Source organism: Frankia sp. AgB32 (assembly GCF_023243045.1).
Taxonomy (GTDB): Bacteria; Actinomycetota; Actinomycetes; order Frankiales; family Frankiaceae; genus Frankia.
The window spans coordinates 45,303-93,275 of record NZ_JALKFX010000012.1 but is presented as its reverse complement, the minus strand read 5'-3'; the positions used below and the strand labels follow the sequence as shown (position 1 = coordinate 93,275).

Here is a 47,973-nt window from a genome sequence, read left to right as displayed (position 1 = left end):
CCCCGGGGGGGGGGCCCCCCCCCACCCCCCCCCCCCCCCGCGGGCCCCCCCCCCCCCGCGGGCGCCGGGCCAGCTCGTGGTCACTCGGGTGCCACGCCTGCGCCAGGTCGTGCGGCGTCACCTCGTCGGGCGGCCGCGTCGCGGGAGGATCTTCCGTCACCGCAGGACGGGTGCTCCCGCCTGGGATCCGAGCCACTGGTCGGTGATCTGCTTCAGCTCGCCGGAGGCCTTCAGCTGGGCCAGTGCGTCGTTGACCTTCGCGACCAGCGGGTTGCCCTTCTCGAACAGCATCCCGAACTGCTCGGGTGTGCCGGTGGAGGGGAACTGCCCGACGATGAACGAGTTGTCGATGTCACTGGAGGTGAGTTGGAACGCGGTCGGCAGGTCGACGACGATGCCGTCGATCGGGCCGTTCTCCAGCGCCGTCTTCGCGTCGTTCACGTCGTTGAACACCGCGGGCTCCTGCACGGGCGCGACGTTCCTGGTGATCGCGTCCAGGCTGGTGGTGCCCACGGGGGCGCCGAGTTTGGCGTCCTTCAGTCCGCGCAGCGTCGTCACGTCGGCGATCCGGGAGGTCTTCAACGCGACGACGGCCTGCGTGACGTCGTAGTAGCCGGTGCTGAAATCGACAGCCTGCGCCCGTTCCGGCGTGATCGAGATCTGGTTGATGTCGAAGTCGAAGTTCTTCGCACCCGGCGCGAAGGAGCTGGCGAACGGCTCGGTGACCCAGTGGAGCTTGTCCGCGCCGAACCCGAGTCTGGCCGCGATCGCGTAGGCGAGCGCACCCTCGAAGCCCTTGCCGTTCGCCGGCTTTCCGTCGGCGAACCACGGCGGATAGGCAGGCGAGTCGGTCGCGATCGTGAGCTCGCCGGCCTTGACCAGCCGCAGGCCGCCGGTGGAGCCCCCGCCTCCCGACGAGCCCGCGCAGGAGGCCAGCGCGAACATCGCTGTGGTCAGCAGTGCGAGCCAGGCGAGCCGCCGGGGATGTGGCATCGGGAGACCTCCGGTGGTGACCCACCGCCGGACGCGGCGCTGGGTACGGGACGAAGCCTGCGAGGGCAGCGGCACATAGTATTGCCGACCTGGGCAAAGCCCCCACCGGCCGACCCTGTCCACCCGTCCCGCCGGCAGCCGCACAGTCCGCGTCGGGGTGCCGCGTCGGGGTGCCGCGTCGGCTCAGCCGCCCGCGATCTCCCTGGCTGGCGGGGGGCCGACGTAGACACCCCGGGGGCGCAGCCGCAGCGGGCGCTCGCCGTACTCCTCCAGCGCGTGGGCGAGCCAGCCGACCGTCCGGGCGACCGCGAAGATCACTTCCCCGGCCTCGGCGGGCATACCAGCGGCCAGAGTGAGGACGGCAAGCGCCAGATCGACGTTCGGTCGCTGCGGCCGATCCCGCCCGGACGCCCGAGTGATCTCCTCGGCCGTCGCGAGAAACGGGGCCGCGGTCGGGATCTCGGCGAGTTCGCGCAGCAGCGCCTGGGCACGAGGGTCGCCGTCCGGATAGGCCGCATGGCCGAAGCCGGGCAACGGCTGCCCGGATCGCAGCCGCTCGGAGACCACCCCGATGGCGTCACCGCCGCCGCTCACCTCGGAGACGAGGCGAGCCGCGAGTCGGCTGGCGCCGCCGTGCAGCGGACCGTCGAGCGCGGCCAGCCCCGCGGAGACAACCGCATACGGGTCCGCGCGGGCGGAGGCCGCAACCCGCGCCGCGAAGGTGGACACCGCCAGGTCATGATCGGCCAACAGGCCGAGGGCGTGATCCAGACAGGCGAGCGCGGCCGGTTCCGCCGGCGTCGCGGTGAGCCGTTCCCACAGCCGCCCGGCAATGCCCGCCGCCGGTCCGCCGGACCCGCCGGACCCGCCGACCGGGCTGGCGGGAATCGCCTCGACGAGGGCGGCGACGAGGGTGCGAGCGGTGAGAATGACGCTGTCGGGCTGCAGGTCGAAGCGCAGCGGATCATCGGCGGCGGCCACCGAGACGGCGACCCGGAGCCGGTCGGTGAGCCGGGCGCGGGCGGGCAGCGCCAGACCGGTGTGCCGCAGGGTGGTGGCGAGCTGCTCCGGCACGGCGAACGGCGCCGGCGCATCCAGCCGGCCCAGCCACAGCCACCCGGCGACCTGCTCGAACGAGTGACCGGCGACGAGCTCGACGGCGTCGCGCCCGCGGTAGTGGAGCCGGCCGTCCGCGATGGCGGTCAGCCTCGTGCGGATGACGGGCAGGCCCGCGCCGCGAACGCCGGCCGATCGAACCTCCGTCCCGGCAGGGCCCTCGGGAGGGTCGGCGCGGTCCGGCCGCGCGCGGCCGACCTGGCGCAGCCGCGCGACCTCGGCGGGGTCGAACGTGCTCCCCCGACCACCGGGGCCGCGGCGGCTGTGCAGCAGGCCACGGCTGGCGTAGGCGTACACCGTCTCGACCTTGACCCCGAGCCGTTCGGCGACCTCCCGCGAGGTCAGCCACGTGCCGTCGACCATTCACACCCTCCCACCACCGCGTGCCGTCAAGTGTACTGATTCACGTTGATTGTAATCAACGTTGACCTTCCGGGATGATGGATCAACCATGGATCCCGAGGAGGCACACCATGGTGATCACGAATGGCGCGACGCAGCAGGATCTGGACAGGGCGCAGGCCCGCATCGCCTTCGCCGCCAGCCCCGCGGTCTCGGCCGCGGGCGGCGCCACCCCGGCGTCGGATGTTCCGCGTGGGCTCAAGGGCGTCGTCGTCACGGAGACCGTCCTGGGCGACGTGCGCGGCCGGGAGGGTTTCTACCACTACCGCCAGTACTCCGCGGTCGAGCTCGCCGAGCGGCGCAGCCTGGAGGACGTCTGGCACCTGCTGCTGTTCGGCGAGCTGCCCGACGCGGCGGCCCGGGCACGGTTCGCGGCCCGGGTCGCGCCGCTGCGCCGCATCCCCGACGGCGTCGCCGAGCTGCTTCCAGGGCTCGCCCGCGAGGGTCGCCGCGCGGGCGCGGGCACGCTCGACGGGCTGCGCACCGCGCTGTCACTGGCCGGATCGGCCCGCGGCGTCGGCCCGCTCTACGACGCCGACGAGGCGACCCGGATCGACGACGCGCTGTTCGCCGCGGCCGTGACCCCGACGCTGGTGGCGGCGTTGTACCGGCTCGGCCAGGGGTTGGTGCCGATCGCGCCCCGCGACGACCTGCCGTTCGCAGCCAACTACCTCCACATGGTCACGGGCGTCGAGCCGACGCCCGTCCAGGTCCGGGCGATCGAGCGCTATCTGGTGTGCACCGTCGACCACGGGTTCAACGCCTCGACCTTCACCGCCCGGGTGATCGCCTCGACGGGCGCGGACCTGGTCGCCTGTGTCGTCGGCGCCATCGGCGCGCTGTCCGGACCGTTGCACGGCGGGGCGCCCAGCCGGGCGCTGGACACCCTCGACGCGATCGGCAGCCCCGAGCGGATCGACCCCTGGATCCGCGAGCACGTCCTGGCCGGCGACCGGATCATGGGATTCGGGCACCCCGTCTACCGCACCGAGGACCCGCGGTCCCGGCTGCTGCGCGGCGTCGCGGAGGAGTTCGGCGGCGAGCTGGTCACCTTCGCCACCCAGGTCGAACGGCGGGTGGTGGAACTGCTCGCCGAGCTGAAGCCCGGCCGCAAGCTGCACACCAACGTCGAGTTCTACGCGGGCGTGGTGATGGAACTGTGCGGCCTGGCCAGGGAGATGTTCACGCCCACGTTCGCGGTCGCCCGCACCCTCGGCTGGACGGCGAACATCCTCGAACAGGCCGCCGACAGCAAGATCATCCGCCCGTCGGCGCGCTACGCGGGGCCGCCGCCGCCCCAGCAGGTACCGGCGCCGTAGCCGCTCGCCCCGAACCCGCCTCCGTTCGCCGTCCCGTCCCGGGGCGCGCTCGGCTACCTGCCGGGTAATCGACGCCCTCGGGGCGGTGCCGCAGTCTTGGCACAGCAACGCGAACGCGAACGCGATGAAGGGGAATCGAGATGAGCATGCACACCGACGCCGTCCAGCGTTGTCTCGCCGCGTGGAACGCCGCGCCCGACGACGTGGAGAAGGCGGTGGCCATGACGTTCACCGATGCTGCCACCTACACCGACCCGCTGGCAGACATTCGTGGCCAGGACGCAATCACCGACACGATCCGGGGTGTGCGCGAACAGTTTCCCGGATTCGAGTTCCGGGCGGTGGGCACTCCGGACGCCCACCATCACATCGCCCGCTTCAGCTGGGAACTCGTCTCCCGGGAGGACGGTTCGGCGCCCGTCGCCGGATTCGACGTGATCACACTCGCCGAGGACGGACGGGTGAGCTCCGTCAGCGGATTCCTGGACCGCGTTCCGGACGCCTGACCGGCCAGGTTCCGGCAGGCCGCCGCGCCACGATCCGGACTCCCGCGCCCGCCGGACCACACAGGGTTTCCCGGCACCCCACCCGCCAGCCGGGACTGCGGGTCACCATCCCTCCATGACCAGGGATACGGCATGACCAGGGATACGGACAGGGCGGCGAGACCCGGCCCGGCGGCTGTGACGACGTACATCGGCGTGGTGGGGCCGAGCACGGCAAACGCTGCTCAGCGCAGCGCCGCCGAGATCGTGGGGCGGCGGCTGGCCGAGCAGGGGTGGGCCGTCGTCTGCGGCGGGCTCGGTGGGGTGATGGCCGCCGCCTGCCGCGGCGCGGCGGTGGCCGGTGGGATGACGATCGGGCTGCTGCCCGGACTGTCCCGAGCCGCGGGCAACGAACATCTCACCGTCAGCATCCCCACCGGCCTCGGCGAACTGCGCAACGGCCTGCTCGTACGCGCCACCGACGCCCTGGTGGCCGTCGGCGGCAGCTGGGGCACCCTCAGCGAGATCGCCTTCGCGCTGCGCACCGGCCGCCCGGTCGTCGGCCTCGACACCTGGACCGTCAGCCCTCGGACCAGTCCCACCGGGCCGGCCGGCGACACCCTGGACACCGGTCTGCCCGCCATCATCCCGGTTGCCAGCCCGGAGGAGGTGGTCGACGCCGTCCGCACCGCGCTCTCGCGCGTCCGCGGCCAGGACAGCGGCACAGAGTAACAATCGCGGACCGACCGCCCGAGTTGGGAGCCTCCCCGTCCCCGGTCCGGCACAGGGAGCAAACACCCCAGGTCCGAGTGTCGCGGCGTATAGCGTCGTATTCGTCGCGGCGGCGGGGGCCTCGGCGGCTCGGGAGAGGACCACGATCGCGATGTTTCCGGTGGGTGTGCTGTCGGGCCTGGTCATCGGCGTCGGCGCGGCGCTGGCCGCTGCGGTGTGCTGGTCGGGGGGCTGGTGGGCGGCGGTAGGTGTGCTGCTCGCGCTGCTCGCGCTGGCGGTGCACGACGTCACGCAGCGTCGGCACGCGATCCTGCGCAGCTACCCGCTCGCCGGGTACCTGCGCTTCGGGCTGGAGCGGATCCGCCCGGAGATCCAGCAGTACTTCATCGAGCGCAACTACGACGGCCGCCCGTTCGACCGCGAGGTGCGCAGCAGCGTCTACGAGCGGGCCAAGGGCGTCCACAGTGATCAGGCATTCGGCACCGAACGGGACGTCAACGAGGTCGGCTACGAATACCTGCCGCACTCCACCGCCCCGGTGAACGTCCCGCCGGACGCGGCGGCGCCGCGGGTGCGGGTCGGCGGGCCGGACTGCACCCAGCCGTACGACATCGCGCTGCTCAACGTGTCCGCGATGAGCTTCGGCTCGCTGTCCGCCAACGCGGTGCTGGCCATGAACCAGGGCGCCGCCAAGGGCGGCTTCGCCCACGACACCGGCGAGGGCGGGCTCACCGACCATCACCTGCGCTACGGTGCCGACCTGATCTGGGAGATCGGCAGCGGCTACTTCGGCGCACGCACGGAGAACGGCGAGTTCGATCCGGCCAGGTTCAAGGACAAGGCCGCGCTGCCCTCGGTGAAGATGGTCGAGCTCAAACTGAGTCAGGGGGCGAAGCCGGGCCTCGGCGGCATCCTGCCCGCGGCGAAGGTCAGCGCCGAGATCGCCGCGGCCCGCGGTGTGCAACCCGGCGTGACCTGCGTGAGCCCGCCAGGGCACAGCGTGTTCGCGACGCCGCGCGAACTGGTGCTGTTCGTCGCGCGGATGCGCGAGCTGGCCGGGGGCAAGCCAGCCGGGTTCAAGCTGTGCGTCGGTTCCCGGCGCGAGCTGCTCGCGATCTGCCGGGCGATGCTGGAGGAAGGGGTCACCCCGGACTTCATCGTCGTCGACGGCGCCGAAGGCGGCACCGGCGCCGCGCCGCTGGAGTACGAGGACCACGTCGGCACGCCGCTGACCGAAGGTCTGATCACCGTGCACAACGCGCTGGTCGGTGTCGGTCTGCGGGACCGGATCCGGATCGGGGTCAGCGGCAAGGTCGCGACCGGCGTGGACATCGTCAAGCGGCTCGCGCAGGGCGCCGACTACACCAACTCGGCGCGGGCGATGATGATGGCGGTCGGCTGCATCCAGGCGCAGCGCTGCCACACCAACACCTGCCCGACCGGCGTGGCCACGCAGGACCCGCGAAGGGCCCGTGCTCTCGACGTCGCAGACAAGGGCGAGCGGGTGTTCCGCTACCAGCAGGCCACCGTCGCCACCGCGGTGCAGGTCATGGCCTCCCTCGGCTGCGCCGCGCCGGGCGAGCTGCACCCCGGGATGCTGATGCGCCGGGTCACCCACACCGAGACCCGCAGCTACGCCGAGCTGTTCCCGTGGCTCGAACCCGGCGAGCTGCTCGCCGAGCCGCCGGCGGACTGGGCAATCGACTGGAACGCCGCCGACCCCGACCGCTTCCGCCCCTGAGCGCAGCCGGTTGTTACTGGACAGGCGGCGGGTCTGCCGTCGACGATGACGCCGACGGAGGGACGCCATTGGAGGACGGCCTGCGCCTGGGCACACCCGCCGGCAGGTGGGTGCTGGCGGCGACCGTGCTCGGGTCGGCGCTCGCCGCGATCGACGCGACGGTGGTCGGCATCGCCCTGCCCGCGATGGGCCGGGACCTGCACACCGGCCTGACCTCGTTGCAGTGGGTCGTGACCGCGTACACGCTCACCCTCGCCGGCCTGCTGCTGGTTGCCGGTGATCTCGGGGACCGCTACGGGCGTCGGCGGATGTTCATGCTCGGCGTGGTCTGGTTCGTGGTCGCCTCGATGGGCTGCGCGGCAGCGCCGAACAGCGGGACCCTCATCGCCGCACGGGCCCTGCAGGGGGTCGGCGCGGCCCTGTTGACCCCTGGCAGCCTGGCCATCCTGGAGGCGAGTTTCGTTCCGGACGACCGGGGTCGGGCGATCGGCGCCTGGTCGGGACTGGGCGGGGTGGCCACCGCGATCGGACCGTTCCTCGGCGGCTGGCTCGTCGAGGTGTGGTCCTGGCGGCTGATCTTCCTGATCAACCTGCCGGTGGCGGCGGCGGTGCTCGCCGTGGCCTGGCGGCATGTGCCGGAGTCGCGTGATCCGCGCCCGGACGGCCGGATCGACCTGGTCGGCGGCCCGCTGGTCACCGTCGGCCTGGTGGGGCTGACCTACGGGCTCATCGAGGGGCCGAGCCGCGGCTGGACGGCGCCGGTGGTGCTGGCGGCGCTGGTCGGCGGCGTGCTGGTGCTGGGCGCGTTCGTCGTCGTCGAGCGGCGGGCGACGGCGCCGATGCTGCCGCTGGACCTGTTCACCGCCCGCCAGTTCACCGCGACGAACCTGGTGACGTTCGCCGTGTACGCGGCACTCGGCGGCACGCTGTTCCTGTTGCCCGTCCAGCTTCAGCTCGCCTGCGGCTACAGTCCGCTGCATTCCGGGATGGCACTGCTGCCAGTGACACTGATCATGCTGGCGCTGTCGGCCCGCTCCGGCCGCCTCGCCGCCCGCATCGGGCCGCGGCTGCAGATGACCGTGGGTCCGCTCGTCGTCGGCGCCGGCCTGGCGCTGCTCTCCCGCGTCGGCGGCAGCGGCGACTACCTGACCGAGGTGCTGCCAGCCGTGATCGTGTTCGGGCTGGGTCTGGCGATCACGGTGGCGCCACTGACCGCCACCGCGCTCGCGGCGGTCCCGCCCCGGCACGCGGGGCTCGCCTCGGCGGTCAACAACGACGTGGCCCGGGTGGCGAACCTGATCGCCGTCGCCGTGCTGCCGGCCGCCGGCGGGATCACCGCCGCCGCCTACCTGGTGCCGGCGGACTTCTCCGCCGGCTTCCACACGGCGGTCCTCATCGCTGCGGTGCTGTGCGGACTTGGCGGTCTGATCGCCGCGCTGACCATTCGCAACCCGCCCCGGCCGGCCCCGGCGGAGCCGGCCTTCGCGCCGGGACCTGGAACATCCCACTGCTGCCTGGACGCACCGCCGCTGGCCGACCTCTCCGGCGGTGAGCTCGCCCGGCCCGGGCCGGCACCCGCCGGATCCGGCTGACCAACCCGATCGATCCGCGGGAGGCGAGGGACTCCACGGCGACGAAAACTGTCGGCGGGCGGCGCTAGGGTTGCCGCCATCGGACCCGGGAGGCCGCGTCCGAGGTGCGCCGCCGACGGAGGGATCCACGCCATGCCCAGCATCACGCCGTGCCTGTGGTTCGACGACCAGGGCGAACAGGCCGCCGAGTTCTACACGTCGCTGTTCCCGAACTCCCGCATCACCAACGTCGCCCGCTACGGCCCCGGCGGCATGCGGCCGGAGGGCACCGCGATGACCGTCCAGTTCGAGCTGGACGGCCGGGAGTACGTCGCGCTCAACGGCGGCCCGATGTTCCCGCCCACCGAGGCCTTCTCGCTGCAGGTCTTCTGCGCCTCGCAGGACGAGATCGACCACTACTGGAACAGCCTCACCGCCGACGGTGGCTCCGAGAGCCAGTGCGGGTGGCTCAAGGACCGCTGGGGCCTGTCGTGGCAGATCGTGCCGACGGCGCTGGGCGAGCTGCTCGGTGACCCGGACCCGGAGCGGTCCAGGCGCGCGACCGAGGCGATGCTGAAGATGTCGAAGATCGACATCGAGGAGATCCGCCGGGCCGCCGCCGGCGAGTAGGCTGCGCCGCGCCGGCCGGGGTTTCCCGGTCCGGGGTGGGCCCGGCCTGCCCCAGGCCGCCGGTTATGGTCGGCCTGGTGCGCAGGGTTCTGGTCATCGGTACGTCCGGGTCCGGCAAGTCGACGTTGTCCCGGCGGCTCGCCGCCGCGCTGGCCGTGCCGCATGTCGAACTCGACGCGCTGAACCACGGCCCTGACTGGGTGCCCCGGCCGGAGTTCGCCCCGGACGTGGACGCGGCCACCTCGGCGCCGGCGTGGGTCGTCGACGGCAACTACTCGGCCGTCCTGGACCTCGTCTGGTCCCGAGCCGACACAGTCGTCTGGCTCGATCTGCCCCGCTGGCTGGTCGAGTGGCGGCTGGTCCGGCGGACCGCGGGCCGCCTGGTCCTGCGCCGCGAGCTGTGGAACGGCAACCGGGAGCGCTGGCGCGACGTGCCGCGGGCCGACCATCCGATCAGATGGTCGTGGCGCAAGCATCCCGTGTACCGCGTGCGCTACGCCGAACGCTTCGCCGCCGAGTCACCGGACCGGGTCTGCGTGCGGCTGGTTTCCCCGCGCGAGGCCGAAGCCTGGTGCGCCGCCGTTGCCCGTGGTGGTGCGGGCGCACCGTGACCTGCGCATAGTACGTCCGCCGACGGCGGTGCGAAGGCCGGGCTCATCCCGCCGGCTTTCCCGTGTATTCTCATGCGAGCTGTCCGCGAACGGGGGAACGTGGTGAGTAGCGTCCGTTGTGCTCGACGCCCACTGCATCGACAGCCGTTTCCATCGAACATCGGCCGAGACAGGCTCGGCGCCCCCGGAGCAAGGTAGTTCTATCCGGCCGGCAGGGAGTTCTGTGGAAACGTCCGCGGCAGACGCCGACTGGTTCTCACGGCAGCATCAACGGCTTGCCGCCAACATCTCCGGATTCTTCCGAGGGAATCCCGCAGTCGTTGAGCGGGCGCTGTTGTGCATGTACGCCGAGGGGCATCTGCTTCTCGACGACGTTCCGGGCGTCGGTAAGACATCGCTGGCCAAGGCCATCGGGCAGTCGGTCAGCGGGGTGGTCCGGCGGGTGCAGTTCACCGCCGATCTGCTGCCCTCCGACGTCACCGGCGTGCGGATCTGGGATGCCGCCAGCAGGACCTTCGAGTTCCACGAGGGTCCGGTGTTCGCCAACGTCGTGCTCATCGACGAGATCAACCGGGCGTCGCCGAAGACCCAGTCGGCGCTGTTGGAGGTCATGGAGGAACGGCGCGTCACGGTCGACTCGACGACCTACCGGGTGCCCCGGCCGTTCATGGCGATCGCCACCCAGAACCCGGTGGAACACGGCGGCACGTACGAACTGCCCGAGGCCCAGATCGACCGCTTCATGATCCGCTCGACCGTGGGCTATCCCGACCACGCTGCGGAGATCGAGATCCTCACCGCCGGCACCCGCGGCGTGGAGCCGGAGGACCTCGAACCGGTTCTCACGAACGCCGACCTGCTGCGGATGACCGAACTCGCCCGCGGGGTGCACCTGTCCGCGGAGGTGTACGACTACATCGTCATGATCGTCGCGGACACGCGGCGGCACCCGGACCAGATCCGGCTCGGAGTCAGCCCCCGCGGCGGACTCTCCCTGGCCCGCGCCGCCCAGGCCCGGGCCGCCGCCGCCGGCCGGCCGTTCGTCACCCCGGACGACGTGAAGTCGCTGGCACCGGCAGTGCTCGGCCACCGGATCATCATCCGTCCGGAGGCCCTGCTCGACGGGCTGACCGGCGCGGACGTGCTGTCCCGCATCACCGCGTCGGTGCGGATCCCGGACCCTTATTCCGCCCGCAGATGATCACGAGGTCGGGCTGGGGCGCGGTCGCCGCCACGGCGCTCCTGCTCGCGAGCTGGCCGGTGCTGCACTACCCGGAGTTACTCGGCCTCGGTGTCACCGGCCTGGTGATGCTCGCTGGCGGTGCGCTGTGGATGCTCGCCCGGCCGCGGATCCGCGTGACGCGTCGCGTCGAGCCGGCACGCGTCGTCGAGGGCGGCGAGGCGCGGGGCGTCATGACGGTGACGAACGTCGGCCGGCGGCGCTGCCCGCCGTTCGTCGCCGTGGAGGCGGTCGCCGGCGAGCGGGTACGGGTGACGTTGCCGAGTCTGGCCGCGGGCGCCTCCCGCGAGATCGACTACCCGCTGCCCACGCGGCGGCGCGGCGTGCACGCGGTGGGGCCGCTGACCGTCGGGCACAGCGACCCCCTCGGCCTGTTCCGGACCGGGCGGTCCTACCCGTCCCACAGCAGGATGTGGGTCTGTCCGCGGCTGCACGCGATGGTGCCGCTGCCGACGGGCCGCTCCCCGGAACTGGACGGCAGGACGTCGGCGGCGGCCCCCGGCGGCGGCGTGGCGTTCCACAGCCTGCGGGAGTACGCCCGCGGCGACGACCTGCGACTGATCCACTGGCCGTCGACGGCCCGCACCGGCACGCTCATGATCCGGCACAACGTCGTTCCGCACGAACCGCGGATGCTCGTCCTGCTGGACACCAGCGCCGCCGCCTACACCGACGAGTCGTTCGAGGCGGCCGTCCGGGTCGCCGCCTCGCTCGCCGTCGCGGCGTTCGACGGCGGCCATCCGGTGGAGGTGCGCACGACCGGCGGTGCCCGGGCGTCGGCGGAACGCGGTGTGTCCGGCCAGGGCGAGGTGCTCGCGCTGTTCGCCGAGGCCGCGCGGCGCGAGGCGGACCCCGGGCTCGGCATGCTCGCCGGGCTGGGTCCGGCCGCCGAGGGCGCCGCGCTCGGCGTCGTCACCGGCACCCCGCGACAGGCCGCGCTCGATGCCGTCGGGCCGGCGCTGCGCCGGTTCGCCGTGGCCAGCGTCGCCCTGGTCGGCGAGCGCGGCGCCAGGTCGGCGCCGACCGTCCCCGGCGCGTTCACGGTGGCCGCGCCGACCAGCGAGCAGTTCGCGGCCCGATGGAACCGGACGGTCCGATGACGGCGGAGGACCAGAGCACGAGGGTCCGTGCGGTGCCGGCGATCGGCGTGGCAGCCGGGGACGGTCGGGCGGCGGGTGGCGCTGCGGCGGCCGTGGCTGGCCGCCGGCTGGCGACGATCGCCCGCCTGGACTGGGCGCTGGTCGTCGAGTGGGGGTTGCTGCTGCTCGCCGCGCTGGCGGCCGCCGGCGAGTTCCGCGCGCTGTACGCGGGTCACGGTGCCTGGGCTGCGCTGACCGGTGCCGTGCTGGCCTCGGCGGCGGTGACGGCTGCGGCCCGGCGACTCACCGGCCGACTGGACGCGCTCGCCGTCCTCGGACTCGCGGGTGCGGCGGCGTACCTGTTCGTGGTCGTGTTCGGCTGGGTCGACGGGCGGGCGATCGGCGGCGGGCACGGCTTCGCCGCGGGGCTGCGCGGCGGCTGGTCGAACCTGCTGGCCGCCGGCCTGCCGGCCGATCCCGATCCCGCGCTGCTGGTCGTTCCGGTCCTCGTGCTGTGGCTGGCCACAGCACTGGCCGTCGCCCTGGCCGCACGCCCGGGGACCGTCTTCGCCCCGCTCGTGCCGCTCGGGCTGGCCTTCGCCACCGCGGTCGCTCTGCTGGCCGACGACCGCCGTCCCCCGCTGGCCGCCGGCATGGCCCTGGCCACGGCGGGGCTCGGTTTCGGCCTGGTGCGCGCGGCTCGGGGGGCGCCCGGCGGACAGGGGCCCGGGGCTGGTTCGATGCTGCTCGGCGTGCCGGTCGTGGCCATCGCCGTCGTCGCCGGAACCGTGCTCGGCGCCGGGGCTCCCGGCGGTGACCGGTTCGACCCGCGCACCGTCCGTCCACGGCCCGTGCGCGCCGTGTCGGAACTGGACCCGCTGGCGCAGGTCCGGGCCCAGCTCACCGCCGCGCCGCCGCGGCGGCTGGGAACCGTGCGGCTGGAGTCGTCGAGCGGGCGGCTGCCCGTCGACCGGATGACCGTCGCCGTCCTCGGCGAGTTCGACGGTGCGAGCTGGCGCAACCCCGACCCGTACCTTCCCGTGGGCGCCACGCTGCCCGGCGAACCGGGCGAGAACAGCACCGGAGCGGGCGAGGTCGTCACCGTCCACGCGGACGTGGCACTCGACCGGCAGGACACGCCGATGCTGCCGATCCTCGGCCAACCGACCCGCCTCACCGGCGTGCAGGCGGCCTTCGACCCGCACACCGGCACGCTCGTGAGCACGGCCGCAGCCGCGGGCGCCGGCCCGCACTACCACCTCACAGCCGCCGTCGCCAACCCGTCCTCCGCTCGCCTCGCCGCTGCCGTGCCCGGGTCCGGCACACGGCTCGCGCAGTACCTCACCGTGCCACCCGGCCTGCCGCCGGTGCTGGTCGCCACCGCGATCCGCGCGACCGGCGGCGCGCGCACCGCCTATGCCCAGCTGATCGCCCTGCAGCGATATCTGCGGGATCCCGCCCGGTTCCCCTACGATCTCGCCGGCCGTCCCGGGCACTCCTACGGTGCGCTGACGAGGCTGCTGACCAGCGCCGACCCGCGAGAACAGCACAGCTACGCCGAACAGCACGCAGCCGCCTTCGCGCTGCTCGCCCGGTTGCGGGGCTTCCCGACCCGCATCGCGGTGGGTTACCTGCTAGGTCCCGACACCGCCAGCGGACGCGGCGTGTTCACGATCAGTCAGGCGCGCGCGCACGCCTGGCCGGAGGTGTACCTCGCCGGTCTCGGCTGGATCCCGTTCGAACCGACGGACACCAGCCACCTCGCCCACGAGGAACCGCCGGACACCACCGGCGGGGCCGCCGGCGGCGGCAGCGGCGCGTCCGCCGAAGCGGCGCCAGCACCACCCGCTCCACCGAAGCTGTCCGCCATTCCCCGGTTCGACGAGCACAGCCCCGCCGCCGGAGGGCGCTGGCACCGGATCGCGCTGGTGCCGATCGTCTCGCTGCTCGCGCTCCTGGTGCTGTTCCCGCTGGCCGTCGTCGCGGAGAAGGCCCGCCGACGCCGGGCGCGGCGCCGCGCGGTGCCGCCGGGGCGCCGCGTCGCCGGCGCCTGGCGGGAGGTTCGGGACCGGCTGGCCGAATGGGGCGTGTCGGCCACGCCGACCCGCTCGGCCGGGGAGGTCGTCGGCGACGCCGCCGGGCTCGGCGCCGCGGTCGCCGAGCCGATAGGCCTCCTCGAACCCCTGGTCAGCCGGGCCCTGTACGACCGGGCCGCGTCGACGGAGGCGGACGCGACGCGGGCGTGGGAACTGGTCGACGCGTTGCGCCGCCAGCTCGCCGCGCGGGCGTCGCGGCCCCGCCGGCTCGCCGCCGCGTTGGACCCGCGGCCCCTCCTGCCGCCCCGGGGCGCCGCCGCCCGACGCCTCGGCGACGGGCGTCGAAGGACGCCGCGGCCGGCTCGGACGCGCGTGACAACGATGGTGGGGAGCCCGGATGGCTGACAGTGCCGCTGGCAGTGGCGGACGCTGGCCCGCCGGCGGGCGCTGGCTGCAGGCAGTGGTGGCGGCGGTGTTGCTGCTCGCCGCGCTCGTCGTCGTCGGCACCGGGGACGGACCTGGTCAACGCCGGGTCGAGTTCCACGGCGGCGCGGCCTGGCTGGTGTCCGATGCCGTCGGGCAGGTCGCCCTCGTCGACGGCGCGTCGGCGAAGGTCGTCACCCAGGTGCCGGTCGGCCGGCCGGACCTGCCCGCGGGCTCGCTGAGCGCCACCCAGTCGGATCTCGACGCCTTCGTCGTCGACACCTCCACCGGCACGGTCGGCCGGATCAGCGGGGCGACCTACGCGTGGAACCACCGCACCGGGCTGCTCCCCGCGGGCCGCTCCGCCGAACTGTTCGCCGGATCCGACGCGCTCTACCTCCTCGACGGCCGCGCCGGCGTGGTCACGACCACCGAGGCCGCGAGCCTCACGGTGCGCGGGCGGCAGTCGCTCACCGCCCGGGTCGCCACCGGCGGTGGCGTCGTCGACGAGCAGGGTCGCCTGTGGCTCGTGGACACCCGCACCGGTGATCTCGTCTGGTTCGACGGCACGACCCGGCACGACCGTCCGCACGCGGCCGATCCGGCCAGCAGCCGGCTCGTGCTCGCCGACGGCCGGCCCGCCCTGGTGAACCTGGCCCGGCGGCAGATCACCCCACTGTCGGCGGACGGCCGGCCGGGCGCCGCCACCTGCCTGGACGTCGGGTCCGCTGGCGCCGGGTCCGGTGCCGCCGACGTCCAGCTCGCCGGCGCCACGGACGCGTCCCGTGTGTATGCCGCGGTCGGCGCCCGGGGCGTGCTGATGGTCGCCGACCTCGCCACGCGCCGCTGCGGATCCGTCATCGACCTCGCCGCCGCCGGGCATCGCCTGGGCATCCCCATCGACCTCGGGGACCGCGTCTTCGTTCCCGACTACACCGCCGGCGCGGTGCACGTCGTGGACCTGGCCGCCGGCCGCCTGCTGTCCAGCCGCCGGGTCCTGCCCGCCGGCCGCCACTTCACCCTCGCCGCCCAGGGCGGCTTCGTGTTCTACAACGACCCGGCCGGCACCGACGCCGGTGTCATCCGCCTCGACGGCTCAACGTCCCCCGTGCGCAAGTACGGCGCCGACACCACCGGCAACGGCACCGGTGGCACGGGCACGGGCACGGGCACGGCCGCCGACGGCGCCGGCAGCGGCCGAGGTTCCCTCGGCGCCGGCGGCACGGGCACCACGGCGGCCGAAGGTGCCACCGGCACCGGTACACAGCCGACTCCGACGCCCACCCCGACCTCCGCACCTGCGGCCGGCGGACCGACAGCTCGCAGGACTCCGGCTGGCGGGCCGGCGGGAGCAGGTCCGTCCTCGCGAAGCCCCACCACCACGCCACCGTCCCCGGGCCCGGCCGGGGGCTCCGGTACCGGAGCGGGAGCCGGCGGGGGTGCGGGCGGGAGCCAGGACACCGCGGGTTCCCGCGGCACGAATCCAACGACGGTCCCGCAGACCCCCCCGACCGGCACCGGCGGGAACCCGGCTACCGACCCACCGGCCGGATCCGGCTCGAACCCACCGACGACCGAGACCGGCGGCGGAGAACCCCCGGTCGGCACCGCTCCCGTGAGGATCGAGGCGAGCGCCGCGGACGCCACGGTCGGCCAGGTCGTCCAGTTCCGCGCGACCGGCACCGGCGTACTCACCGCCATCTGGACCTTCGGCGACGGCGGCACCCAGGCCACCGGCACAAACGCCAGCCACGCCTGGACCGCGCCTGGCCGCTTCACGGTCACGGCCGACGCCACCCTCGCCGACGGACGGACCCCCTCCGTGAACGCCGAGATCGTTATCACCGCCAAGCAGGCCGAGCCGCCTGCCGCGACCGGGCCCACCGCCCGCGTGACACTGACTCCTGCCACCGGCACCGCTCCACTCACGGTGACGGCCGATGCCGCCGCCTCGACGGCGGGCACCAATCCCATCAACACCTACTCGCTGACCTGGGGCGACGGCACGACGGCAACCGGGGCCCGGGCGACCCACGCCTTCGCCCAGACCGGCGACTACACAGTTGGCCTCACGGTGACGGACACCGCCGGCCGCCGCTCGACCACCAGTGCCATCGCGCACGTCACCGCCGCCGCGCAGGTCGGCCCGACCGCGCAGCTCAGCGCCCGTACCAGCGGGCCCCAGGCCCCGACCGACATCACCGCCGACGCCTCCGCCTCCACCGCCGGCTCCACGCCGATCGCGACCTACACCTTCGCGTTCAGCGACGGCACCACCGTCGGCCCACAGGCCTCCCCCACCGCCACGCATCGCGTCACGACCGCCGGCACCTACACCGTCAACGTCACCGTCCGCGACCAGGCGGGCCGCACGTCGCCCGCGAACGCCGGTGTCCAGGTGACCGCGGCCGTCACTCCCCCGCGCGCCGCGCTGACCGTCGCACGCTCCAGGGGCGGCGGCGCGGCCGCCGGGGTCCGGGACTTCGACGCGTCCGGTTCGGTCGCGGGATCCGCCCCGATCGTCTCCTACCGCTTCGCCTTCGGCGACGGGGAGAGCGAGGGTCCGGGCGCCGCCGCGACGACGTCCCACAACTACCTCGCCGGCACCTACCAGGCATCCGTCACGGTGACCGACCAGAACGGTGAACAGGACACGGCGACCGTCACCGTCGTCGACGAAAGCCAGATCAGCCTGTTCAAGAAGGTGCTGGCGAGCTCACCTGGCGGAACGACCTGGCGGGTCACAGTCGACAACCCCGGCCCCAGTGTCCACATCGACTCGATCAGTGGCGCGGGCATCCACGACGACCAGTGCACCGGGGTGACCCTGACGACCCCCTCGGCCTGCAACCTCGACGTCGACGTACCCAGCGGTACGCCGTCCGCGGTGATCACGGTGCGCAGCAACGCGCAGAACAGCCCGACCAGTATCGACCTGGTGCAGTAGTCCGGCGTGTTCGTCGAACGTGGGCAGGTCGAGGCTGCGTTGCCCGGATACGAGCTCGGCGGGACGTTGGGGCAGGGGGCGAGCGGGGTCGTTCTGGAGGCTCGGCATCGGCAGATCTCGCGGCAGGTGGCGGTCAAGGTCCTGACCCGCGCGGGGCAGGAGGCGCGCGCCGGGTTCCGGCAGGAGGCCGAGGTGCTCGCCGGCCTCGACCATCCGCACATCGTGCGGATCTACGACTACGTCGAGCGCGGCGACCTGTCGCTGCTGATCATGGAGCATCTGGCGGGCGGGACGTTGCGGGCCCGGCCGGCCACGACGACCGCGGCGGCGTGCGCGGTCGGGCTGGCGGCCGCCGCCGCGCGCGGCGCCGCGCCCGCGGCGGGGGTGCTGCACCGCGACATCAAGCCAGCCAACATCCTGTTCGCCCGGGACGGCGCGCCGAAGCTTGTCGACTTCGGCATCAGCCGGTTCTTCGGCGGCAGCGGCACGTCGGTCCACTCCATCGCCGGCACGCCCGGTTACATGGCGCCGGAGCAGATCGGCGGCGGCCGCGTCGGCGCCGGCACCGACCTGTACGCGCTGGGTGTGGTGCTGTTCCGGCTGCTGTCCGGCCGGATGCCGATCGACCCGCGACTGCCGCCCGCGCAGGTGTGGAAACGCCAGCTCGATGATCCCGCGCCCGCGCCGCCGGGCGTCGCCGGACCGCTCGCCGCGGTGATCAGCCAGGCGCTGCGGCGCCGGCGCGACGACCGACAGCGCTCGGCCCAGGAGTTCGCCCGCCAGCTCGCGCAGGCCGCCACCGCCGTGCTCGGTCCCGGCTGGCTGGCCGCCAGCGGCATCACCGTGCGCGCCGAGCGCGACATCCTCGACCCCGCGCAGGGCCATCCCGGTCGCCACCCTGATCACGCGCCGGCGGATCCGGTGCCACCCGCGCCACGCTCGGCGGGCTCCGCCTCCGCCACGGCCTCGGCCTCGGCCTCGGCGCCAGCTTCGCCCACGGCCTTCATCCCAGCGGGCGATCGTCCGTCGGTTCCACCTGCGTCGGGGCTGGACGCACCGAGTCCGCCGCCCCGCGCCGGGAGGGCAGCGAGTCCGCCGGCCCGAACTCCGGAAACGCCGAGCGCGCTGGTGGAGAACCAGCCGGCACCCGATCGGGCGCAGGACCCGCCGTCGTCCCGGAAACCTCCCGTTCCGAGCCAGCCGACCCCATGGCCACCGGCGCCGAACTCGGCCGAGCCGGCGCCCCCGCCGTACGGCGGGGCGGTCGGCGCGAGTCCGCGCAGCGTGGACAGGGATGGGGACGCGCTCGTCGTCGAGACCGCCACCGGCACTCGGGGCAGCGAGCGGGTGGGCACGCGTCGCGGCGTTGTGCTGGCGATGGCGGTCGGTCTTGTCGTGATGGTCGTGGCAGCGCTGGTGCTACTGGACCCGTTCGGATCCGGTGGTGGCGGCGGCCGGGCGGATCCGACCACCGCGGGATCGGGCCAACCGTCCGCCTCGACCAGCGGCACCGCGGTGGCGCACCTCGGTGTCCGCGTCCTTGGCCCGCCGGCGACCGGGGCCGGCGACGGCGGTCCGCCGGGTGCCGCCGATCCGGCGGGCGCGTCCGGCGCGATCGTGGCCAGCGTGGCCGTCGGGGCGGACGGGGTCGAGGTCGCCGTCGGGCGTCGCGCGCCGAGCCTGGGCGGGAACGATCCGGAGCGGTCAACGCCGGTTGCCTGGAGGTCGGCCGACGGGCACCGATGGCAGGCCGTCGCTGTTCCGCTACCTCCGGGCACGGCCTCCGGAGCGATCTCCGCGGTGACCTTCCTGGACGGTCGTGGCTTCGTCGCGGTCGGCTCGACCGCGATCGGCAGCGATCGCACTCCCACTGGTACGACCCGGTCGGGGGGCGCAAGCGAGGGCACCGGCGACAGCCAGCAAGCGAACCGGCCGGCGGTCTGGCGCTCCGCGGACGGACAGCGCTGGGACGCGATCGCGGGCTCTGCTGGCCTGACCGGCGACGTCACCGGGTTGCTCGCCCGGGGCGGGGAGCTGCTCGCCGTCGGTCGACCCGGCGGCCCCCTCGGGGGCGGTGCCGTCTGGCGCTCGGCGGACGGATCGGCGTGGACGCGAGTCACCACTCCGACGCTGGGTGGTCCGGCCGAGCAGCACGTCGACCACCTCGTCGAACTCGCCGATGGTTCGCTGCTCGCGGCGGGCACCGAGGTGTCGGGCAGTGCGACGGTCACCCGACTGCGGCATTCCACCGACGGCGCTCGCTGGAACCTGGCGACGACGGCGCTGCCCGCCGGCGTCGTGCTCGCGGGAATGGCCCGCCTGCCCGACGGTCGCATCCTGGCGGTCGGCTCGACGGGCGGCGGCGCTTTCGGCACCCGGCCGGTCCTCCTGCTCGGCGACCGCCAAGGCGATCACTGGACGACCTACCAGGTGGCATCGGCGGTGCGCACCGAACTGTTCGGCGTGGGTGTCCTGGGTGGGACGGTGCAGGTCGCCGGCGCCGTGGCGGGCGCCGACGGCGCTTCCCCGCAGGCCGGCGTGTGGACCGTGACCCCGCCCGCGTAGCCCGGCGCCGCGCCGGCCGCGGGTCAGAGGCCGAGGTGGCGGGCGATGAGCATCTTCTGGATCTCGCTGGTGCCCTCGCCGATTTCGAGAATCTTGCTGTCGCGCCAGTGGCGGGCGACGGAGTACTCGTTCATGAAGCCGTAGCCACCGTGGATCTGGGTGGCGTCGCGGGCGTTGTCGACGGCGGCCGTGCTGCTGACGAGCTTCGCGATCGCGGCCTCCTTGGCGAAGGGGCGGCCGGCGAGGGCGCGGGCGGCGGCGTCGTAGTAGGCGGTGCGGGCCACGTGCGTCCGCGCCTCCATCTCGGCGATCTTGAAGGAGATGGCCTGGTTCGCGGCGATCGGGCGGCCGAAGGCCGAGCGCGCCTTCGCATAGGTGACGGACTCGTCGACGCACCCCTGCGCCAGGCCCACCGCCAGCGCCGAGATCGCGATGCGGCCCTCCGCGAGGATCGCCAGGAAGTTCGCATAGCCCCGGCCGCGCTCGCCGAGCAGGTTCTCGGCGGGAACCCGCACGTCGGACAGGCTCAGCGGATGGGTGTCGGAGGCATGCCAGCCGACCTTGGAGTAGGCCGGTTCCACCGTCAGCCCCGGGGTGGGCACGGGAATCACGATCGTGCTGATCTCCCGGTCGCCGCCGCCGTCGCCGACGGCCCCGCCGGTGCGCGCGGTGACGGTGACGAGCCGGGTGATGTCGGTGCCGGAGTTCGTGATGAACGCCTTAGCCCCGTTGACGACCCATTCGCCGTCGACGAACGCGGCGGTCGTCCTGGTGCCGCCCGCGTCACTGCCGGCCTCGGGCTCGGTCAGGCCGAACGCGCCCAGCGCCTCGCCCGCGCACAGCATCGGCAGCCACCGCGCCCGCTGCTCCTCGGACCCGAACCGGTAGATCGGCATCGCCCCGAGCGAGCAGCCGGCCTCCAGGGTGATGGCCACCGACGAGTCGACCCGGGCGAGCTCCTCGATCGCCAGGCACAGCGAGAACAGGTCCCCGCCCATCCCGCCGTACTCCTGCGGGAACGGCAGCCCGAACAGCCCCATCGCCGCCATCCCGGCGACGACCTCGTAGGGGAAGCTCCGCTCCTCGTCATGCCGCGCCGCCACCGGCGCGACCACGTCGCGGGCGAACTCGGCGACGGCGCGCCGCAGCGCCTCCTGCTCGTCGGTCAGCCCGGTGTCGGGCATCGCCTGCCTCCCCTCCTCGGACCGGACCTCGCCTCGTCGTGACCTCGTCGTGTCGGCGGACCCGGCCCGGACCGTCAGGGGCGCCGACGAAGGTAAGCGATCAGGCACCATCGGCGACTGTTCGGACGCTAGCACGGTCCCCTCCGCCGCTCGCGGACAATGCCCGCCGCCCCCCTGCGGCTGCCGGTGGTGCGGGCCGTTCGGACCCCTCGGCAGGGCCAGCCGGCCCGCGGACCGCCCATCGATCCGCACTCGATCGATCTCCCTGGTCAGCGGACGCTGGATCCATCGCAACGACCTCGCCCCGGCACCTGCGGGCACCGACAGGAGGCACGACATGAGCGGCATCGTGGTGGGAGTGGACGGTTCCCCGGAAGCACAGGGCGCGCTGCGGTGGGCCCTGCGGGAAGCGCGGCTGCGCGACGCGACAGTCACCGTGCTGCTGGCCTGTTCGGCCGACGAGTCGCCCGCGTCCGTGGCCGGGATGACTCCCGGCCCGGGTGCACACGACGTCGAGACGACCGCCCGGCATGTGCTGGGGACCGCCATCCGCGGCGCCGCCGACCCGCGCTGCCCCGTGCCGGTGGTGGAACGGGTGGAATACCGCGACGCGGCCGAGGCCCTGCTCGCCGCGGCGGGCAGCGCGGACCTGCTGGTGGTGGGCCGGCACGGGATGAATCCGGTCCGCCGGATCCTGATGGGCTCGGTCTCCGCCGAGTGCGTGCACAAGGCAATGACACCCGTCGTCGTGACGCACGCCAGCCAGGTGCCCGCGCACGGCGCGGTTGTCGTCGGCGTCGACGGTTCGCACCTGTCGATCGAGGCGTTGCGGTTCGCCGCCCGCGAGGCCCGGCTGCGTGGCGCGGTCCTGCGGGTCGTTCACGCCTGGACGCCGGTCCCTGTCGGCTATCCGGCCGTCTACATCGGCGTGGACTTCGAGGCCGCGGAGAAGGCCGCCCGGGGGGTGCTGGACGCATGTGTGGCCGCGGGGGTCGGCGACCGTGGTGACCTCGCCGTCGAGGACCTGCTCGTCACGGGCGGCGCCACGCCCGCACTGCTGTCCGCCGCCGGGGACGCCCAGCTGCTCGTCGTCGGCTCCCGGGGCCACGGCGGGTTCGCCGAACTGCTGCTCGGTTCGGTGAGCCACCAGTGTCTGCACCACGCCCCGTGCCCGGTCGCGGTCGTTCCCGCCGTGCGGTAGCAGGGCGGGAACGACCGCGGGTGTCGCCGGTCGACACGCCCTCAGCGCACGCTGCGCGGTCCGGGGGCCGGGGCCGCCGTGGCCTGCTCGACGTGCCGGGTGAGTTCGTCGCGGGCGCGCGGATCGGCGACGTGGGCGACGATGGCCCGGGCCTGATCCCGCAGGCTGCGCCCCCACAGCGCGGCGGTGCCGTGCTCGCTGACGATGTAGCTGTGCTGGAAGCTGGTGGTCGGCTCGGTCAGGGCGGGGACGACCGTGGAGGTGTCGGTCCTGGCATGCCAGCTCGGCAGCGCGATGATCGCGTGGCCGCCGGGGGCGTGCAGGGCGCCGGCGACGAAGTCGGACTGGCCGCCGAAGCCGGACCAGATCCGGCCCCGGACGTAGGAGGCGTTGGCCTGCGCGTGCAGGTCGACCTGCAGCGCGGTGTTGATCGAGGTCATGGCCGGCTGGCGGGCGATCCGGCCCGGGTCGTTGACCGTTTCCGTGCGCAGCAGCCGCACCCGCGGATTGCGGTCGACCCACCGGTACAGCTCGTCGGAGCCGAACAGGAAGCTGGTGACCAGATCGGCGCCGGTGTCGAAGGCACCCGCGCGGTCGAGGTCCAGCACCCCGTCGGAGAACGTCTCGGTCCACACCCGCAGCCCCCGCCGGCCGGTCAGCGCGGCAAGCGTGGCATCGGGCACGCCGCCGATCCCCATCTGCAGCGTCGCGCCGTCGGTCACCAGTGCGGCGACCCGTTCCCCGATCGCCCGCGCTGCCTCGCCGACGACCCTGGCCGCGGGGCTCGGCAGCGGCTGCTCTGCCTCGACAGCCAGGTCGACGAGGTCGACGGGCAGTTCGCCGTCACCGAAGGTGTAGGGCATGTCCGGGTTGAGCTGGGCGACGACCAGCCCGCCGCCGGCCCGGGCCGCCTCCACGGCCGCCGGCAGGATGTTGACCTCGGTGCCGAGGGACACCCGCCCGCCGGCCGGCAGGCTGGTGTGCAACACGACGACCTCGGGCCGGTAGGGGCCGGCGAACAGGAGGGGCACCAGGCTCAGCCGGCACGGCACGTACTCCAGCGTCGCCAGCCCCCGCATGCCCGGGCCGACGAACGGCGTCACGTGCGACACCCCGGGGCGCGCCGGCAGGCCCGGCTGCGGATTGAGCACGAACAGCCGGTAGGACGCCACGACCTCGTCGACCGCCCGCAGCGCCACCGCCGGGCTCGCGAAGTTCCCCGACGCCACGACCACCGGCCACGCCCCGTCGGCGTCGATCGCTCGACCGGCGAGGTGCGCCGCGACCATCTGGCCCAGCCGGGAATCACTGACGATGCGCATGCCGCCCATCGTCCCAATCCGGCGGCCGCGCCGTATCAGGCGCCTGTCCGCGCCCGTCGGCATTCCCGTGCCGGGCGGGCGCGGATACTCCGGCCATCGCTCGCTACCGTGACCGTCATGTCACCAACCGACAGCTCGCAGCCTTCGTTCTCCTGAACGCCGACGCTGCCGGCCACCGAGCGTCGCTGCGCCTACGGGCCGAACACGACGAGAGCGACCAGCAGGCTGATCTTCGCGGTCAGGATGACGTCGGCGAGCCGACCGGTGGGATGCGGCAGGCCGACCGTGACCAGCACGAACACGGCGGCGCGACGCAGCGCCGGCCACAGCAGGACGGCCAGGCCCGCGCCGCATCCCGCCACGAGCAGCCGGAGGCCACCGGATCCGGCGGCGACCACACCGCCGATGGTCGACGCCACCAGGAGCGCGAACACCTTCACCCCCGCGAACGCCAGGACCACCTGCCGCCGGCGAAGCAGGACGGCGGCGCCGACCCCGCACACGGCGACCATGAGCAGCGCCGTCAGCGGGGTCAGCGGCGCAAGCCCGACCTCGGCCAGGCGAGCCACCCGAAGATGCGGCAACGGCTGGTCAGGCCGCAGCACCGCCGCCAGGAGCACCGTGACGACCGCGACCGCGGCCTGTGCCCCGCGCAGAATCGCGGCGGCCGCGACCACGACGAGCCAGCGCCGCCGCCGTGACCGGGCCGGCCTCGCCCGCGGGGCCCTCATGAGAGGGCCGCCTGAGCACCCACGGAACCGTGGCCCGACGGGACGGGTGCGGCGGCGTCGGCGGCGCAGTCCGACTCGAACCTGCCGGCGGCGGCCTCGACGGCGGCGCCAGCCACGGTCAGCGTCACCCGCAACCCGCCGGGGACGGGCCGGATCGTGTCGAGATGGAACGGGAAGGGCGAACCGCCCGCGGCCGACCCGAAAGCGAGCAGTCCGGAGCCGAGCGGACCAGCGGCGGGCGACCCGGCCCCGGGTGATCCGGTGGCCGCCGATCCCGAGCCGGCGAGCCGGACCGTGGCCGCGATGTCGATCGACCCGACCGTGACCGCCTCCGGCGACGGCCGGCCGACCAGGCCGGACAGCGGCGGCAGCCGCAGATCGCGGAAGGTCACCGCGAGATCGGTCAACCGACTGGCGCCACGGACTCCGTCCGCCGTCATCGTCACCGCGTCGAAATGGCCGCTGGCGACCTGGTTGAGGAACGGGAAGCCGTCGATGTGCACCGCACGGGCGCCGGTCAGCCTGCCAAGGCAGGCCAGCCGACTGGTCATGCGCTGCTCAGCGACGCCCACCAGCAGCCGATCGGCCAGCAGCAGCATGAGGAGAGCGACGACGGGCAGCACCAGCAACCACCAACCACCCGGCCTTCTCCGTCTTCCACGGGCCGCGGCATGCGGCCCGGCGACCGGCCGACCACCTTCCGCGCCGCGGACCTGGGTTGTCATGGCGGCGAGACCGATCGGCACCACGTCGACCGCGACCGCCGCGAATCCTCGGTCGATCGGTGTCAGCGGGCTCATGAGGAGCGCGGATTCATCGAGCGGACGGGTTCATGTGAGCAGGGCACCTGCCTCCGAAGCGGCGTGACGGTCGGTAACACCGGCGGATACTCGCCGGCAGACCGAGCACACCAACCCGGGATTGGAGCCACCTGCCCGGACGATGTGAGGCAGATGCGAATGCCGCGCGTCCGCCTGACCACCGGGCGGATCGCCACCGCTGATCCCGGTCTCGCGGAAGGCCCCGGCGGCCGCGCGGATCTCACGTACCCTGCCGCCATGACCGATACCGGTCGCTTCGCGGCCTTCCTGCTCGTGGTGACGACTCTGATGGTGGTCCCGGGGCCGAGCGTGCTGTTCGTGGTGAGCCGCGGGGTGTCACTGGGGCGGCGCGCACACCCTACGTTGATCACACGCGGGCGACGCACGAAAGATCTGGGTCAGGTGTCTCCCAGTGCCTCCTGGATCATTGCCCCGACGAAGGCAAGCGCCTCCCGTCGTCGGCGCCAGGGGGTCATGGCGCGCCCAGCGTGTTGCTGATCAAGCCGGATCCGCAGGCATTCATCAACAATGTCGCGCCAACGGGGGTCGAGGTTGGTCCTGGCATACTGGCCGGCTTCCCGTTTGGAGGTAATCCGCCCGGTTTCGAGGGCATAGCGCAGTCGACTCACGCCCAGCACCACCCATGCCGGCGCCCATGACCCCAGAGCGGCCAGCCCCTGAACCGACAGCACGTTCTCGCGTTGTCGACACCAGTGACGCCAGTATCCGTCCAGATTCAGCAGCGTGTAGTCGCGCAGCGCGGCGTCGTCCGTCCACGTGTCGACGGCTTGTCTGGCCGGGCCGCGTAACGGCAGGCCGTGGGTGGCCACCTCCTGCCAGGCGACCGGATGGCGGCCTGCGGTCGAACGTTCCACCAGCCGGGCCCCATGAACCCGGGGGCCCGGAGGCAGGGTTCGCGGGTCACGGGAAAGATCTTCCCAGGTCGCATAGATGCCGTCGAGTCCGGGTCGCCGATGGCGTGCCGCCAGGCCCCGGTGGACCCGGGTCAGGATTTTCAGGGCGTCCGCGTCCAGCGGGGCCCTCGTCACGGCGACGAAGTCGATATCACTGACGCTGGAATGGAAGTCGTTCAGCGGTACCGAACCGATCAGGTACAGGCCCTCCACGAGGCCGGGAGCAGCTTCATCGGCGAGACCGAGATATTCGTGAGTCACCGTCTCCACAATCAGTGGCAACACCAGATCCGCTCTTTCCCGCCCGCCAGGTCGAATGCGATTGTCCGGGCCGCCGCCACGCGGGCGTCGCGTACTCCGCCGCGCTGAACCGCGGCCGAGTGCGGCGCGGAGCACCGGAGGGCAGCGGCGGTCAGGGTCGCCCGGCGCCTCGCGGGGTGCCGGGCGGGGTGCCGGGCGGGGTGCCGGGCGGGGTTGTCCTCGGCGCCGGGGATGACGGCGCGCCGCCGGGGAACGCAGGCGGAACGGGCGGCTTCGCCCGGCCCGCCCGGAGCATGGCCATCTGCTCCAGCAGGCGTTCGGCCGCAGCCTGCTCCGAGAGCCCGAACAGGTCGAACGACACGATCTGGGCGAGCAGGCCGGGCCGCTCACAATCAGCGATCCGGATCGGGACGAGCTTTCGTCGGAAGCCCAGCGGGTCGGCCACGACCGCGGCCTGCCACTCCGCCTGCCCGTACACCGAGCGCAGGTAGTCCGGCGAGAGCACCGCGATCGTGCGATCGGACCGGGCGACACCCTGCTGCATTCCCGCGACCCAGTTCGCCCCCGGGACGAAGTCCCACGCCTGCACCAGAACCTTCATCCCGGCAGCTTCGAGCTGCCAGGCGATCCACTCCGCCCAGCGCCGGTCGACGGTGGTGTAGGAGATGAAGAAGTCCCAGGACGGTCCCGGGCGCCCGGGCGGGACGGTCTCAGCCTGCCGATGGTGAGCCTGCTCCCGACCCTGGCGCTCTCCCATGACTCCACCCTGTCACGGATCGCGCCGATCTGGTCGATCACCAGGCTCGGCCGGTACGGAGACCCTCCCACCGTCGGTGGCGTCAGTGCGTGGCGATGGCGCTGAACTGGGCTTCCTCGGTGGAGCCGCGCAGGGCGACGGTGTCGCTGGCCGGGTTGATGGCGGTGCTGACCAGGTCGTAGAAGCCGGTGCCGACCTCGCGCTGGTGGCGGGTCGCGGTGTAGCCGTCGGCCTCGCTGGCGAATTCGCGGTCCTGCAGGTCGACGTAGGCGGTCATGCCGTCACGGGCGTAACCGTGGGCGAGGGTGAACATCGAGTGGTTCAGCGCGTGGAAACCGGCGAGGGTGATGAACTGGAACCGGTAGCCCATGTGCCCGAGTTCGCGCTGGAACTTGGCGATGGTCGCATCGTCGAGGTGGGCACGCCAGTTGAACGACGGCGAGCAGTTGTAGGCGAGCATCTGGTCGGGGTAATGCGCCTTGATCCCCTCGGCGAACCGGCGGGCGACGTCGAGGTCCGGGGTGGAGGTCTCCATCCACAGCAGGTCGGCGTGCGGCGCGTAGGCCAGGCCGCGAGCGATGCACGGCTCGAGGCCGGGGCAGACGCGGTGGTAGCCCTCAGCGGTGCGCTCGCCGGTGAGGAACGGGTGGTCGCGCTCGTCGACGTCGCTGGTGATCAGGGTGGCGGCCTGCGCGTCGGTGCGGGCGATGATCAGGGTGGGGACGTCGGCGACGTCGGCGGCCAGGCGCGCCGCGTCGAGGGTGCGGATGTGCTGGCCGGTGGGGATGAGCACCTTGCCGCCGAGGTGGCCGCACTTCTTCTCGGCGGCGAGCTGGTCCTCCCAGTGCACGCCGGCGGCGCCGGCAGCGATCATCGCGGTCATCAGCTCGTAGGCGTTGAGGACGCCGCCGAAGCCGGCCTCGGCGTCGGCGACGATCGGCGCGAGCCAGTCGGGGGCGTCGGGCGTGTCCTCGGACCAGGTGATCTGGTCGGCGCGCAGCAGCGCGTTGTTGATCCGCCGGACCACCGCGGGCACCGAGTTCGCCGGGTAGAGGCTCTGGTCCGGGTAGGTCTGGCCGGCGAGGTTCGCGTCGGCGGCGACCTGCCAGCCGGACAGGTAGATGGCCGACAGACCCGCCCTGACCTGCTGCACGGCCTGGTTGCCGGTGAGCGCGCCGAGGGCGTGGACGTAGTCCTGCTCGTGCAGCAGCCGCCACAGCTTCTCGGCGCCGAGGCGGGCCAGCGTGTGCTCCTCGACGACGCTGCCGCGCAGCCGGATCACCTCCCGGCCGCCGTAGCCGCGCTCGACGCCCGCCCAGCGCGGGTCGGCGGCCCAGCGCCGCGCCAGCTCGTCGGCGGCCCGGGTACGCGCCACCGGCGGCGCCGTTGTCACGCCGGTCACACCATTCACCCTGTTTACCCCAGTCGCCGAAGCCGCCCCAGTCGCCGAAGCTGCCCCAGTCGCCGCGGTGGTCGCCGTCGTCGCTGTCGTCGCTGTCGTCGCTGTCGTCTCGACCATGTCCATCTCCCCTACCCCGTGGGTCCGCCAATGGCGAGGGATGACCCGCCGCGCCCGGCGGACGACCCTCACCTGAGAAGCTGACACAGCCATTCCACCGGGTCGAGCGGCCCAATCAGCCAAGTCCTGCTAATCTTCGGCGGCGGATGAGCGAATCCTGTAAATGGCGTGTTGGCAGCGGGCGGACTATCCTCCGGTTCAGGAGGAACCGATGCAGAAGACATTTGTCGGGACCAGGCTGCGGGAACTGCGCGAGGAACGGGCGATGAGCCAGGTGGAGCTGGCCCGGCTGCTCGACATCTCGCCGAGCTATCTGAACCAGATCGAGCACAACTCCCGGCCACTCACCGTCCCCGTCCTGCTGCGTATCACCGAGGCATTCGGCGTCGACGCCGGTTTCTTCGCCGCCCACGACGTGACCCGGCTCATCGCCGAGGTCCGCGAGGTGCTTTCCGACGCCACGCTCGGCCTGGCCGTGCCGGAGTCGGACGCCGCCGCCCTCGCCGAGCAGCTGCCGCGCAGCGCCCACGCGCTGATCACGCTGCACCGGCGCTACCGGCAGGCGGGCGAGCGCCTCGCCGCGCTCACCGGCGCCCGCGGCCCGGAGCCGGCCGGCCCGGCGCCGGCGCCGATGCCGGACGAGGAGGTCCGCGACTTCTTCTACCAGCGGCAGAACTACGTCGGTGCACTCGACGAGGCAGCCGAGCGGCTCGCCGCCGAGATCGGCCTGTCGCCCGGCCGGCTGCTCACCAACCTCGCCGACCGCCTCGCCCACCACGGCGTCCGCGTGCACATCCGCGAACCGGACCGATCCGACCCGGACCGGATCGGCTCCGCCGAGGACGGCGACGGCCGGGCCCCCGACCGGGAGCTCGCGCCCGACCGCACCCTCGACGCGGACGAGCTGCACCGGTTCGACCAGCAGACGCGGGTGCTGACCCTCGCGCGGCAGCTGAACCCCGGCCAGCGGGCGTTCCGGATGGCCCTGCAGCTCGGGTTCACCGAGTTCGACGGGCTGATCACCCGACTGACCGACGAGGGCATGCCGAGCGGCCCGGCGGCCCGCACGCTGACCCGGATCGGCCTGGGGAACTACTTCGCCGCCGCGCTCATCCTGCCGTACCAGGTTTTCCACGCCGCGGCGGAGCGTTTCCGCTACGACGTCGAACGGCTTTCCGGACATTTCGGCATGGGTTTCGAGACGATCTGCCACCGGTTGAGCACGCTACAGCGGCCACGCGCCCGGGGCGTGCCGTTCTCGTTCATCCGGGTGGACCGGGCCGGGAACATGTCGAAACGGCAGTCCGCCACCGGATTCCATTTCTCCCGGGCCGGCGGGACCTGCCCGCTGTGGAATGTCTACGAGGCACTCGCCGCGCCCGGCCGGATTCACACCCAGATCGCGACGATGCCGGACGGGCGAAGTTACTTCTGGATTGCCCGCACGGTGAGCAGTGCCTATGGCCGGTATGGCCGGCCGGGTAAGACGTTCGCGATCGGGCTGGGCTGCGAACTGCGTCATGCTCATCGCCTGGTGTATTCGACCGGGCTGAACCTGGACGATCCGGCGGCCGCCGTGCCGATCGGCATCGGCTGCAAGGTCTGCGAACGGGTCGGCTGCGCGCAGCGGGCGTTCCCGCAGATCGGCCGCGCCCTGGCGCTGGACGCCAACCGCGGCACGTTCGCCCCCTATCCGCCCGACGGCCACCCCTGAGACGGCTCCGACGCGGGCGGCGCGGCCTCGGCCTGCTCCGGCTTCGGTTCGCGCGGCGGCGGGTGGCCGGGCCGCTGGTTGCGCCGCACCATGTCGACGATCCCGCCGACCGGGCCGACGACGATCAGCTTGTCGCCGGGGCGCAGCCGGGTGTGCCGGCCGGGCCGGTAGTCGGGTTCGTCCGTCGCCGCGGTCGTCACGGCGAGCACCCGGGTGCCGGTGGACAGTTCGCGCAGCGTCGGGCCGGCGAGGCCGCCGCCGGCGCGCACGATCATCCGGGCGACGAGGAACGGCGTGCGCTGCACGTAGAAGGCACTGATCACGTCGTAGCCCAGCGCCGCCCCGACGAGGTAGGGGGTGGCGAGGGCGGCGGCGTCGCGCGCGGTGTGGATGCCGAAACGTCGTTCGACCTCGTCGGCCATCGACGACTCGACGATCCGCAGCACCACCCGCAGGTCCGCCGGGTGATGCCCGTCGCCGCGGCGGCCGCCGGCCCGCCCGTAGGAACGCCCGCCGGAGCGCCGCGCGAGCTCCCGCGCGGCCCGGGTGCCGCGCAGCTCGTCGTGCGCCTCCCGGGCGGAGAGCACCGTCTCCAGGTTCGCCACGCCGTCGCTGGTCAGCGCGGCGATCGTGGTCGCGTGGGCGAGACCGGCCTCCAGCAGGGTGGACCGGACGGTCCCGTCGCCGAGGATCACGGGCACGCCGCGTTCCCGGGCGACCGGCAGGTACCGGTTGTTCTCGTCCCGTTCGATGACGACGACCTGCCGGCCGGCGCGCAGCAGGCCGTCCATGGTGGCCACGCCGACCGACCCGAGGCCGCAGAGGATGACGTGCCCGCGCACCGCGCCGGCCCGGCCGCGGCCCATCGCCCGCTCCAGGCGCCGGCTGATGATCACGTTGGTGATGAAGGCGTAGACGACGGCGATCGACAGCGCGCCGAGCAGCATCAGCGCGATCCCGAAGATCTGCAGCCACTCGTCGGCCGCGCCGAAGTTGAAGTCGCCGTACCCGACCGTGACCATCGTCTCGACGGTCAGGTAGAGCGCGTCGAGCGTGCCGAACCCGGGCGGCGCGGCCGCGTTGTGGTCGGCATAGGTCAGCGACAGGACCACCGTGCTGACGATCATGAGGGTGAACACGGCGCTGAGCGCCAACCGGAACGGCCGGTCGAGCTCGCCGCGGATGGCCGCGGCGATCTCGCGGATCCGGGCCGCCGTGCCCCGCCGGACCCGCGCCCCGCCCGCCGGCCCGGCGTCGCCGGCGCCGAGCTCGGCGAACAGCCGCGCGTCGTGCAGGCCCGACACGGTCATCCCCCGGTCGTGGAACTCGGTGAGCCGGCCGATCACAGTCAGCCGGTCCCCGGGACGCAGGGGCGTGTCGCGCGGCGGGCACACCTCGGCGTCGCGCGAGCCGGCGCGGCACAGCAGGATCGGGGTGAGGTCGCCGTAGCGGGTGCGGAAGGCCTCCCGGCCGGTGATCTCCTCCTCGATCACCGCGAACACCTCGGCGTCCGCCCGGGTCCCCATCGTGAAGGCGTGGGTGACGTCGGAGCGCACGCACGCCTCGACGAAACTCGGCCCGGCGAGCTCGGCGAGGTTGAGCACCCACACCTGGTCGAACGCGTCGGCGAGCTGGTCGCCGAGCTGCGCGTTGTTGACGTTGACGACGAGCCGGACGCCGGGGGCGACGTCGGCGGCGACCAGCGCGGTCTCCAGGTTGGGCAGGTCCGCCTCGTAGCACAGGACGACGGCGTGGGCCGTGGCAATGCCGGCGTCACGCAGCACCTCGGCGGCGTGCGGGCTTTCCACCAGTACCCGCACGCCCGACCGTTCGAGGCGCCGCCGGGCGGCCGGGGTGAGCCGGTCGTCGACGCCGACGACGGTGACACCGGAGTCCCGGAGCTGCTCCGCCAGCCGCACGCCCAGCCCTCCGAGGCCCGCCACGATGACGTGCCCGACACTCTCGGCGCCCGCCGCGGCGTCAGCGGCTGGCGGATCCGACGGCGGTGGCCGGTCAGGAGCCGTCGGCATCGCGTGTCCTCCCCCGGCGACGACGGCCCGGCACGGGCCCGCTGCCAGTTTCGCATGCCCGCCGCAGGTCGACGGGCCAGGGCCGCCGCCCCGCCGGCCGGGGCCGACCGGCGGCGCCGACGTGCCGTTTCCGTGACGGAACTGGCCTGTCCGTTATCGGACGTGTCTACCCACAGTCGTCAGGTCAGGGCAAGATTGGTCGCCTGATCCACGTCCGACCTGCTTCCTCTGCCAGCACGGGGTACCAGCGTGTCCGAACAGATCGACCCGACTGCGGTTACCACCTGCAAGGAGTTCGGGCGGGAGCTGACGGCGCTCCGGCTGCGCGCCGGGCTCAGCGTGCGCGACGTCGCCCGGGCCATCGGCGTCCCGACCAGCACCGCCGGCGGCTATTTCAGCGGCTCCCACCTGCCCGCCCTCAAACCAGCCGGCCTCGTCCCGGCGCTGCTGCGCGCCTGCGGCGTCACCAGCCCGGCGGACGTCGAGGCGTGGACGGCGGCGTGGCGGCGAGCCCGCCGCAGCCCTCGCACGGTCACCGATGGTGATGCCCGGCGCACGTCCGGCCAGCCGGGCCGCAGCGACGAAGCGCCTTCTCGGACGAACACCCACCCCGGCGCACCGGCCACGAACAGTGACGATGTCGCGGCGGACGGCGTCGCGGTGGTGCACCTCACGCTCAGGCCGCCGGTCGGCCGCCTGCACGGTCTGGTGGCCCTGCACGGGCGCGCCGACACCCTCGACCGACTGACCGCAGCGCTCCCGCACCCCGCTGTCGACGGAGGTGGGCCGAGCTGGCCAGGCGCGGCCGGCGCGAACGGCACGGGCACGGGCACCGGCACCGGCACCGGCACGGACGGGGACGGGGACGGGGACGGGCGCGAGGCGTGCAGGGTGCAGGTCCTGCACGGCCTCGGCGGGGTCGGCAAGAGCACCGTCGCGCTCGCCGTGGCCGCGAGGGCCCTCGACCGGGGCGTGACCAGCTGGTGGATCAACGCCGCCGGCCCCGGCGCGGTGGCGGCGGCCATGGCCGCGCTCGCCGTCGAGCTCGGTGCCTCCGAGCACCAGCTCGCCCAGGGTAGCCTCGCCGACCTGCTGTGGCGGCTGCTCGACGGCCTCGACCGGCCGTGGCTGCTCGTCATCGACAACGCCGACGACCCGGACACCGACCTCGGGCCACCCGGCGGCGGTGTCCTCGACGGCACCGGTCTGCTGCGGCCCGTCACCAGCCCGCGCGGCATGGTGATCGTCACCACGCGGGACGGTGCGGCCTGGTCCACCGACGTCAGCGACCAACCACCCGGGTGGCTCGCGCCGCACCGGCTGCGCCCGCTCACCCGCGCCGACGCCGGCCGGGCGCTGCACGATCTCGCCGGGGACGGCGCGGGCAGCCTGGCCGCCGCCGAGAGCCTCGCCGGCCGCCTCGGCGGCCTGCCGCTGGCGCTGCGCGTGGCCGGCCGGTATCTCGTCGAGACGGCGCGGATGCCGTCCCATCTCGACGGCGCCGAGGTCCTGCGCGGCTATGCCGCGTACGAGCAGGCGGTGCGGACCGGTCGGCCGGAGTCGGTGCTGCCCGACCTCGGCGGCCGGCTACCCGCCGGCGAGCCGGGCCGGCGCGGCGGCGGCGCGCCGGCCGGGGGACCCGCGCGGGACCGGGAGCGCGCGCTCGTCGGCCCGACCTGGGAGCTGTCCCTGCGGCTGCTCGCCGCGCAGGGCCGCGACCTGGCCCGGCCGCTGCTCACCCTGCTCGCCTGCCTCGGTGGCGCCCCCATCCCGATCGAGGCGCTCGACGCGACCGTGCTCGCCTCCTCGCCGCTGTTCCCGGGCCTGACGACCACCGGGTTGTGGACGCTGCTGCGGGCGCTCGCGGGGCACGGCCTCGTCGACCTGACAGCCGCCGGCGTGCCCGAATCCGCCGGGGCCTCGGCCGGCCCGGGGCGACGCGGGCAGCTCGCCGCGCGTGCCGACCAGGTCTGGTTGCACCCGCTGGTGCGCGACAGCTTCAGCCGGGCGGCGCACCGTTCGGGCCACGTCGAGGACTACCTGGAGACGGTCACGGCGCTGCTGGCCCGCGCCGCCCGCCGAGGGGATCCCCGCGACCCGGACAGCTGGCCGCGGTGGGCCCGGCTGCGCGGCCATGCCGATGCGGGTCTGGCAATGCTGCGCGCCCGGCAGGCGTGGCGGCTCGACGGGCTGACCGAGCCGCGGCTGGCGCCGGACCTGCTGGTCCCCGCCACGCTCGCCGCCCGTTTCCTGCGGGCCACCGGCCATCTCACCGAGGCGGCCGCGATGTACGGCACGGTGCTCGCCGCCGGTCAGGCGCTGCTCGGCGACGACCACCCCGACGTGCTCCACGTCGAGCACGACCTGCTCCGGGTGCGTGCCGCCCAGGGTTTCCCCGGCGAGGCAGCGCGGGGCCTGCGCCGGGTCCTGGAGGAGCGGGCCCGGGTGCTCGGCCCGGAGGATCCGGACACGCTGATGACCCAGCACTACCTGGCTCGCGCCCTGCGCGAGTCCGGTCGGCCCGGCGAGGCGCTGGCGCTGTTCCGCCGCACCCTGGCCAGCCGGGAGAAGGTCCTCGTCGCGCGCCACCGGGACACGCTGACGACCCGCAACAACGTCGCGGACGTCCTCGTCGACCTGCGCCGGTGGGCCGACGCCGAGGAGACGCTGGCCCTGGTCTGTTCGGACCGGGTGGCCACGCTCGGGCCGGAGCATCCCGCGACCCTGGTGACCCGCCACCACCTGGCCCGACTGGCCTATCAGCGCGGTGCGCCGGACAGCGCCGCGGCGCGCACCGACGAGCTGGTGGTGGACTGTCTGCGGGTGCTCGGGCCGGACCATCCCCGCACCCTGGCGGCGATCGGCCTGCGCGGGCGGGTCGCCCACGCGCTCGGCCGCCTCGCCGAGGCCCACGCCGAACTCGCCGACGCGCACCAGCGCAGCCTGCGGGTACTCGGCCCGGGCCACGACACGACCCGTGTCCTGGCGCAGCTCGCCGACCTGGACGGCGCGGCCTGAGCCACCCGCGGCCTATCCCGCGGCCCCGCCGCCCGGACCGGGGTGCCGGTCGTCGTGATCCGGCCCGGGCCGCGGGCCGCCGTCATCCCGGCCCACCAGCGCCGCCGCCGACCATCGGGCGAGGACGAACGACCACCCGGCGGCGCCGGCCAGCAGCGCCACGCCCAGGGCCAGGGCCAGCCCCCCCGACAGTCGGCCGCCGGGGTCGGCGAGCAGCCAGCCGACGCACGCCAGGTGGACGGCGAGCAGGTTCAGCCGGACGAATCCGCCGCCGCGCGCCCGCGCCGAGCGGATCGGGTCGAGCCCGGGAGCGCCCGACCGGATCAGCCGGACCAGCCGGACCGTGCCGGCGAGGCCCGCGGCGAGCGCGCCGACCGCGGCCACCGCGCGGTCCAGCCCGAGTCCGCCGCCGGGCGCCGCCGGCCCGCCCGGCGACGCGGCGAGCAGGTCCGGAGCCGCCGGGCCGCCCCCCCCCGGGCCCGCGGGGGGCCCGGTCCCCGCCCCCGGGGGGCCGGCCGGGCGGGCCCCCGCCGGGGCCCCGTACACGAGCGCGACGTACGGCGCCGGCAGGACGAAGCCGCTCGGCCGGCGCAGGCGCACCCCGCTGGCCAGCGCCGCGGTGCGCCGGTGGGTGAGCCGGTCCGTGGGCAGGTCGCGCAGGTCGGCGACGGTGGCGCCGGCGACGGTCGCGCCGAGGCCGAACGCGGCGCTGAGCGCGAGCGTGGCCGCGCCCATCCGGCCACCGGTGGCGAGCACGCCCAGGGGCAGTCCGCCGGCGAGCGTGACCGACACGAGCGGCCACCGCAGCCACCGCAGCGGCCCGCCCGCCCCCCGCAGCCAGGCCAGCCCGCCCCGCAGGGCCACGATGCCCACGAAGCCGAGCCGGGTGCCGACGGTCGGCGCCGCGAGCAGGCCGCCCGCGGCCACGGCGGCGCCCCCCAGCGCCGCCAGGCCCGCCAGCGGGCCGCGCCCGACCGCGCCCCGCACCAGTGCACTGCCCTGGCGGTCGGGGTTGATCTGGTCAGCGCCGAGACAGGCGACGGCGTCGAGCAGCCGGCCCGCCGCCGACAGCAGCGTGCCCGCGAGGGCGAGGAGCAGCACGGGCCCGAGCCGGGGATGGGCGACGGCCAGTCCACCGACGGCGAAGGGAACGGCGTCGGCCAGCGCCGTGCCGGGCCGGGCCAGCGTGATCCCCGCGGCGAGGCCGCGCGCGACCGACCGCCGTCCCGGCGCACGCGGCCCTTGGCCATCCGGCTGGTGCGCGGCACGGCTGGTCATCCGACCTCACGATCATTTCCGGCGTCCCCGAAGCGCTGCGCTCACGATCAATCGCAGCCTGTTGAGGAAAACTCATTCCGGCCGGCCGGAAAAGCCGTCTCCGCATCGCCGGACAACCTCGTACGGACAGCGGCCGGTATTCAGCTCGCCACCGGACGGGTGACTGCGGCACCACGATCGCGTGGGTTCGGCCGTCCGACGACGAACGCCGAACGCCGGCAACCCCGAACGTATGCTGAAAAGCAAACTGGTGCCGCCCGCAGGCCCGGAGAAGGTGCTGGCGTGCGCACACCGGCGCCAAAAACGAGCAATTCTTAATCGAGGTCGCCGCAAGGCGGGTGGGGCGGACCGGGCACCGGATCGGGAGGCCGGGCGGTCACGTCGCGCGGTCCGCCCGCCGGAGCGGGCCTCCCCCCGACAGGCAGGTCCGCTCCGGCGACGGCCAGGAAGCGCACCGCCGACGGTCACCCCGGGCGAACCCCGGGGGCAGATCACGACCGGCGGCGGTCTTTCGGCTGGCCGCGTCCAGACAACCGCGTTCCGCGCGCCCCGCAAAGAGCGCGGCGCCACCTCCGTACAAGGTCGTACGCGGGACACCCCCAGCCGCGTCGACCGGTGCGGCGCTCGTCTGGAGTACCGGTGCCGACCGCGCCGCGGTAATGGCGGGTTCTCGCAGGGCCCGCCTTCACCGGCGGTATTCTCCGCCCTGTCGAGGGCGGGATCTCAGCCCGCCACCCGGCCGCCCGACAAAACTCTTGGCACCGACAACCACCGGTTGTCGGACAGCTTCGGTATCAGGCGCGGGCGGCCCCGCCCGAATCCGTTTTCCACAATCCGCGAGTACCTGTTCTCAGGAGTTTTGGCGATGTCCCTCTGGCTGGACGAACCGCTGCGGGGCGAGCTTGACCCGGCCGCCGCCCACGCCCTCTCGGCCTGGTGCAGCCAGACCGCGATCAGCCTGCGGCTGGTCCGGCGGCTCACCGGCGGGCGCTCCGCGGCGCTGGTGGCCGCCGTCCTCGAGGACGGTCCGCAGGGCGGCCGCCAGCTCGTCATGAAGCTGGACCGGGCCCCCGGCAGCACGGACGATCCCGAGCCGGGCGAGTACGCCCAGCACGCGCGGGCCCTGGCCGACGCCCCCGCCTTCGCCGGCCAGCACCTGACCCAGCCGGTCCACCAGCCGGTGTCGGTCGGGGACGGCCGGTGGTTCGCCTTCCAGCGGGTCGCCGGCGGCGGCCTGCGCGATCCGATCACGCTGCACACCCTGCTCGACGCCGTGCTGCACCCGCCACGGCCCTCCCGCGGCTCCCCCGCCCGGTCCGCCGGCCCGCGGCCGCTGTTCCCCAGTCCCCGCCCCGGTGCCGCGGCCTTCGCCGAGGCCAGCGCCGCGATCACCCGGTCGGTGCTGGACGGGTGGGCGGGCCGCGCGCAGGTGCCCTCGATGGGCGTGCCGGACATCCTGCGCAGCCAGCTCGGGCAGCGCCTCGCCCCCGGCGGCGCCCGGGCGCGCGCCGCCGACGCCCACCGTGGCTGCACCATCACCGTCGAGGACGAGGACGGGCCGCTGCCCAACCCGTTCGCGCTGATCCTCGACACCGACCGCCACGGCGGGCTCGCGCTGCCCACGTTCGTCGGGCGGGCCCACGGCGACCTGCACGTCGAGAACGTCCTCGTCCCCGCCTCCCTGCACGACGTCGCCGCGTCGTTCCAGCTCATCGACCTGTCCCGCTACCGCCCCGACGCCGTGCTCACCTGGGACCCGACCCACCTCGTGCTGCACGTGCTGGCCCGCACGCTGGTCGACCTCTCCCCGGCCCAGCGCGACGCCACCATCGATCTGCTGCTCGACCCGGACCTCGACGGCGACCTCGTCCCACTGTGGCTGTCGTCGTTCGTCGGCGCGGTCCGCACGGCCGGCGAGGACTGGGCGCGCCAGGCGGATCTGGTCGACCAGTGGCGGGACCAGGTGCCGCTGTCGCTGCTGGCCGGCGCGCTGGCCTGTCACGTCCGGGCGTCGACCCGCCCGCAGGACCGTGCCTGGTTCCTGCGCCTCGCCGCGAACGCCGCCGCGGCCATCCTCGACCAGCACGCTCCCCCGCCCGCGGCCGCCGGCACCCGCCGCACCGGCGGCGACCAGGACGCGGGCCAGCCCGGCGGGGCAGCGGCCAGCGCGCGGTCCGGCTGGTCTGCCGACCGGATCGCCGACGACGGGAACGCCGAGCACGGGAACGCCGAGCACGGGAACGCCGAGCACGGGAACGCCAACGGTGCCCAGCCGTCCCGGCAGCACACCGACGACGGCGCGGCCCCGGCCGGTCACCGGGACAGCCGGGAGGTGCGGGGCAGGGCGGATGCCCCGGCGCACGCCGGCGCCCCGCCCACCGTCGCGACCGGCCGGGGCAGTGCGCGGACGCCCGCTGCGGGCGACGCCGAGCTGGTCGTCTCGTACGCCGCGGCCGACCGGCCCTGGGCGGCCTGGATCAGCTGGCATCTGGCATCGGCGGGCTGGCGCGTCGGAACGCTCGAACCCGCCGCGCCGCCGGCCGGGCCCAGGCCACGGCCGGCGCCGGCCGGCGGCTCGCCGTACCTGCTCGTCGTGCTGTCCCCGACCTACCTGGACCCCGGCCCGGCCACGGCCGGCACCGGCGGGCGGCCCTCGTTCGCCGTCCGGGTCGAGCCGTGCGAACCCCCGGACTGGCTCACGGGCGTCGACACGGTCGACCTCGTCGGCCTCGGCGAGAACGAGGCCCGCGCGGCCCTCGTCAATCGGCTGGCCCCGCCGTCGCGCGCCAGGTGAATCTCAAGGGCATGCGTGACGAGCTCGCCGCCGCGGCCGAGGGCCGGTTCCGCATCGAGCCGCCGATGTTCCACCTCGTCGGCATCCCGTCCTACCTCATACTCGCGGAACTCGCGGTCGCAGAAATGTGCTGAACCCTGGTCACGAAGAAGTCACATTCGGCGACGACTGGTCCGACTCGGAGCGTTCAGTGTGGTGATGTGCTGTCGTAGCTTATCGGAACCTCGAGGCGCGAACGACGGCCGGGATGCCGGTTCAGACGGCCGTCAGCGTGGGTTGGAACTGTAGGGGTCACGAAGCGGCTGCGAGGCGTGGGCGGCGCGGATCGTCCGTTCGGCCTCGGCAGCGACGCCCGCCGCGATGTACCGCTGGGTCCGACCATGTCCGATCTCCTCGATCAGTCCTGCGGCCTTTAGGCCCTGCAGGTCTCGTATCGCCTGATCACGGGTCAATCCCTCGCCACGGGCATAGGTCACCCGGCGTGCGCCTTCCCGGCGAGTTGCGGCGTAAAGGGCTGCGACCGACCGCTCCCCCAACCTGGCCGCAGCGACCTGATCGGTCAGGATTCGCCAGGACTTGGCCGCAAGGTCGAGCCACCGCTGGACGATCAGCTCTGGAACCTGCGCCGCGTCCGGCCCGGTGTAGCCGCAGGCAAGGGTAATACGCCTGGTCAGCAAAGTGCTACGCGGCCGGCTGCCCACGGTGCACTATCCGGCGGCGCTACGGGAACAGCCGCCCAGGGTCTGGTGGGACAACGCGCGGCTGACCTTCGACTACGCCCGGGTCAACCACGCCCGCCATGGCAGGCTGGCCCAGTGCGCCGGACTGGTCGCCCAGGCAACCTCGCAGGCCGCACACGCCGTGCTCGTGGCGCGCGGCGAATGGGTCACCAACGACAGGACCCTGCTCACCCGCGCGGACCTGCGCCAGGTCGACCACCTCATCGCGGAGACCCACGCCGATCCGGCCGCCGCCCGCAGGCTCGTGGACGACTCCGAGAAGCTGTGCGCGGCGGCAGTGCCGGCCGTGTTCCACCCATTGCCCTGACCTGTCAGGCTGCCCTGACCTGTCAGGCTGCGGACGGCGGCAGCGCGGCGCCGGCCGGCGGGGGGGCCGCGCCCGGCGGGGGGGCGAGGGTCGGCGGGGAGACGGCGGCCAGCGGCGAGACGATCGCGAGCGGCTGATCCAGCGCGACCTGGTCGCCGTCGCGGGCGAGCAGGTCGGTGACGACGCCCGCGACGGGAGCGCTGACGGGATGCTCCATCTTCATCGCCTCGACGACCAGCAGGGGCTGCCCCGCGGCGACGGCCGTGCCTGCCTCGACGAGCACGGCGATGACGGTCCCCGGCATCGGGCTGCGCGCCTCGCCGTCCCCCGCCGCCCCGGCGCCCCGCACGGGCGCCGACACCGCCTCGGCCAGTCCCCACGCGCGGCCGTCCCGGCCGAGCCAGAGCAGTTCCTGGGCGCCATCGCCCGCCGGGCCGGGCGCCCAGGCGAACGACCAGCGGGTCGTGACCGGGCCAGCCGCGATCAGCAGCTCGTCGCCGAGCACGCGCACCGACGCGGCAACCGGCGGCCCGTCGGCGACCCGCAGCCGGGCGGCGGCCGGTGTCCCGCGGACCGACACCCGCACGGTCGACGGCGGCGCGGCCTCGGCCGGCTCGGCGGCGACCAGCCCGGCGCGACGGTCCGGACCACCCGCCGCCGGGTCCCCGGCCGCGTCGGGTGCCGCCGGGTCGTCCGCGGCGGTGGCGGTGGCCGTGGCCGCGTCGTTGTGGTTGCCGCCGGCCGCGGGGCCGCCGGCCTCGCCGGGAACGCTCCGCCTGGCCGACGGGAGCCGAACATCCCAGGTCAGCCAGGCGGGTTCGCCGGGACGCCAGCCGGAGGGAACGTCCCACGGGTCGACCAGCGGGCCGGTGGGCTGCAGGGCGAGCAGCCGGGCCAGAGCGTAGCCGAAGATCGCCTCGGTGGGTGGCTCGTCGTCGGCGAGCGCCGCGAGATCACGTTCGACCAGCCCGGTGTCGAGCCGGCCGGAGCGGACGTCGGGATGAGCGAGCAGCGCGCGCAGGAAACCGATGTTGGTGATGACGCCGAGCAGCACGGTGCTGGCGAGGGCCGCGTCGAGACGGGCGATCGCGCTCTGCCGGTCCGCGCCCCATGCGATGATCTTCGCGAGCATCGGGTCGTAGGCGGTGCCGACGGTGTCGCCGGTGGCGAGGCCGGCGTCGACCCGCAGCGCGAGGCCGGACGGCTCGCGGAACGCGAGGACCTCGCCGCCGGTCGGCAGGAAACCGCGGGCGGGATCCTCGGCGTAGACGCGGGCCTCGACGGCGTGCCCGGTGATGCGGACGTCGGCCTGACCGAACCGCAGGGGCTCGCCGGCGGCGATCCGGATCTGCTCGGCGACGATGTCCACTCCGGTGACCAGTTCGGTGACCGCGTGCTCCACCTGCAGGCGGGTGTTCATCTCCATGAAGTAGAACTCGTCGGGCGCGTCGGCGGACATGATGAACTCGACCGTGCCCGCTCCGACGTAGCCGACGGCGACGGCGACGGCGACCGCGGCGGCACCGATCCGCTCCCGGGTGCGCGGGTCGAGCAGCGGCGAGGGCGCCTCCTCGATGATCTTCTGGTGGCGCCGTTGCAGGCTGCACTCGCGCTCGCCGAGGTGCAGCACGGTGCCGTGGCCGTCCGCGAGGATCTGCACCTCGACATGGCGCGGCCGGGCGATGAGCCGTTCCACGAACAGGGTGTCGTCGCCGAACGCGGCGGCGGACTCCCGGCGGGCCGAGGCGAGCGCCGCGGCCATCCCCGCGGGTTCGCGCACGATCCGCATGCCCTTGCCGCCGCCGCCCGCCGACGGCTTGACCAGCACCGGGTAGCCGAGCTGGCCGGCGGCCTCGGTGATCGCGGCGTCGCTCATGCCCGGTGCCGACCGACCGGGCACGACCGGGACGCCGACCTCCGCGACGGTCCGCCGGGCCAGGATCTTCTCGCCCATCACCTCGACGGCCTTGGCCGGCGGGCCGATGACGGTCACCCCGGCGGCCTCGCAGGCCCGGAAGAACTCCGCGTTCTCGGCGAGGAAGCCGTAGCCGGGGTGGATCGCCTGTGCCCCGGACAGCCGGGCGGCCTCGAGGACCGCGCCGATGTCGAGGTAGCTTTCGCGGGGCGGCGTGGGCCCGAGCCGCACCGCCACGTCGGCCTCGCGGACGTGACGGGCCCCGGCGTCCGCATCGGAGTAGACGGCGGCGGCCCGGATCCCGAGGTCCCGCAGGGTGCGGATGATCCGCACGGCGATCTCACCGCGGTTCGCCACGAGCACGCAGGTGAACCCCTGCCCGTCGGCGCGCGGCGCACCTCCAGCCGCCGCCCCGGCGGCCGACGCCGCACCGCCTGACGCCGCACCGCCCGACAGCACACCGGCCGACGTCGCTGCGGACGTCAGCGCACCAGCGGTCGGCGCACCGGGCGCACCGGCGTCGGTGGCCCCCGCACCAGCGGCGACGTCACCACCCGGGCCGGTGTCCGCCGGCGCGACAGCGCCCGGGCCGGCCTGCGCCGGTGGGGCGCCGGTGGTGCGCGGCGTCACGCCGTTCTGGCCCGGTCCGTCGCCGGGCCCGCCGGGGGCCGCCCGACCGGCACCCTGGCCACCCGTCGTGCCGTTGTTACCCGTGGTCAGGTCAGTGGCTGACAACCTGTTCCCCCACACTCTCCGCCATCCGTGCTGTCCACTGACTCCCGGCGAACGGGACGCGCGACCACGCCGCCGCCCGCCAGCAGTTTCACATCCGAAACACTCCGTACCCAATCGGGTCGAGCTGCGCGTTCGCCGCGACCGACAGTCCCAGACCGAGCACCATACGGGTGTCAGCCGGATCGATCACCCCGTCGTCCCACAGCCGCGACGTGGAGTGGTAGGCGCTGCCCTGCTCGGCGTAGCGGTCGAGGATCGGCGTGCGGAAGGCGGCCTCGTCGGCGTCGCTCCACTCGACGCCGGCCGCGGTGAGCTGGTCGCGGCGGACGGTCGCGAGCACGGCCGCCGCCTGGTCACCGCCCATCACGGAGATCCGCGCGGTCGGCCACATCCACAGGAACCGCGGCGAATACGCCCGTCCGCACATGGAGTAGTTGCCCGCACCGTACGAGCCGCCGATCACCACGGTGAACTTCGGCACCCGCGCGCACGCCACCGCGTTGACCATCTTCGCGCCGTGCTTGGCGATGCCGGCGGCCTCGTACTCGCGGCCGACCATGAAGCCGGTGATGTTCTGCAGGAACACCAGCGGGATGCCGCGCTGGTCGCACAGTTCGATGAAGTGCGCGCCCTTGAGGGCCGACTCGCCGAACAGCACGCCGTTGTTCGCGATGATGCCGACGGGATGACCGTGCAGCCGCGCGGTGCCGGTCACCAGCGTCGTGCCGTACTCCTGCTTGAACTCGGCGAACCGGCTGCCGTCGGCGATGCGGGCGATGACCTCACGCACGTCGAACGGCGTCCGCCCGTCCGGCGGGACCGCCGCGTACAGGCCGGCCGGGTCGACGGCGGGCTCCTCGACCGGCTCGACCTGCCACGGCCGCGGCGCCCGTGGCGCCAGGTTCGCCACGATCGAGCGGACGATGCGCAGTGCGTGCCGGTCGTCGTCGGCCAGGTGATCGGTCACCCCGGAGGTGCGCGCGTGCAGCAGGCCGCCGCCGAGCTCCTCGGCCGTCACGACCTCACCGGTCGCGGCCTTCACCAGCGGCGGCCCACCCAGGAAGATCGTCCCCTGGTCGCGGACGATGACCGTCTCGTCGGCCATCGCGGGAACGTAGGCGCCGCCGGCCGTGCAGGAGCCGAGGACCGCGGCGATCTGGGCAATACCGAGCGCCGACATCCGGGCCTGGTGGTAAAAGATGCGGCCGAAATGGTCCCGGTCCGGAAAAACCTGGTCCTGAAGGGGCAGAAACGCTCCGCCAGAATCCACCAGGTAGATACAGGGAAGCCGGTTGTTCATCGCGACTTCCTGCGCGCGCAGATGTTTCTTCACCGTCAACGGGTAGTATGTTCCACCCTTCACGGTGGCGTCGTTGGCGACGATGACACATTCCCGGCCAGCCACCCGGCCGATTCCGGTGATGATGCCCGCGCCCGGCACCGGATCGTCATACAGACCGTTCGCGGCGAGCGGGGAGAGTTCCAGGAACGGGCTGCCCCGGTCGAGCAACGCGTCCACCCGGTCGCGGGGCAGCAGCTTGCCGCGGTCGACATGGCGAGCCCGGGCCTGCTCGGAACCGCCGACGGCAGCGACGGCCAACCGCTCCTGCAGATCGGTCACGGCATGCCAGTGGCCCTCGGCGTTTCGCCGTGCCTGCTCCCCCGCCGCGTCGACCCGACTGGTCAGGACCGGCATCGCCGAGGCGCGGCGCACCTCGGCGGTGGGCCGGTCCCCGACGATTGCGGCGTCCACCGCGGTCACGGTCACCCCCACAACAACGACCAAGCAGTAAATAGGACGTATTCCCAGGTCAACCGCTGCCAATCCCGCACGTCCGGCGTTGTGCCGGCCGCCACGCACGTAGGCCGGACCAACCGTCACTCCGGACATCCCGGCCCGCGGAACTATCCACGCCGCCGCCGATCGAATTGCACCGGTTCACCCACTGCGGTTCACCATAGCCGCACTTCGCGCAGACATCGGTCATCCCCGACATCCGGCCTGGTCAGCCCCTATCCGCCCGCGCTGGCTGTCAGCCGCCGACCTCGTCGAGGTGTGCCACCTCGGCACGCAGGCTAACGTGCGGTCGTGGCCGCACTGTTCCTCGATGCCGCCGGGCCGGCCCGTGTCGCGGAAAGCTGGGAACGCTACGCCCAGCCAGCCCGCTGGCCGGACTGGGCGCCGCAGATCCGTCGCGTGCGCATCGACGGCTACGGCGACGCGGACGACGGCCGCATCCATCCGGGCATGACCGGCGAGGTCTGGTCGTTCGTGCCGCCCGCCGCCCGGTTCGTCATCACCGCCGTCGACGAGCTCGCCCACACCTGGTCCTGGCGGGTCGCGCTCGGCCCGCTGCGCCTGACTCTCGACCACGGCGTCGAGCCCTGCCTCGACGCGGGCACCGCCACGTGGCTGCACCTGCACGGCCCGCTGCCGGTCGTCCTCGCCTACGCGCCACTCGCCCGGCTCGCCCTGCGCCGCCTCGTCAGCGCCGACGTGCCCGCGAAGACCGCGTTCTGACCTGGCCGGACGGCTGCCGGTCCGGTCCACGGCACGGTCCACGACCCGCCGCGACCACTCGTCGGGGGCACCCGCCACGAGCGGCCGCGCGGCGGGTGCCCCCGACGATCCAGAGGTGACGATCTAGAGGTACAGGCCGTGGCTGGGATCGCTGCGGGTCGGGCGGGGCAGGCCGCGCCCGTCGCGCAGCGCGAACAGCTCGGCGAGCGTCATCGTCGACCCCACGCCCTCGGCCGACCCGAGCCAGGACACCGCCTCCCCGTGCGGCAGGGCGCCGACCTCGATCTGCGCGAGGCAACGGCCAGGTCGCACCACCGCCGGATGCAGCCGCAGCAGGTCCTCGTTGGTGGTCAGCGCGACGAGCACCTCGCGGCCCTGGCCGACCAGCCCGTCGGTCAGGTTGAGCAGCCGGGACAGCTGCTGGCCGGCCGAACCCCGGCCGTCGCCGCGGATCAGCTCGTCGCAGTCCTCGATCACCAGCAGGCGCCAGCGGCGCCCCGACGACTGCCCCATCCGGTCGGCGGCGGCGTCGATCACCCCACCCGGACCCGCGCCGTTCTCGGCGGTCGTCGGGCCGGCGAGTGCGGTGTCGGCGAGTGCGGTGTCGGCAGGTGCGGTGTCGGCAGGTGCGGTGTCGGCAGGTGCGGTGTCGGCGAGTGCGATGTCAGCGAGTGCGATGTCGGCATCCGCGTCCGCGTCGCCGTCGTCGTCGAACCCGATCGCGACCTCCATCAGGTAGGCCGGGTCGGCGAACAGGGACTCCGGGTCCAGCACGCAGTCGACCTGGCACCACGACCGCCACTCGTTCGCCAGCGCGCGCAACACCGTGGTCTTTCCGGTGCCGGCCGGCCCGTGCAGCAGGATCAGCCGGCCGACGATGGACTCGCGGCGGACCGCCATCAGCTTGTCCAGGTCCTCCACCGCCGTCGCGGCGTAGTTGGCGCGGATCGCCGACCAGTTCGTCGTCGCCGTCCGACGGCTGGTCCGGATCGGCCCGCGCTGGCTGGACAGGTACCAGAAGCCCATGGTGACGGCGCTCTCGGGACCGGTGTCGGCCGTCGACGCGCGCAGCACGTCGTCGAGGACGCCCCGGGCCAGCTGCTCGGTGACGGCCGTGACAGTCACCTCCCCGCCGCCCCCACGCCAGCGCACCGCCCGCACCGTCCAGCCCTCGCCCACGGCCAGGCGGGAGTCACGGGCTTCTTCGACAACGGAGCGCATCAGTCGGGCTCCGGTGGGCAACAGGGTCGCGCCAGGCCGGAGCCGGTCCACCCGCGCGCTGCGCGCCCATGGCTGTTCACCGGTCGTGAAGGGAGCCAGCGCGAGCGCGTCGACAACGTCGTACGGGGTGTCCGAGTCGTCGAGGCCGACGACGAACGGGAGCTTCATCCCTCCGTTCAGCGATTCGGAGACCATCCAGGACTTGGGCAGCGACGCTTTCTCGTTTGGAACAGACACGCTCCCGATGGTCCCGGACGCGTCAGGATTCCACCATCCCGTTACGGGATTTCTCCACCACGTCCCACCGACCTCGGTATGGGGGTGCCCGCCCGGGCGGGCACCCCCACCAGGCCGAGCCGGCGCCGCCCAGCACCCGCCTCCCGCCAGGCGGTCATCCCCGCCCCGGCGCGCCTACCCAGGGCGTTCGTTCTGTCACTGCAAGCTGCGGACAGGAGGTGGTCGGCGATGTTCGGCGGACGACTCGGCAGCAGACAGCGACGCAGCGCCGCGCCGGTGGTCGCGGCTGGCGGACCCAACCCGGCGCAGGGGACCGAGCAGGAGCCGGGAGCACCCCCGACCATCGGCCCCTTCGACCTCGCCGACCTGCCAGCCGACGGCCGGGAGCGCGCCGACTTCGGGGCGCTGCTGGTCCCCCGGGTGGCGGGCACCTGGCTGCGGCTGTCCCCCGCCGGCCCGGTGCCGGCGCTGGTCGTCACGGACAGCGTGTCCGCGGTGGAGCTGTCGGTGCTCGCCGCGCCGCGGCGCCAGGGGCTCTGGGCCACGATCCGCGCGGACCTGCTGGCCACCACCTCAGCCGCCCCCGACGGCGACGCCACGGAGGCCGACCTCGGCGCCGAGGAGCACACCACCCAGGGGGAACCGGCCGCCGCCGGCTGGTCCCCAGCCGGCGGGCCGGACAGTGTCGACCAGGGAGCGGCCGACCAGGGAGCGGCCGACCAGGGAGCCGCCGACCGGGGAGCCGCCAGCCAGGGAGCTTTCGACCAGGACGCGGGCCACCAGGATACGGCCGACCAGGTCGCCGCGGAGCTGGTGGGCGCGGAGCTGGACGCGGGGGGGGGGGGGGCGCGGCGGCGGGCGGG

General features: G+C 74.1%; 35 protein-coding genes. 20 read left to right on the top strand and 15 right to left on the bottom strand.

Annotated features, from left to right (window positions below; translation table 11 throughout):
* Positions 1 to 156 precede the first annotated feature (156 nt).
* Both MXD60_RS06075 and MXD60_RS06070 read right to left on the bottom strand, forming a co-directional pair.
* Complete coding sequence (locus tag MXD60_RS06075) at positions 157 to 993, bottom strand: ABC transporter substrate-binding protein (protein WP_248817979.1); 837 nt, start codon at positions 991 to 993, stop codon at positions 157 to 159.
* A 183-nt stretch (positions 994 to 1,176) separates the two neighbouring features.
* Positions 1,177 to 2,472 carry a citrate/2-methylcitrate synthase gene (locus MXD60_RS06070; RefSeq protein ID WP_248817978.1) on the bottom strand — a complete coding sequence of 432 codons (1,296 nt, stop codon included), beginning with the start codon at positions 2,470 to 2,472 and terminating at the stop codon, positions 1,177 to 1,179.
* 110 nt (positions 2,473 to 2,582) lie between these two features.
* On the opposite strand from MXD60_RS06070, the gene MXD60_RS06065 reads away from it, so the two are divergent.
* The 12 genes from MXD60_RS06065 (at position 2,583) to MXD60_RS06010 (ending at position 19,890) form a co-directional block, all read left to right on the top strand.
* Positions 2,583 to 3,830, top strand: coding sequence for a citrate/2-methylcitrate synthase (locus MXD60_RS06065; RefSeq protein ID WP_248817977.1), 1,248 nt, complete (start codon positions 2,583 to 2,585; stop codon positions 3,828 to 3,830).
* Between the two features lie 140 nt (positions 3,831 to 3,970).
* Positions 3,971 to 4,336 carry a nuclear transport factor 2 family protein gene (locus MXD60_RS06060; RefSeq protein ID WP_248817976.1) on the top strand — a complete coding sequence of 122 codons (366 nt, stop codon included), beginning with the start codon at positions 3,971 to 3,973 and terminating at the stop codon, positions 4,334 to 4,336.
* A 132-nt stretch (positions 4,337 to 4,468) separates the two neighbouring features.
* Positions 4,469 to 5,047 carry a TIGR00725 family protein gene (locus tag MXD60_RS06055; RefSeq protein ID WP_248817975.1) on the top strand — a complete coding sequence of 193 codons (579 nt, stop codon included), beginning with the start codon at positions 4,469 to 4,471 and terminating at the stop codon, positions 5,045 to 5,047.
* A 151-nt stretch (positions 5,048 to 5,198) separates the two neighbouring features.
* Complete coding sequence (locus MXD60_RS06050) at positions 5,199 to 6,788, top strand: FMN-binding glutamate synthase family protein (protein WP_248817974.1); 1,590 nt, start codon at positions 5,199 to 5,201, stop codon at positions 6,786 to 6,788.
* 68 nt (positions 6,789 to 6,856) lie between these two features.
* The gene (locus tag MXD60_RS06045; RefSeq protein WP_248817973.1) at positions 6,857 to 8,380 is read left to right on the top strand and encodes an MFS transporter; all 1,524 of its coding nucleotides are present in this window, start codon (positions 6,857 to 6,859) and stop codon (positions 8,378 to 8,380) included.
* Positions 8,381 to 8,512: 132 nt separating this feature from the next.
* Positions 8,513 to 8,989 (top strand): VOC family protein, encoded by a 477-nt coding sequence (locus MXD60_RS06040; protein ID WP_248817972.1) that lies wholly within the window; start codon positions 8,513 to 8,515, stop codon positions 8,987 to 8,989.
* 77 nt (positions 8,990 to 9,066) lie between these two features.
* On the top strand, positions 9,067 to 9,600 hold the full coding sequence (locus tag MXD60_RS06035; protein WP_248817971.1) for a P-loop NTPase family protein: 534 nt from the start codon (positions 9,067 to 9,069) through the stop codon (positions 9,598 to 9,600).
* 223 nt (positions 9,601 to 9,823) lie between these two features.
* Positions 9,824 to 10,801 (top strand): AAA family ATPase, encoded by a 978-nt coding sequence (locus MXD60_RS06030; RefSeq protein WP_248817970.1) that lies wholly within the window; start codon positions 9,824 to 9,826, stop codon positions 10,799 to 10,801.
* On the top strand, positions 10,798 to 11,940 hold the full coding sequence (locus tag MXD60_RS06025) for a DUF58 domain-containing protein (RefSeq protein ID WP_248817969.1): 1,143 nt from the start codon (positions 10,798 to 10,800) through the stop codon (positions 11,938 to 11,940). The genes MXD60_RS06030 and MXD60_RS06025 overlap by 4 nt, the downstream gene beginning before the upstream one ends.
* A complete protein-coding gene (locus MXD60_RS06020) occupies positions 11,937 to 14,360 on the top strand; it encodes a transglutaminase-like domain-containing protein (RefSeq protein ID WP_248817968.1) in 2,424 nt (807 codons plus the stop codon). Before MXD60_RS06025 ends, MXD60_RS06020 begins: the two co-directional genes overlap by 4 nt.
* The gene (locus tag MXD60_RS06015; protein ID WP_248817967.1) at positions 14,353 to 17,325 is read left to right on the top strand and encodes a PKD domain-containing protein; all 2,973 of its coding nucleotides are present in this window, start codon (positions 14,353 to 14,355) and stop codon (positions 17,323 to 17,325) included. Before MXD60_RS06020 ends, MXD60_RS06015 begins: the two co-directional genes overlap by 8 nt.
* 6 nt (positions 17,326 to 17,331) lie before the next feature.
* Positions 17,332 to 19,890 carry a serine/threonine-protein kinase gene (locus MXD60_RS06010; RefSeq protein WP_248817966.1) on the top strand — a complete coding sequence of 853 codons (2,559 nt, stop codon included), beginning with the start codon at positions 17,332 to 17,334 and terminating at the stop codon, positions 19,888 to 19,890.
* Positions 19,891 to 19,913: 23 nt separating this feature from the next.
* Here MXD60_RS06010 and MXD60_RS06005 read toward each other — a convergent pair whose 3' ends face one another.
* On the bottom strand, positions 19,914 to 21,074 hold the full coding sequence (locus MXD60_RS06005) for an acyl-CoA dehydrogenase family protein (RefSeq protein ID WP_248817965.1): 1,161 nt from the start codon (positions 21,072 to 21,074) through the stop codon (positions 19,914 to 19,916).
* A 337-nt stretch (positions 21,075 to 21,411) separates the two neighbouring features.
* Between MXD60_RS06005 and MXD60_RS06000 the strand changes: the two genes are divergently transcribed.
* Complete coding sequence (locus MXD60_RS06000) at positions 21,412 to 22,275, top strand: universal stress protein (protein ID WP_248817964.1); 864 nt, start codon at positions 21,412 to 21,414, stop codon at positions 22,273 to 22,275.
* Positions 22,276 to 22,316: 41 nt separating this feature from the next.
* Here the strand turns inward: MXD60_RS06000 and MXD60_RS05995 are convergent, their stop codons facing one another.
* The 6 genes from MXD60_RS05995 to aceA all read right to left on the bottom strand — a co-directional run bounded on the left by MXD60_RS05995 (position 22,317) and on the right by aceA (position 28,483).
* A complete protein-coding gene (locus MXD60_RS05995; RefSeq protein ID WP_248817963.1) occupies positions 22,317 to 23,597 on the bottom strand; it encodes an acetyl-CoA hydrolase/transferase family protein in 1,281 nt (426 codons plus the stop codon).
* A 191-nt stretch (positions 23,598 to 23,788) separates the two neighbouring features.
* A complete protein-coding gene (locus MXD60_RS05990) occupies positions 23,789 to 24,328 on the bottom strand; it encodes a histidine kinase (RefSeq protein WP_248817962.1) in 540 nt (179 codons plus the stop codon).
* A complete protein-coding gene (locus tag MXD60_RS05985; RefSeq protein WP_248817961.1) occupies positions 24,325 to 25,128 on the bottom strand; it encodes an LmeA family phospholipid-binding protein in 804 nt (267 codons plus the stop codon). The genes MXD60_RS05990 and MXD60_RS05985 overlap by 4 nt, the downstream gene beginning before the upstream one ends.
* 419 nt (positions 25,129 to 25,547) lie before the next feature.
* Positions 25,548 to 26,348: an aminoglycoside adenylyltransferase domain-containing protein gene (locus MXD60_RS05980; RefSeq protein ID WP_248817960.1), complete on the bottom strand. Its 801-nt coding sequence runs from the start codon at positions 26,346 to 26,348 to the stop codon at positions 25,548 to 25,550.
* Positions 26,349 to 26,475: 127 nt separating this feature from the next.
* Entirely contained in the window at positions 26,476 to 27,081 is a 606-nt protein-coding gene (locus MXD60_RS05975) for a toll/interleukin-1 receptor domain-containing protein (RefSeq protein WP_248817959.1), read from the bottom strand.
* Between the two features lie 82 nt (positions 27,082 to 27,163).
* The gene (gene aceA / locus MXD60_RS05970) at positions 27,164 to 28,483 is read right to left on the bottom strand and encodes an isocitrate lyase (RefSeq protein ID WP_248817958.1); all 1,320 of its coding nucleotides are present in this window, start codon (positions 28,481 to 28,483) and stop codon (positions 27,164 to 27,166) included.
* 328 nt (positions 28,484 to 28,811) lie between these two features.
* On the opposite strand from aceA, the gene relB reads away from it, so the two are divergent.
* Complete coding sequence (gene relB / locus MXD60_RS05965; RefSeq protein ID WP_248817957.1) at positions 28,812 to 30,314, top strand: type II toxin-antitoxin system RelB family anti-toxin; 1,503 nt, start codon at positions 28,812 to 28,814, stop codon at positions 30,312 to 30,314.
* On the opposite strand, the gene MXD60_RS05960 is transcribed toward relB, so the two are convergent.
* Positions 30,290 to 32,344: an NAD-binding protein gene (locus MXD60_RS05960; protein ID WP_248817956.1), complete on the bottom strand. Its 2,055-nt coding sequence runs from the start codon at positions 32,342 to 32,344 to the stop codon at positions 30,290 to 30,292. The two genes, relB and MXD60_RS05960, sit on opposite strands and share 25 nt — an antisense overlap.
* 249 nt (positions 32,345 to 32,593) lie before the next feature.
* Here MXD60_RS05960 and MXD60_RS05955 point away from each other — a divergent pair, with 249 nt between their 5' ends.
* Positions 32,594 to 35,362 carry a tetratricopeptide repeat protein gene (locus MXD60_RS05955; RefSeq protein WP_248817955.1) on the top strand — a complete coding sequence of 923 codons (2,769 nt, stop codon included), beginning with the start codon at positions 32,594 to 32,596 and terminating at the stop codon, positions 35,360 to 35,362.
* 12 nt (positions 35,363 to 35,374) lie between these two features.
* Here the strand turns inward: MXD60_RS05955 and MXD60_RS05950 are convergent, their stop codons facing one another.
* Positions 35,375 to 36,640, bottom strand: coding sequence for a 4-hydroxybenzoate polyprenyltransferase (locus tag MXD60_RS05950; protein WP_248817954.1), 1,266 nt, complete (start codon positions 36,638 to 36,640; stop codon positions 35,375 to 35,377).
* A gap of 865 nt (positions 36,641 to 37,505) precedes the next feature.
* On the opposite strand from MXD60_RS05950, the gene MXD60_RS05945 reads away from it, so the two are divergent.
* Both MXD60_RS05945 and MXD60_RS28615 read left to right on the top strand, forming a co-directional pair.
* On the top strand, positions 37,506 to 39,434 hold the full coding sequence (locus MXD60_RS05945; RefSeq protein WP_248817953.1) for a toll/interleukin-1 receptor domain-containing protein: 1,929 nt from the start codon (positions 37,506 to 37,508) through the stop codon (positions 39,432 to 39,434).
* An 11-nt stretch (positions 39,435 to 39,445) separates the two neighbouring features.
* Complete coding sequence (locus MXD60_RS28615; protein WP_283097874.1) at positions 39,446 to 39,568, top strand: hypothetical protein; 123 nt, start codon at positions 39,446 to 39,448, stop codon at positions 39,566 to 39,568.
* Positions 39,569 to 39,700: 132 nt separating this feature from the next.
* Here MXD60_RS28615 and MXD60_RS05940 read toward each other — a convergent pair whose 3' ends face one another.
* Positions 39,701 to 40,135: a hypothetical protein gene (locus MXD60_RS05940; protein ID WP_248817952.1), complete on the bottom strand. Its 435-nt coding sequence runs from the start codon at positions 40,133 to 40,135 to the stop codon at positions 39,701 to 39,703.
* A 1-nt stretch (position 40,136) separates the two neighbouring features.
* On the opposite strand from MXD60_RS05940, the gene MXD60_RS05935 reads away from it, so the two are divergent.
* Positions 40,137 to 40,481 (top strand): hypothetical protein, encoded by a 345-nt coding sequence (locus tag MXD60_RS05935; protein WP_248817951.1) that lies wholly within the window; start codon positions 40,137 to 40,139, stop codon positions 40,479 to 40,481.
* Positions 40,482 to 40,503: 22 nt separating this feature from the next.
* Here MXD60_RS05935 and MXD60_RS05930 read toward each other — a convergent pair whose 3' ends face one another.
* Both MXD60_RS05930 and MXD60_RS05925 read right to left on the bottom strand, forming a co-directional pair.
* Positions 40,504 to 42,759 carry an acetyl/propionyl/methylcrotonyl-CoA carboxylase subunit alpha gene (locus MXD60_RS05930; protein ID WP_248817981.1) on the bottom strand — a complete coding sequence of 752 codons (2,256 nt, stop codon included), beginning with the start codon at positions 42,757 to 42,759 and terminating at the stop codon, positions 40,504 to 40,506.
* A gap of 460 nt (positions 42,760 to 43,219) precedes the next feature.
* Positions 43,220 to 44,827: a carboxyl transferase domain-containing protein gene (locus MXD60_RS05925; RefSeq protein ID WP_248817980.1), complete on the bottom strand. Its 1,608-nt coding sequence runs from the start codon at positions 44,825 to 44,827 to the stop codon at positions 43,220 to 43,222.
* Positions 44,828 to 45,220: 393 nt separating this feature from the next.
* Here MXD60_RS05925 and MXD60_RS05920 point away from each other — a divergent pair, with 393 nt between their 5' ends.
* On the top strand, positions 45,221 to 45,652 hold the full coding sequence (locus MXD60_RS05920; RefSeq protein ID WP_248817950.1) for an SRPBCC family protein: 432 nt from the start codon (positions 45,221 to 45,223) through the stop codon (positions 45,650 to 45,652).
* Between the two features lie 123 nt (positions 45,653 to 45,775).
* Here MXD60_RS05920 and MXD60_RS05915 read toward each other — a convergent pair whose 3' ends face one another.
* Positions 45,776 to 47,110: a DUF5925 domain-containing protein gene (locus tag MXD60_RS05915; RefSeq protein ID WP_248817949.1), complete on the bottom strand. Its 1,335-nt coding sequence runs from the start codon at positions 47,108 to 47,110 to the stop codon at positions 45,776 to 45,778.
* A gap of 228 nt (positions 47,111 to 47,338) precedes the next feature.
* Between MXD60_RS05915 and MXD60_RS05910 the strand changes: the two genes are divergently transcribed.
* On the top strand, positions 47,339 to 47,973 hold a 635-nt coding region (locus tag MXD60_RS05910), incomplete at its 3' end, for a DUF3710 domain-containing protein (RefSeq protein ID WP_248817948.1).

Excerpts from the sequence above, each read along its gene's own strand:
- MXD60_RS06075 (WP_248817979.1), bottom strand. The coding sequence starts at position 993 with ATGCCACATCCCCGGCGGCTCGCCTGGCTCGCACTGCTGACCACAGCG.
- MXD60_RS06070 (WP_248817978.1), bottom strand. The coding sequence starts at position 2,472 with ATGGTCGACGGCACGTGGCTGACCTCGCGGGAGGTCGCCGAACGGCTC.
- MXD60_RS06065 (WP_248817977.1), top strand. The coding sequence starts at position 2,583 with ATGGTGATCACGAATGGCGCGACGCAGCAGGATCTGGACAGGGCGCAG.
- MXD60_RS06060 (WP_248817976.1), top strand. The coding sequence starts at position 3,971 with ATGAGCATGCACACCGACGCCGTCCAGCGTTGTCTCGCCGCGTGGAAC.
- MXD60_RS06055 (WP_248817975.1), top strand. The coding sequence starts at position 4,469 with ATGACCAGGGATACGGACAGGGCGGCGAGACCCGGCCCGGCGGCTGTG.
- MXD60_RS06050 (WP_248817974.1), top strand. The coding sequence starts at position 5,199 with ATGTTTCCGGTGGGTGTGCTGTCGGGCCTGGTCATCGGCGTCGGCGCG.
- MXD60_RS06040 (WP_248817972.1), top strand. The coding sequence starts at position 8,513 with ATGCCCAGCATCACGCCGTGCCTGTGGTTCGACGACCAGGGCGAACAG.
- MXD60_RS06025 (WP_248817969.1), top strand. The coding sequence starts at position 10,798 with ATGATCACGAGGTCGGGCTGGGGCGCGGTCGCCGCCACGGCGCTCCTG.
- MXD60_RS06020 (WP_248817968.1), top strand. The coding sequence starts at position 11,937 with ATGACGGCGGAGGACCAGAGCACGAGGGTCCGTGCGGTGCCGGCGATC.
- MXD60_RS06015 (WP_248817967.1), top strand. The coding sequence starts at position 14,353 with ATGGCTGACAGTGCCGCTGGCAGTGGCGGACGCTGGCCCGCCGGCGGG.
- MXD60_RS06005 (WP_248817965.1), bottom strand. The coding sequence starts at position 21,074 with ATGCCCGACACCGGGCTGACCGACGAGCAGGAGGCGCTGCGGCGCGCC.
- MXD60_RS06000 (WP_248817964.1), top strand. The coding sequence starts at position 21,412 with ATGAGCGGCATCGTGGTGGGAGTGGACGGTTCCCCGGAAGCACAGGGC.
- MXD60_RS05995 (WP_248817963.1), bottom strand. The coding sequence starts at position 23,597 with ATGCGCATCGTCAGTGATTCCCGGCTGGGCCAGATGGTCGCGGCGCAC.
- MXD60_RS05990 (WP_248817962.1), bottom strand. The coding sequence starts at position 24,328 with ATGAGGGCCCCGCGGGCGAGGCCGGCCCGGTCACGGCGGCGGCGCTGG.
- MXD60_RS05985 (WP_248817961.1), bottom strand. The coding sequence starts at position 25,128 with ATGAGCCCGCTGACACCGATCGACCGAGGATTCGCGGCGGTCGCGGTC.
- MXD60_RS05975 (WP_248817959.1), bottom strand. The coding sequence starts at position 27,081 with ATGGGAGAGCGCCAGGGTCGGGAGCAGGCTCACCATCGGCAGGCTGAG.
- relB (WP_248817957.1), top strand. The coding sequence starts at position 28,812 with ATGCAGAAGACATTTGTCGGGACCAGGCTGCGGGAACTGCGCGAGGAA.
- MXD60_RS05960 (WP_248817956.1), bottom strand. The coding sequence starts at position 32,344 with ATGCCGACGGCTCCTGACCGGCCACCGCCGTCGGATCCGCCAGCCGCT.
- MXD60_RS05950 (WP_248817954.1), bottom strand. The coding sequence starts at position 36,640 with ATGACCAGCCGTGCCGCGCACCAGCCGGATGGCCAAGGGCCGCGTGCG.
- MXD60_RS05945 (WP_248817953.1), top strand. The coding sequence starts at position 37,506 with ATGTCCCTCTGGCTGGACGAACCGCTGCGGGGCGAGCTTGACCCGGCC.
- MXD60_RS28615 (WP_283097874.1), top strand. The coding sequence starts at position 39,446 with ATGCGTGACGAGCTCGCCGCCGCGGCCGAGGGCCGGTTCCGCATCGAG.
- MXD60_RS05925 (WP_248817980.1), bottom strand. The coding sequence starts at position 44,827 with ATGCCGGTCCTGACCAGTCGGGTCGACGCGGCGGGGGAGCAGGCACGG.